The sequence below is a fragment of the Chryseobacterium sp. FR048 genome, from assembly GCF_056844665.1.
Map to the genome: position 1 here is coordinate 461,372 of NZ_JBXDSE010000001.1, position 57,671 is coordinate 519,042.

Below are 57,671 nucleotides of genomic sequence, written 5' to 3' on the forward strand. Positions count from 1 at the left end.
TCTAATTTATCACCTACTGCACAGAACTCAGATGGGTGCTTGATTTTCTTAGTCCAAGAAAGATCAGAGATGTAGATTAGACCGTCGATACCTTCTTCTAACTCTACGAATACACCAAAGTTAGTGAAGTTTCTTACAGTTCCTACATGCTGAGATCCTACCGGATACTTAGCTTCGATGTTTTCCCATGGATCTTTAGACAATTGCTTGATACCAAGAGAAATTTTTCTTTCTTCTCTATCTAAAGTTAATACTTCAGCTTCTACTTCATCACCTACTTTTACGAAATCTCCAGCAGATCTTAAGTGAGTAGACCAAGACATTTCAGAAACGTGGATTAATCCTTCAACACCTGGAGCGATTTCTACGAATGCACCATAGTCAGCAAGAACTACTACTTTTCCTTTTACTTTGTCACCAACTTTCAAGTCAGCAGAAAGAGCATCCCAAGGATGAGCTTCTAATTGCTTCATACCTAATTGGATTCTTGTTTTCTCATCATCGAAATCAAGGATTACAACTTTCACAGTCTGTCCGTCCTCAAGGATTTCAGATGGGTGGTTCACTCTAGACCAAGAAAGGTCTGTAATGTGGATCAATCCATCAACACCTCCTAAGTCAATGAATACACCGTAAGAAGTGATGTTCTTAACAGTTCCTTCAAGAACCTGACCTTTTTCAAGCTGAGCGATGATTTCTTTTTTCTGACCTTCGATATCTGCTTCGATCAATGCTTTGTGAGAAACTACTACGTTTTTGAACTCAGGGTTGATTTTCACAACTTTGAACTCCATAGTTTTTCCTACGAACTGATCGTAATCTTTAATTGGCTTAACGTCAATTTGAGAACCAGGTAAGAATGCTTCGATTCCGTGAACGTCAACGATCATACCACCTTTAGTTCTAGATTTAACAAAACCGTTAACGATTTCTCCAGTTTCGTGAAGTTCGTTTACTTTATCCCAAGCTTTAAGCGTTCTAGCTTTTCTGTGAGATAATTGTAATTGTCCAGTTTTGTCTTCTCTCTTGTCAACCATTACTTCTACCTCATCACCTACTTTTAGGCCTTGGTTGTAACGGAATTCGTTTAGAGAGATAACACCTTCAGATTTGAAGTTGATGTCTACGATAGCTTCTTTGTCAGTTAATCTTACAACTTTACCAACTAAAACGTCGTTATCGTCAAGGTTGTTTAAAGATCCGTTGTAGATTTCTTCTAAATCGCTTTTTTCTTTTCTCGCATCTGCATCAAGACCTGATTCGAAAGAATCCCAATCAAATTGTTCTGGTGCTACGTTTTGGTTTAATAAAACCTCTGCTGAATTTGTCTCTTTTGACATTTTCTAATAAAAATTTGTATTCCTTCTTTTTTAACGGTTTGAATAAATGCGGATTAAAAAATACGGAAGTAATTAATTTTAAGTAATTTACTCTTCAAACCTTTTCGCCACAAAAGTGGGTGCAAAGATACAGTTTTTATTTGAGATAAGCAATAGTTTTGCATTTACGTATTTAAGCATTAAATATTTGATTTTCAATAACAATTATTAAAATACCAAAGAAATTCAGGATCAGAGAAGGCAGGAATATCAATCAACCCATAAGAGTTTTTTCTAAAGCTCTTTCAAACTCTTTTTCAGTTTCATGGTTATAAAATGGTACAGCAGTAATTAAATATTGATCCGTATGAATGGTAATGGTTTCTTTTTCATCACCCATTTTTCTCAAAAAATCATCTTTCCATCTGTCATAATCCATTAAATGCGTTCCCTTAGGTTCTATAAAAACCTGATAACTTAGCTGCTTATCTTTCTTTTGGTTACAAAACAGGATAAAATCCGGCTCAAAAGCACGTCCTAATCTATCAAATATCTTAATTTCTCTTTCATTACGAATCAGATAAATATCCTGAAATTTTTGGTTTAATCCTCTGAAACGTCTGGAAAACAATTCTACAAATCTTTTTTCCTCATCAGTCCCATAATTGGCATTATAAGCATACCAGGATTCCTCTGAAACTACATGTTCCTGCCCATCTGCTTTTGTACTTCCTTTTTTAACTCTGATTTCTTTATCTCTGAAAACCTGACGAATAGGCTGCGCCTGAAACGATGAGCCCTCATAATCCGGAGCATTATGTTTAATATCTGCTTCTATAGTTTGCAGCAATCCACTCAGTGCCTGAAGGTAATCAAAATGTGAAATTTCCTGAAGGCGGTTTTGGGTTCCATGGAATATGATTTCCATTCCACCCAAATACTTCTCATCCTCTATAAAATCCCAGATAGATGCTATGTTGGGAAAATAACGTGAAAGGTTATCAAAGTAATAAAACGGATTTCTACTCAAGGCATACCTTACTACATGTTTCGGAATATCCGGAATTCTGACTCCTTCAGGTTTTATACCTTCATCAAGAGGAACAGGTTTTTCCAATTCAGAAAACACATTGGATGTTCTTCCATTTCCTGAAGAAAGCTGATGCCTGAACTTAGGCTTACTCATTCCAAGGTCTTTAAAAGACTTTATATGAGTGAAGCTTTTGGGGATTTTGCTGTTAGAAAATACAACTCCTTTTTTATACAAATCGGTGGTTTTAAAAACGGGTTTCAGTTTTAACTCTTTGGTTTCAAGGTTAGCTTCGTCTTCATATATTCCGGAGTCTATCAATGCTCTTTTAAGCTCTGAAATATAACGGCTGTCTTCCTTGGTATGATAATACAATTCTTCTAAAACTTTCAGATCATTGGAAATGTCAGCATCATATTTCCGAACAAATTTATCTATCCCCTCCTCCACAGCAAAAGGATAATACCTTGCTCCACGGCCAATCAACTGAGCTTCTGAAAGCGTCGTTTTTCCAGGTTTTCCGTCTTTCCCATCCCGATCTTCATATAGTCTTACAATATCAAATAAATTGAGAACATCCCAACCTTCATTAAGCTTCTGAACGGCAAATACAGCACGGATCGGGTTATTTTCTTCTTCTAATGTATTGAGTAATATCTGGTTTTTCTCTGCTTCTGAATCATTATTGGCACTCAGACAATTTTCTTCCCTGAAATGATTCTGTATCCGCTTTACAATATCTCTTTTTGAAATTTTTCGAGCTTCAAAAAAATCAAAAGCCTTTTGAACAACAGGAACGGTAGATGTCTTCCTGATCTTATCTAACAACGCTTCAGAGAAACCATCAATTAACCTGTGAAAGTTTTCTTTATTCTGCTCGGATTCTTTGATGGTTTTCTTGGCTTTGAACAGAATAACAGGTTTTAAATTAATGTTATGAACTGTCGCCAATTCCTGTCTATATAAATTCAGAATCAAAGCCTGGATAATTCTTTCCTGTTCGTCATACATGGACCGAACAAGATTAATTTCTTTGGAAAATTTATCTGTTCTGAACTGGGCAAGATCATACTTGTAAAGAACTTTATCCTTATACTTCTCCGTGATTTCTCTGCTCTCATAATCTAAAGTAGCGGTGAACTCCAAAAGGATATTCTCAAAATTCTGATGCAAAATCTCCAGAACAGTTTCTTCCCAGCTTCCAAACAGATTTCCGCTTTTAGTTCCACTGTTCAGATGGTGGGCTTCATCAGCAATCAGGACAATCTTTTTATCCTGAAAATCTTCATAAGTAACACTGTTTTCCTTAGTATTATTTAAATCAATATGAAGTTGCTGGATCGTTGTAAATTTGATATTGATGTTTTCATGATCGGATTCATCAAAATTATCGATCTGTTTCAAAAAAACTTCTTTACCATTCATCACAACTTTATCCTTAAATAAATATTTTGACGTCTGAGGATTGAGAAAATTATCCTTTGTTTTCTGAATGATATTATTACTGTTGACAAAAAACAAAAAATCACGATGCCCTTTTTCATACAGATGAAGCATCAAACCTCCCATCACCATTGTTTTCCCACTTCCTGTTGCCATATTATAAAGGAGATGCAGAGGCTTCTTCGGTTTACCATCAAAATCTTCCCGTTCTGTATATAAATAGCGCCTGAATGCTTCTTCCTGATAAGGACGAATTCCAAATTTCAGATTATCAGTGATTCCATTAGGCAAAACAACTTTCGCCAAAGCCTTACGGGCAAACGGATTATTGAATATTTCGTGTAAAAATGCCATCTGCTTAGTTTTTAAGTTGATAAAATGCCTGGGTTACTTTTTGCTCTTCCGGTGTACATTCAAAATTTTCATCCTTAAGAGAAGAAAGGTTGACATAGAGCTGATTTTTGTCGAGCAATTCACAAAGATGTTGCTTTTGTTCCTGCAGACTTAATGTTTTGAAATCTTCAATATATTGTTCCTGTTTCTGAATATCTACATTATAATTAAGAAAGGATTTTGCTTTCATCTCTTCCCAAATCTGAAGAAGCGCTTTTTCATCTTTCGCTTCTTCTATTTTTTCGATAAAGGCTTGGTTGTATTTTTTGAGTTCAAGGTAAACGAAAGAACCGCCGCCTTGCCAATTGACTGATTTGGAAATACCGCCTTGTTCTCCACCAATTACTTTTTTCAAACGTTCTACAGCAACCGTTTCTATGTAATCCATTTGCTCTATTCCGATATATTGACGGTTCATTTTATGAGCTGTGGATGCTGTAGTACCGCTTCCTAGATGATAATCGAGAATGATGTCGTTTTCCAAGGTAGATATTTCAACTAATTTAGCTATTAATTGTTCAGGTTTAGGATAATCAAAGACTTTTGTTCTAAAAATATCTTGAAGAGTTTTTGCTCCTTGTCCAGAAAATGATTCGTCAAGCCAAGAATTAAAAACAACTTGCTTTGTACCGCCTTTTTCATATATTTTTTCGTACAACTCTTTTCTTCCTTCCTTTTCAATTAATATTACATTGTTATCTTCAATTGATTTTTTAAGCTTAGCCTGACTCCATCTCCAACAACCATCGGTTCCATCCGGAAGAATTGGGAAAATAACTTGATTTTTAAATTCAACTCCATAGTACAGATTAGGTCTATCAATTCTCCTACTATTACTTCCCCATTTTCTAATTAATTGAGTTTTATATTTACCTTTCTCGTCTTTCAATGAATAATTAGACGTATCTTCAACAGTAGTTTTAAACAACTCTAATTCAGAAATGTTTTTTGAAAAGCAAATAATTGTTTCATGAATTTGTGCAATGAATTTGCTATCTTGCCTTCCACCCCGACCTTTCCAAACAATATTGCTTACAAAATTTTCTCTTACAAAAATTTCGTCCATTAATACTTTTAAATAAGCTTGCTCATTATCATCACACTGAACAAAAATAAGCCCATCCTTACTTAATAATTCTCGTGCAGCGCTCAGTCTATTCTTCATAAAGCTTAACCATGTAGAATGATTAAAATTATCATTATACTTAAACCCATCGTTTCCCGTATTATACGGTGGATCTATATAAATTAGCTTCACTTTTCCTGCAAATTCTTTTTTCAGAGAATGCAATGCTAGCAGATTATTTCCTTTGATAATCAGGTTATCGGTAATGGTCCCGTTTTCGTTTCTATTGAAAAGAGATTCTTCCCTGCGGTCAGAATGACAGAGTGGTTTTTCTCCATCTTTATCAAATCGTTTGGCATTGGTTAGTACTTTTGGATCCAGCAGTTCTGTAATTTCATCCTGTGCCAGCACTTCATTAAAGAAAATTTCTTCTCTTTTATCTTCCTCACGACTTTGCCCACCCTCCAGAATACAGTCTTTAAACGGCCACACCAATGCTACTTCATTGCGCTGTTTCAAATGCTTGCCATCAATTGTTAAGCCTACTTTGTTTTTGAATTGAGTATAGCTGTCGTTCAGATAGTTTTTCTGCTCCAGAAACTGAATAAAAAGATTTTGTTTGAATACCCAGATGTCTTTTACTTTTATGAAAAATTTTTCTTTCAAATCGGAATCTTCCAATAGCAATCCGATCAGTTCTTCATCAAAGTTTTGTGCTTTATTCAGGACCACCCATTTTTTAATCTCCCCGTTATCAGAAACAAAGTTAGGTTCTTTCTTAATCTGTTTTTCAAGTGTTTGATAGAGTTTCATGGTTATTAAGTTTATTGCATCAAATCTAGTAAGGGTCAGTATTTTAAAATTATGGAAAACCATAAAATGAGCTAAAATGTCGATAGTGAATTTTGCTTTGCAAGTGAATTGTCAATTGTTATCGTACAAAATCACAGTTTCTGCAAATGGATATTTATTCCTGAAAATATGTTATCCTTTTACTATAAGGCTTCGACTCCGCTCAACCTGAGAATGTATAAGTTGAACAATACAGTACAACAGCATAGTATTAGAACAGTCATGCTGAGCGGAGTCGAAGCATCTCATTGTATAAAAAACATTTATAGAAAGTTGAGATTCTTCACTACACTATGCTCCGTTCAGAATAACAGCAAGACTTTATATAAACTTTCAGTATTCCTTCACTCCAGACTCCCCCACTCTAAAACGCTATAACTCTCCCACCCTAATACTCTCAAACTCTCAAACACTCCAAAAATCATTACCTTTGCACCATGGAACTACAATCAATCTATCAAAAACTGCAGATTCAGGACATGAATCAGATGCAGAAATCTACTTATAAAGCGTCTGAAAACAATACGGATATTGTTCTGCTCTCTCCTACCGGATCAGGGAAAACGCTTGCTTTTCTATTTCCGATTCTTAGAAATCTTAAAAAGGATGTTCAGGGAGTTCAGGCTTTAATATTAGTTCCTGCCAGAGAACTGGCATTACAGATTGAGCAGGTTTTCAAATCAATGGGAACTGATTTTAAGGTTTCTGTTTGCTATGGTGGACATGATAAAAAGATTGAAGTTAATAATTTAATTGAAGCTCCGGCTGTATTAATCGGAACACCAGGAAGAGTTACTTATCACGTTAGAAATAATAATTTCGATCCAAAAACGATTAAGACCTTAGTTCTGGATGAATTTGACAAAGCATTAGAGTTAGGCTTCCATGATGATATGGAGTTTATCTGTAATTCTTTAAAAGGACTTTCTCAACGGGTTTTAACCTCTGCAACCGCAATGGATGAAATTCCTGCGTTTACAGGATTAAAAGATGAAAAAATAATCAGTTTCCTTAAAGAAAACGATGTAAAACCTGATCTTCAGCTAAGAAAAGTAATGACGATTCCGGAAGAAAAACTGGATACTCTTTTCAACCTGGTTTGTAAAATCGGGAATAAAAGAACGTTGATCTTCTGTAATCACCGTGATGCTGTGGACCGTATCTCAGAACTTCTTAATCAAATGGGAATCGACAGAGAGACCTTCCATGGCGGAATGGAACAGGACGAAAGAGAGCGTGCTTTACTGAAATTCAGAAATGATTCTGCAAGGATTCTTATCACAACCGATCTGGCAGCCCGCGGACTTGATATTCCTGAGGTGGAATCTATCGTTCATTATCAGCTTCCTCCAAAAGAAGACGCGTTCATCCACAGAAACGGGCGTACTGCGAGGATGAATGCCAAAGGTTTTGTCTACCTGATCATGAATGAGGATGATAACTTTCCTTTCATTAAAAATGATACTCCTGAAGAAAGTGTTGCCGGTTTCACAAAAGTTCCGCAAAAAACACCTTTCCAGACGATCTACATCAGCGCAGGAAAGAAAGATAAAGTAAACAAGGTAGATATTGTAGGGTATTTGCTTAAAAAAGGAGAATTACAAAAAGAAGATGTGGGAGTGATTGAGGTAAAGGACACCACTTCTTATGTTGCGGTTTCCAGAAATAAGGTGAATGCTCTTTTGAGAAAACTTCAGAATGAAAAGCTGAAAGGTAAGAAAGTGAAAATGGAAGTAGCTTATTAAAATACTTTTATCAGATATATTTTAAAATTGCCACTCATGCACGGATAAATCATTCGTGCATGAGTGGCAAAAATTATTTTATTCCTCTCACTCTCATCGGAAAAGTATACACTGCTTTTGAAGCCGTAATGAATAAAACATCATTGTTTTTACCCCCGAATGTGACATTGGAAGTCCATTTTTCCGGAATAGAGATATGATAGATTTTCTTTCCCTCACGGTTGAAGACATGCACTCCATCCCCGGTTAAGTAAAGGTTGCCATGTTTATCCAGAGCCATTCCGTCTGACCCCATTTCACAGAAGAGTTTTTTCTCTGATAATTTCCCTTCTCCCAGAATGTCATACACATAGGTTCTTCCGGCATCAATATCGGAAAGATAGAGTTTTCTCAATTTTTCGCTTCCTATAATTCCATTGGGCTGAGTAAAGGTTTCCAATTTCGCAATTTTCCCTTCTTTATTTCTGTAATAAAGGCTTTTGTGGGGTAATTCCTGTTTAAAGTTTATCCAATAATCTCTTTCATACAAAGGATCTGTAAAATACATGCCTCCAAAGGTATCATTCCAGACATCATTGGGGCCATTCAATCTTTTTCCTTCGAAATCTTTCAGGAGAATCTCTACTTTTTTATCTTTTGAAATTTTCCAGATCTCTCCTTTATCATCTGAGCAAGTAATCAGAAAACCATCTTTATCAAAATGGGTTCCGTTTGCTCTTCCTGTTTTATCTAAAAACTCGATGATCTGATTGGTTTTCCAGTCCCAATAATAAATCTTGTCATTAGGCTGATCCGTAAAATACACATTTCCTTCTTTATCGGCTGACGGACCTTCGGTAAAGCTAAATTTATCCGAAAGCATTTCCGGTTTCACTCCTTCATAAAACATTTTACTAGTATTTACTGATTGACAGTTTACTAATGCGAAAACCAAACCAATCCAACCTATTTTACAGATATTCTTCATACTCCATTTTTAAATCTGCAATTTACGATATGCTTTTTCGGTTTCAAAAATATTTTCTCATTTTGATATATTATTATTCAAAACACAAAATGTCTCAATTGTCCTATTTTTGAAGTAGATCATATTAGGAGCAGACCGATATAATCAAGAGCTTTGCAGTACAGGAATCAATACCGTTTACCTATAGAAAATAAGTTTGGAAAACAGGAATTGTTCCTGATAACAAATATTACCAAAATACTTTTATAGCATACGATAATGAGCGCAGAGTCTAACAACATCAAATCGCTGGAAATTGAAAATGAAGATTTTAGAAATTCGGTAGGAACAATGGATGAGACCGGGAAAAGAAAATGGATCTTCCCCCGAAAGCCCAAAGGAAAATACACCAATTACAGAAACTATACCAGTTATGCTTTATTAGCTTTATTCTTCGGATTACCTTTTGTAAAGATTAACAACAATCCTTTCTTCTTGTTTAATGTTATTGACAGGAAATTCTTTATCATTGGACAACCATTTTATCTTCAGGACTTTTTTATTCTTGCTCTGGGAGCGGTTACTTCAGTAATCTTCGTGATGTTGTTCACAGTAGTTTTCGGAAGAATATTCTGTGGATGGCTCTGTCCGCAAACTTTATTTATGGAAATGGTATTCCGTAAAATAGAATACTGGATCGAAGGTGACAGAAATAAGCAAATGAAGCTCGACAGACAGGAATGGGACTCCGAAAAAATCAGAAAAAGACTTACAAAATGGTCTGTTTTTATTTTGATTTCCCTGGTTATTTCGACTTTCATGTTTATGTATATTGTAGGCTACGAACAGGTCTTCCAGATTATGATTGAAGGTCCGGCGGAACATCCATTGAAGTTTATCACAATGATCTTTTTCACGATGACTTTTTATTTTGTTTTCGCATGGCTTCGTGAGCAGGTATGTACACTGGTTTGCCCTTACGGAAGACTTCAGGGAGTTCTAATTGATAAACAGACGATCAACGTATATTACGATTTTAAAAGAGGTGAAGGACGCTCAAAATGGAGAAATAATGAAGACCGAAAAGCATCCGGAAAAGGAGACTGTATCGATTGTAATCAATGCGTTGTTGTCTGTCCTACAGGAATTGACATCAGAAACGGACAGCAATTGGAATGTGTGAACTGTACAGCGTGTATTGATGCCTGTGATGAGGTAATGGATAAAGTAGGTCTGCCTAAGGGGCTTATCCGTTATGCTACGGAAGCTGAAATTGAAAATCAGGAGCAGTTTAAATTTACTCCGAGAATGAAAGCCACAACGGTTATTTTAGCCCTGTTAATTGGATTCCTTGGTTTTCTCATGTATGATCGTGGCTCTATGGAGGCCAAATTCATCAAACCTGCAGGTTCTACCTATTTCATCAAAAACGGCAAGATCACCAATACTTTTATTTATACTTTACTGAATAAATCTAACGAGAAGAAAACCCTGACCATTAAAGTGATTACCCCTGAGCATGCAGAAATTACTTATTTCGGCAATGAAAAAATCATTCTGAAAGGCGATGAAATCCTGAAAGGAAATATCAATATCACTTTTCCCGAGGAAGACATTAAGCTTTCAAAACAAAATATGGTCATAGGAGTTTTTGATGAAAAAGGAAAACTGGTAGATTCGTTTGAAACTACTTTTGAAGGACCGTTTAAACTGGTATTGTAAACTATAAACTTTGAACCTTAAACTCATTAAGCCTTATATTTCCTCATAAACTGAGTAGGGGTCATTCCGGAATTTTTCCGGAAGACTCTTACAAAGTAGGAATATTCTTCATAGCCTAATCTGAAAGCAATCTCAACAAGGCTTTCATCCAGATACATCAGCATCCTTTTGGCTTCCAGCACTACTCTTTCTGTAATGACGTCTGTGGCTGTTTTCTGCACCACAGTCTGTACTATTCTATTCAGGTGTTTTGATGAAATCCCCAGTAAAGAAGCATAATAGGTGATTGATTTCTGCTCGGTAAAATGTTGTTCGACCAGGTTTTCAAAATCCTGATAATGTTTGAAATAAGAAAGCCCTGCGGAAGAAGCCAATGTATCAAAATCCTTTGAAAACAATCGGGTCGCATTGATGAAGATCTGAGACATCAGTGAAAGAATAAAGCCTTCTTTCATAATATTTTTAGCCTGATGCTCTTCTCCCAATTTCTGAAATAAGCTGATGTTTTTCTCTAATTCAACAGTATCCAGCTGAAGTTTTCTGGGAAAAGAAACCGATCCGAAGAAAGGGAAATTTCTCAGTTTCTGGTTCACATAATGCATTTCATAAAACTCCTGCGAACAGAAAAAAATATACCCTTCTATATCTTCTGAAAGTTCCCAGCTGTGAATCTGACCAGGCGAAAGGAAAAACAGACTTCCTTCTGAAACATCATATTTCTGAAAATCGATCTCATGTACTCCGTTTCCTCCTGTAAACAGAACAGCAGCATAGAAATCATGCCTATGGGGTTTCTCTATATGACGATGACCTACTATCAAATGATCTTTCATCGTATTAAAATAGAAATCCGAAGTATTTTTACCTGCCTGAAAAAGGTCGATATGAAGAACGGAAATTGGATTCATTCTCTGGATTTTGACTAAAATAATATTATTATTCCGGATTAATACAAGACATTCTGTCTTTAGGATTCACAAATTTAGACAAAAAAAGGATCGGTATAAAACCGACCCTTCTATCTTGAAAATAAATTTCTGTTTTTTATTTGATCACCAACTTAGTATTGTATACTCCTTTTGAAGAATTGATACTGATCACATACACTCCTTTTGGTGCGTTTACATTGATTTCTTTAGTATGATCACCTTCAGCCTTATAAGAGGAAGAATGAATCAATCTTCCGCTGGCATCAAGCAGAGTCACTTTCACATCTCCTTTTATGTTTCTGGACTTAATAAAGAACTTACCGTCACTTGGATTGGGATAGATTCTAATATCATCTGCTATTGGAGAAGATGTTTCTTTGATTCCTAAAGCCTGTGTTTCCTGAGTACATACCTCAAGAGACCAGCCTGTAATACTTCCTGCGCTTCCCGGATTATTATCTGAGGCAAAAAGTTTCCATGTTCCCTGGGCTTTGTGTCCTTTAAAGATCGCTAACGATTCGTATGATTTAGTTTCTCCCTGAACAGGTGAAGCACAAGCAACAGCAGCTCCTGCATCACTGAATGTAGCTGTTATTCCAGAGCTATTATTACAACTACGGTTCCAGATCAAAGCAGAAGATCCAACCGGGCTTTCAATACCAATAGAAAGGTGTCTTATATTGGGATGTGTAACTGTTGGAGTCACTTTGATTTTGGTAATTGTCCCATTATTATTAACCATCAACGGAATATTAACTCTTGGAGAAGATATATCGGACCCTCCGGGACCGTCTTTAACCGCTACAGGATCTCCAGTGTAAGCATAGGTATTACAATTTTCACCCGTTACAGCATAGTCGATTACAAAACTTGGACTCACTGCATAGTAAATATTTCCGACAGCCTCTATCATGATAAAAGCATTTGCTGAGGTAGATCCTGCAGGAATTGCAATCTGTTCATTACCATCATTAGGGGTATTGGCAGCAATGGTAGTGAATGTCTGCCCTCCGTCTGTAGATAATTTAATATTAACATTTGTTGTATTGATGGGAGCCTGATTGGTATTGGCAACATCCCATGTTATTGTTACTGTTCCTCCAGAGCTTAATGACTGTCCGAATGTAGGTGCTGTTACCTGAAAAGGCCCAGCTCCAGCATTTACAGTTACCATCATTTCGTCTTTACTGGTTTGTGGGGCTATCGGGTTATTGCTTCTTGCAGTAAATGTAAAATTCATGTTTCTTGCCACACTGGATACTGATTCCCAACGTGTTGACAATACCCCTCCCAGCACTTTATTAAAATCTGGCAAATATCTTATCGGGCTACTGATAGGTGTTACACTCCTAAAATTCGGTCCGGCAGGTTTAGTAGGATATGCGATACAGTTCGCCATGGTTTCAGAATTACCAGCCGCATCCATTTGTTCCCATGTATATGTATAAGATGTACTGTTTGCATCGTTTACGATTCCTTTTAAAACATACGGTGTAGATATTGGAATCGTATAATCAGCACCTGCATTGATGTTGGGAGCAGGATTTGCAAAAGGAGTATTGGTTCCACATACAATACTGTTGATCTTATTTTTGATTTCTGTGACATTAAAAGTATGATAGTAATCATTTGAGTTGAACTGAACATCATAGTTCCCTCCAAGAATCCCGGTATATGCCATGATTGTAGAACCGCTTCCAGGCTCTACTTCTGAGGTTCCCGAGCCATCCAGATAATAGGAAAATGTATGATTTGCGCCCAACTGATGCCCCATTTCATGAGCTACATAATCTATATCAAAACTATCTCCTTCGGGAAAATTACACGAAGTATATCCACGAGCTTTTTGATTATTATTACATATTACCCCCAGACCTGCAACTCCGTTTGCATCTCTTTTATCTAATAAATGTCCCATATCATAATCGGAAGCAGGAACACGGGAAGATATAGCAGCCTGTGCAGAATTTGTCCCGAATGTAGTATAAGGATCAGTTGCCGGATCCAGAAATATAACCACTTCATTATTCGCAATCAGGTTAAAATGCAGAGACAGGTCTTTTTCAAAAACACTATTCATTCTGGTTAAACTGGCATTCATTGCAGCCAGAATCACTGCTTTTTTCTGAACATCTGTTGCTGTCGCAGGAGTATTGGTAGCCGTCAGATGATATTGTGCATACTCTCCGGTACAGGATAGTGCCATTCTGAATATATTAAACCCAGCCGTCTTTTTATTAGCGGTATTGGTGTTTTTATCCACTATACTTTTCTCTACTTCTTCTTTAGTAGCACATTCAAAAGGTTCTTTATCCTGCCCTCTTCTTGCATTGGAATCAAAAACAGCATAAACTGTTCTGTCTTCTGTATAGGGTTCTATAAATTCTGAAATTCCTGAACGGGTAATCATGGAAGAAAACCCTACCGGGGAAACGCTGAACCTAAGGTATACTGTAGGGTCCTCAACTCCCGTTCCCACATAAGATCTTATCTCCGGAAACTTAGCCTGAAGCTCGGGAGCCATATTTGAAAATTCCCAAACACGAAATTGTTCTAGCCTTCCATTTACTGTCGGAAGTGAAATGATCACTCCTTTTTCATTGGAAAAACGGGCCGGGGCACTTTTTAAGCTTTGTCTGAGCTGATCTGCATTCAAGGTATAAAGCCCTGCAAACTCTAGTTTTTCCTGTAACTTTTTCACTTTCTGAGACCTGACCTCAGTTCTTGACCACTGCGAAAATCCCAAAAACGGGATCAACAATGAAAAAATAAAGAAATAGTGTTTCATAATAATGTGATTTTTTTAGTTTAACCAAAATAATAAAATAAATCCACAAAATCGACTGAAAACCAAATAAATAAACCAAATAAATAAAATATATTCAATAAAACAACATAGTATTTAAAATATAAACAAAAACCAAACATACCCATAAATCATTATAAGGAATAATGATTTATATAGAAAAATATTAACAACTATTCATTATAATTATTAAATTTTCTTCGGAATTGTGCGACTCACGGATCTATTAAACTGATCTTTTTTATTTACAGCGTCTTTTTCTCTTGTGGGGTATTTTTTCAGAAGCATTGATTTGAGGGCCTTCGAAAGCTTGTTTATCCTGCCCTCTTCTTGCATTGGAGTCAAAAACGGCGTAGACTGTTCTGTCGTCTGTATAAGGTTCAATAAATTCTGAGATTCCGGAACGGGTGATCATAGAAGAAAATCCCACCGGAGACATGCTGAATCTCAAATAGGCAGTAGGATCTTCTATTCCAGATCCTACATAAGATCTTATCTCCGGAAATTTAGCCTGCAGCTCAGGAGCCATATTTGAAGCTTCCCAAACCTGAAAATGTTCCAGCTTTCCCCCTGGAGTGGGAAGTGAAATAACAATTCCTTTTTCGCCGGAAAAACGCTGTGGAGCACTCTTCAAACTCTGTATAAGCTGCGTTGCATCCAGGGAATAAAGCCCTGCAAATTCAAGTTTTTCCTGTGATTTTTTTACTTTTTTAGTCCCAAGTTCCGTTCTTGTCCATTGTGAAAATCCGGAAAAAGGAATGATCAGTCCCAAAATTAAGAAGAAATATTTCATATCATTATAGTGTTTTGGTATTCACCAAGTTATTAAAAAAAATACACTTTTATCTATTTTCCGGATATTTTTTAAACAGACCTGTAACATCCTTTCAAATAAAAGTCATACAGCAGTTTTAAAGATATATTTGGTTCAAATTTTAAAAAATTTTATCTTTGAGGTTTAGGAGTCGTAAAATGAAAATAAACTTACCTGATAAACTGTACTATTCTATAGGAGAAGTCGCTAAAGCATTTGATGTAAACACTTCATTAATACGCTATTGGGAACAGGAATTCCCAATCATTAAGCCTAAAAAAAACAGAAAAGGAAACCGTTATTTCACTCCTGAAGATATTAAGAATCTTCAGATGATTTACCACCTGGTCAAAGAAAAAGGATATACCCTGGATGGAGCCCGTGTTGCTTTAACGACCAACAGTAAAATTTCAGAAACCATCACTATTATTGACCGTCTTGAATTTGTAAAGGCAGAGCTTCTAAAACTGAAGGAATCTTTAGGAGATAAAGATTCAGAATAATCTGAACACTTATAGCCCGAGGCATTAAAATCTGTGGAATAAGATCCTTTCCAGAACATAACCAATCAGGTATTGGTCTCTGTATTTCTTGTTATTATCTTTAAATAATTCTACCTTACAGTGATATAAGTATATTTTTAAAACAAATCTACTGAATCTATATCCCAAACTTAATCATTTCACGATTCATCATTGCAACATATTATGCTTTATCAATATGTTTACATCATGATGAAAAAAAATGATTACCATAAACTGGCCTTCATGGTCATATTCCTGACGATCCTTTTGGCTTATCAGAGCCATACCGGCAGGAACAAAGAATCTTTTCCGAAGGTGAAATTCATTGCAGAAACTTCTACTTCTGCTGATCTATCGGATTTTGACCCTAACATTCTGGATCTCCAACAATGGCAAAAACTTGGTTTTTCTGAAAAGCAAGCCTCTACTATTCTTAAATACAAAGGCATTGTGGGTGGAAAATTTGTTTCAAAAGAGCAGCTGAAAAAGTGCTATGCTATTTCTGAAGATAAGTTTAAAAGTCTGGAATCTTTTATTGTACTTCCCGAAAAGGGTGAGAACACGTCCTATAAGTCTTTTAAAAATACTGACAGGAAAAGCATTTCAATTACCGGAAAGTTCAATCCGGATCATTACTCTATCAATGACTGGGTAAAAATGGGATTCAGCGAAAGACAGGCAGAAGCAATGATGAAGTATAAAAAATTCCTGGGTGGCAGCTTTGTGAGCAAAGAAAAATTCAAAGAATGTTTTATTATTTCCGCTGATAATTATAGTAAGATTGAGCCTTATTTACTTCTTCCTGCACATACTCCTGAAACCTTTAAAAACATCCATGGAAATAAATTTTTAAAGGAAAAGATCAGCTATTCCCCTTTTGATCCCAATCTATTGGACGCTGAAGGTTGGAAGGCACTTGGCTTTTCTGAAAAACAGGCCAGCACAATTATCAATTACCGTGACCGGAATTTAAAAGGAAGCTTTAAAAGCCTGGAAGAGCTGCAAAAATGTTTTGTGATTTCTCCTGAAAAATTTCAGGAGCTTAAACCTTATATAAAGCTCAGTTCTGTGCCGACAAAAAGACAGGAAACCCAACAGGAAAAAACTGATTTTTCAAAAATTGACCTCAATGGGGTTACTTTCAGGCAACTGCTTGAGTTTGGTCTTGATGAAAGAAGTGCAGGTTCTATCATTGGCTTCAGGAAAAAACTCGGAGGTTTTATCACGAAACAACAGATTCTAGATACGTATAATATTGATAAGGAAATGGTTCAGAAGCTAATTTCTATAGCACAACTGGATACTTCGGGTGTTCCAAAATATACTTTGGCCGAAGCTCCTGAAGACTGGCTTAAAAATCATCCTTATTTCAAATATTCTGCAGATAAAATCATCTATTACCGGATCAGCAATCCTGATGACAGGAAAATCTGGAAATTTTTAAAATTAAAACCTGAATACGAGGAAAGGATGAGGTTATATTTAAAGTAACCTGATATAACGTAAAACTATCCAAAACAAGATCTCTTATTCTGGATAGTTTCTTTTCTGAAAAATAGTTTTAAATGCTAATGATGCATATAGCTGCTGGGACCATTGGTTCCTTCAATGGATTCAGGAAGTATTCCGTATTTGGAGCGTAGATCGACTGTTCCCAGGGTTTTCCCGGTTTCAATTTCAATGATACTGATTGTTCCGGAATTGATACCAGGAATATCCAGCAGATTATTCTGCACTGCGACCACTTCTTTTCCTTTTTTGGTCTTAAAGAAAGCCATATGATGGGCTCCTTTATCTGCGGTAAGGGTTTTTAAAAGTTTTAGCTGAGGAAGGTTGCTGATGTCGAAGATCAGAACTTTTCCCGGATCAGCAAAGCTTACATACAGCCTGCTGTTATCATCAATATACATTTCGAGAGTCCAGCCTAAACCTTGTGTACTTCCATCAAATATTTTACTGAAAGCATCGTATTTTTTAGTTGCGGGATTGTATGGGGCGATCCAAATATCACCTCCAAGCATTGTTGTGGCAAGAGCATATTGTGGAAATTTTCCGCGAAGTAACAGAACTTCAACAGGGCTTGATAAATCCGTTGGGGAGTCAGCAACCTGGTAAGTTTCTTTTACTTCATAGGTATTGAGATCTAATAAAGTACAGGTATTCCCAAAGCCACTGGTAAGATCCGGGTGAATAGTAGAGGTCACCATCATAAGCCCTTTTTCTTCGTTGATGGAGATCCCATGCGGATACATTATAAATTTATTCGGATCAGTTTGAATCGGGGCCTTGATTGTTTTGATAAGTTGGTTATTCCCAGCGTTAAAAACACCTACACTCCCATCTTTCAGTCCTCCTGCTCCGCCCATAAAGGTCATAAAAAATCTTCCGTCATTGGTAAAAAATAAATTTTCACCCACCGTATTCTCACCTATATCAATAGGTGTTGCGGCTACTAATATGGGCTGGCCATTACTATCTTTTTCTGTTTTTATCTGATAGAGGTATTTTCCTCCTAAAGCAGTTGTATATAATTTGTTGGCACTCTGATTATAATAAATATGATGAGGCAGAACCCCAACACCTAACTCAAGTTTGCTACTGATATTGCCAAAATTGGGGGCTTCAGGATCTAGTTCTATCACAGCGATTCCATCTGGTTTTCCGTTAAGACTTCTATAGTCTATATAAAAGGCCGTATCGTGTGGAATTTCTGCATGATTATCATTTTGACAATGAGAAAACAGGAACAAAACAACAAGAAAAAAAGCGGGATTAATCTTTAATTTCATGATTTTCAGGTTTTTAGTTATTCATATTATAAATATAACACAATTTCATTAAAAAATACAAAAATATTACACTAATAAGTGATAAAATATTTAAATAATAATCATTAAAACAAAAACTGATTAAAAAAATATAAAACCTAAACTATATTATCTTAAATTTAGCAGTATGAACAAAAATATACTCTCCCTATTATCCGTATTAGTATTTGTCTTTTGTACAGGACAGTCTAATAACATTAAAGAAAAAAAAACAGAACAGGAAAAGTATCTTGAAAACGCTATTTATCAGGTCTCCTCTCATGACAAAGGAATGAGAGCGGCTATTGAAACCGCCAGAAAAACTTTTTATAAATTCGAAAATGCCTTAAAAAGTGAGAATCCGAATTTCAAGAATTTTGGATTGAAAAAGGCTTTTAAAAGTGATGAAGGAGATGAATTTTTATGGATCTCCCCGGTCTTATTTTCCAAAGAATTGAATAAATATGCAGGAACCGTCAATAGCCCACCTGTCTATACAAAAGAAGTGAAGCATGATGAGGTAGTAGAAATTGAAAAAAATGAAATTGCAGATTGGATATATTTTGATAATGGCATCTTACAGGGTGGCTATACCATTCGTCTTCTAAGAGACCGAATGACCAAAGAAGAAAGAAAAGAATTTGATGAGAAATCAGGTTACAAATTCGAATAATAAAAAAAGGGCTTATTATAGCCCTGATTCATTATTTTAATCTACTGTTTTAGCAGAATCTTCAAGAAGTAAATTAAGTGCAGAAAGCTCCTGATCCGTAAGGTCTCTCCATTTTCCGATGGGAAGATCCAGTTTGATATTCATGATACGGATTCTTTTCAGTTTTTTCACTTCATAACCAAGATATTCGCACATTCTTCGGATCTGCCTGTTGAGCCCCTGGGTAAGAATGATTCTGAAGTTCATTTCATCAATCTTTTCCACTTCACATTTTTTGGTTACCGTATCCAGAATAGGAACGCCATTCCTCATTTTCTCAAGGAATCTCGGAGTGATAGGTTTATCAACACGCACCAGATATTCTTTCTCGTGATTGTTTCTGGCTCTCAGAATTTTATTGACAATATCGCCATCACTGGTCAAGAGGATCAGCCCTTCACTAGGTTTATCCAGTCTTCCGATAGGGAAAATTCTTTTCGGATGATTGATATAGTCTACGATATTATTTTTTTCACGTTTTGTATCTGTAGTACAAACAATGCCTACCGGTTTATTGAAAGCAATATAAACAGGTTTTTCCTGAGGCTCTCTGATAGGTTTTCCGTCTACTTCCACAAGGTCTTCATCAGAAACTTTTGTTCCCAGTTCAGGAATTTTTCCGTTGATCTTTATTCTTCCTTCTTCCAACAGTTTATCTGCTGCTCTTCTTGAACAGTAGCCTACTTCTGATAAATATTTATTGATACGTGTCTTTTCCATTAGTCTTCTCCGTAACCGGTATAATTTTTATTACTGAAAATAGAGATGCCATAGCTTAATCCGATGAAAAAGCCATCCACTCCTTCTTTTAATCTGTGTGACTCTAATACAAGCCCGCCTTCCTGACTTAATCTTTTTGAATAGGAAACCTGCATTCCTAATCTTAATCCCCAAAATTCGGTATCTGAAACGGCAGAATGGTTAAGTTGTTTTCCGTAATTAACATCTATATAAAAAGGGCGGTCTCCAGGTGAAAAAATGAATTTCGGCTGAATAACCCAGTATAAAAGATGGTAATTATCCTGTGCAAAGCTGTATTTAAGTCCAGTTCCTATTGCAAAGTTAGGAAGAAAATTATAACCACCAACTGCTGTAATACCATAGGTAAGATTCCCTAATAAGGGCTTGGATTCGAAATATTGCGAATTACTGGAGTTCTTATTTTTATTATTAATATTAAAACCAACGTTGAGTGCCGGATTAAAATAGAAATCCATTTTAGGCTTTTTCTCCTTCAGATCCTGTGCAGAAAATTTAAATAGAGCGAATACTGCAAGAAACAGAAGTAATCTTATTTTCATGGTGTTTTTCATTTGAATACATTATCAAAAAACCCTAAAGATAAAAATACTTTTATAATGCTTCAAATCTATATTCGTTATTTAAAAACTGGTCTGTAGCATTTTCAATGGTATAGTCTCCTATCTTGGTACGTCTTAATTGAGTCAGATACGCTCCTACTCCCAATTCCTGGCCAATATCATGGGCAAGACTTCGGATATAGGTTCCTTTTGAGCATCCTACCGTAAAACTTACCAAAGGGAAATTGATCTCAATATCTTTAAGGTAGTGAATTGTTGTTTTTCGGGCCTTCATTTCCACTTCCTCCCCTGCTCTTGCCAGATTGTAAGCTCTTTCGCCATCTATTTTAATGGCAGAATAAACCGGTGGTTTCTGTTCGATCTCACCTACAAATTTCTCCAATGCTTCTCTTACCTGTTCTTCGGAAATATGAGAAATATCCTGATGAAGAATTTCCGGTTTTTCCGTATCATAAGACTCCGTCTGTACTCCTATTTTGATTTCGGTCCAGTATTCTTTGGGAGCATCCTGAATCTCAGGGATTTTTTTGGTAAATTTTCCACAGCATACAATAAGAAGCCCAGTAGCTCTGGGATCTAAAGTTCCGGCATGCCCGATTTTGAATTTTTTAGGAAGATCAAACTCCCTTTTAAGTTTATATTTCATTTTATTGACTGCCTGGAAAGAAGTCCAGTCCAAAGGCTTGTCTAATAAAAATATGTATCCTGATTTCAGTTCTTCAGCTGTCATTGTATATATTTTCTCAACGATTTTATCGTGGCAGTTCTGTTGAACGTCTATTGAAAGTAACGGAAATAAATCAGTAAAGCAATCCCTACAAAAATACGGTACCATCCCCAAGGTCTGAAACCATATTTATTAAGCACCCCAATAAAGGCTTTGATTGCAATAAGGGCTACAATAAATGCTACAACATTCCCGATTATAAAAATCATAATGTGATCCTGTGAAGCCATGATCATTTCATATCCCTTCTGCGGATTAGGAGTTTCTTTCCCCCATGTTTTCACAAAAACAGAATATACTGTCACAGCAAGCATAGTAGGCACAGCAAGGAAGAAAGAAAATTCTGCCGCTGCTTTTCTGGAAAGCCCCTGAGTCATCCCACCAATGATAGAAGCAGCACTACGGCTTGTTCCCGGCATCATGGCCAGACATTGCCAGAACCCGATGGTTACTGCTTTTTTTATTGTGATCCCTTTTTCATCATCAATGGTAGGATTTTTAAACCATTTGTCAGCAAACAGTAATACCACACCTCCCAGTACCAGTACCGAGGAAATCGCAATCTGATTCCCAAGAACCGCTTCAATCTTATCATCAAACAGGTATCCTAAAACCAATGCAGGAACTACAGCAAAAGCAAGTTTAAAATAAAACTGAATATTATTCAGATCAAAAAACTTCTTCCAGTAGGCTACTACCACAGACAGGATTGCTCCAAACTGAATGGAAACCTGAAACATCTTCAAAAATTCATCATCAGGCATTCCCAAAAGATTCGCCGTAAAACCCATGTGTGCTGTAGAAGAGATAGGAAGATACTCCGTAAGTCCTTCTACAATGGCAATAATAATTGCTTTGATTAAATCCATATTCCTTTAAAAAATTAAAAGATTAAAAGATTTAAGAATTGAAAGACTGGCGATATGCCAAAATAAATATTAATTGTTTGAGAACTGAAAATATATTACATACATACATTTTCAAATTAATATTTAATCTTTTAATTCTTAAATTTTTTAATCCTTAAATAAAACTATTTATTTATTTTCTTTTTAAAATCGCATATACTTCTATTGCAAATCCTATGACAACAAAAAGTGGTGCTATTCTGATTCTTCTGATAGAGAATATATCGTCGTTCCATGAGTTGGGATCAAATTTCCCGTCTACCGTATTGGCATCCGGTCCCATCATCAATAGAAAGCCAACCACGATAAATGCTAACCCGATCAGCATCCATTTGAAATTCTGCTGTCCAAAATAGAAAGCATTTTGCTGAGGGGCTTCAGCTTCATTTCCGAAATCTGAAGCGGAAAATTTATTTGTTTTTTTGCTCATGATTAAGAGTAATATAAGTCGTCAACGTTTGATTTTAAGAATCTCCATGTAGCGAAAATAGTACTTAAGACAGAAATAAAGATTCCTACTCCAAGTACTAAGATGATCAACCAGAAATACTGATTGTTATCCTGTACAAAAGCGGAACCGATCTGGCTCGTAAAGTAATACCAAACCCCACCCAGAGCAAGAAGACCAATTACAGAGCCTATAGCTCCTAAAATAACGGCTTCTATAATAAAAGGCTTAAGGATAAATCTTCTCTTCGCCCCAACCAACTGCATGGTTTTAATAATGAATCTCTTTGAAAATATTTTCAGACGGATCGAGTTGTTGATCAATACAACAGCCAATACAAGGAACAGAATTGAAAATCCTAAGATCCATTTCAAAATTCTGCTCAGGTTGTTGTACACATCCACCATCAGCGTACTGTCATTTTTAACGTCTACAATACCTGGAACGGATTTGATCACTTTGATCGCTTCGTCTATTTTGGCAGGATCCACATATTCCGGCTTTAAAGCGACTTCGATAGATGAAGGAAAAATATTCTCCTCAAATAATGCGTCACTATCAATCCCCATACTCTTTTTGGCTTCTTTGGCAGCCATTGTTCTAGAAATATAGGTTGCCTTTTTTACAGGAGCTAATGTCTGTACCTTTTTAAAAGTTTCATCTTCCAGTTTGGCAATTTTTACAGAGTCTTTTACATCATAATTTTCATCAAAGTAGGCGTTCACTACCAATTGCTCTTTGATATAGTCGGAATACTTTTGGGCATTAATTAAAATAAGCCCCATTAATCCCAACAAAAATAGCACTAAGGCAATACTTATCACTACTGTAATATTGCTGGACCGAAGCCTTTTCTTATTAAACTCATCTACAGATTTAGCCATTAATATTAAAATTTTTGGCTAAAATAGAAAAAAACTTCCGAAATTTGGGACGAAAAAAAGAAAATCATTGTTAATAAAATCATAAAAAACTTTGAGTGTAAAAGCAAAAAAACATCTTGGACAGCACTTTCTGACAGATGAAAATATCGCAAGAAAGATCGTAGAAGGTCTTAGTTTTGAGAACTATAATAATATCATGGAAGTAGGTCCCGGAATGGGAGTTCTTACCAAATATCTTCTTGAAAAAGATCAGAACATCTACCTTGCAGAGATCGATACGGAATCTATCGAATACCTGAAAAACAATTATTCAAAAGTTACAGAAAATACTTTTGTAGGAGACTTCCTGAAGCAGGATTTCAATTTTATCGGAAACGAGCAGATTGCGATCATTGGAAACTTCCCGTATAATATTTCCTCGCAGATATTATTTCAGATCGTTGATCATTATGAACTGATTCCGGAAATGGTAGGAATGTTCCAGAAAGAGGTTGCTGAAAGAACGGCTGCTGTACCGAGAACTAAAGATTACGGTATTCTTTCGGTACTGATCCAGGCTTATTATGACGTATCCTATATGTTTACGGTTCATGAGAATGTCTTCAATCCACCGCCAAAGGTAAAATCTGGAGTTATCAGGTTGACAAGAAATCCGAAAGAAGGTCTGGCCGGCAATGAGGTACTCTTTAAACAAATTGTGAAGACGGGCTTCAACCAGAGAAGAAAGAAGCTTTCCAACGCCTTGAAAGCACTCAACATTCCGGAAGCTTTGAAAGGGCATGAATTCTTGGATAAAAGAGCGGAAGAGCTCAGTGTAACAGACTTCATCCATTTTGCCAACCTTTGGAAAAGCCATCAATAAGCAAGATCTTTTATCACAAATAAAAAGCAGAAAGCCTTTCAAAACAATTTGAAAGGCTTTCTTATTATATTTATAGTATCAATTTTAGTTTCTGTTTTTCAACATGATCCATCCTGACCAGTTTACCTGAGTTTTGGATCTAGGATATTGGAAATTGAACTTATACCAGTAGGTAGCGGTTGGCAATCTCTTCCCTCCTACGGTTCCGTCCCAAACCGGATTTTCTTTTGAGAATCTGAACATTTCCACTCCGTATCTGTCATAGATTGATCCTGAGAAATTATCGAATTCTCTAAGCGCTTTAAGATCCAACACATCGTTGATTCCATCTTCGTTCGGAGTAATGATATTATTGATCTGTAGGGTAAAGAAGTCCAGACTTCCTACACAATGAGTTCCTACTCTTCTCACCAGAATGGTATACTTTGTATTGTCCAAAAGGCTGTTGAATACATTAGATTCCTGCCATGAGATTCCGTTATCGATAGAATATTCCAATGTGCTTGGCATATTATTCATCGGTGGGTTTTCTGCAGTTACCGTGATGCTCTTTTTAATGCTTTCATAGTTTATAGCTGTAATAAACGGAGTTGCTGCTCCCAGTACTTTAGCTTCAAAGATCTTTTTACAGATTCCATTATCAACTTCTACAGTATAGATTCCCCACTTGTCTACATCAATTTTCTGAGTGGTGGCTCCTGTACTCCAAACATATTTATAATTAGGTCCTGCTCCTGCATCCAGTGTAACAACATCTCCTATACACATTTCAACATCTTTCAATGGTGATTCTATTTCCGGAGTCACTTCTATTCTTATCGTTGCAGGGTTCAAAGATCTACATCCTTTTGCTCCTACTGCATATACGGTAAATACAGTGGTCTGGTATAAAGTTACGGTCTGCATATTTCCGGTACCCATGAAGTTGACCCACTGGTAGCTATCTCCTCCTTCTGCAGTCAGCGTTACAGATTCTCCCGGGCATATTTTGATTCTTGAAGATTTCACTTTAGCCGTTGGCGTTACTTCTTTCAATAGCTTCAGTTCAACCATTTTGCTACAAAAGCCACCATTCGAAACCACTACGTAAAGTATCTGTCCATCATTACCATTATAATTCAATATATTCTGAATATAATTATTATTCTGGGCAATAGCATCGGCCTGGTTGACATAGAATTTAAAGACTGCTCCTGGTGTCGGACTGATAGCAGGTTTAATGGTGCTCAGGTCAAACGTTGTAATATCCGGTGTGGTACATAGCAATAATGTAGCATCCTGAGCCTGCGGTGTTGTTCCGCCGTGAATTTGTATTGAAGCTTTCCCCGGACAAGGATTTCCCGGAACACTTACTTCAATAGTATAAGTTCCCGGCTGTACAGCAGTAATACTGTTGGTAGTGGCATTAGGTACAGCAACCCCGTTATGATACCATTGGTACACCAGGTTAGGGTCACTTACAGAAGCTGTGATCACCTGAGGAACATTGTCACATACATTGATGTCTGAAGGTAATTTTGCACCTGCAGGGTCTAAAAGGTCAACTCCGATATTGAAAGAACCTCCTTCTAAAAATACGGCAGAATCATAACTGTGGTCACCATAATCTGCAATTACCATTTTAAAGTGATATTGTTGTCCAGCGACTACAGTTGCTGTAGCGGTAAGTGGAACTGTTCTTCCGTTAAAATTGGTTTCTACATTCGTAGTGTTGTATCCTGCAAAATATTGTTCATTCACTGCTCCACAAGACGTATTTATTGCAGGGTGAATATTGGTAATACTTACAGGTCCTGCTCCATTCGGAAGAACCGCCATATTAACATAAGGTCCTCCTGAAGTAGGTCTCAGCAAGATCGCAAAAGCATCTGCATAGCTGCAGGGAAATGAACCGGTATATTCCTCAGATGCTAATAAGTAATTAAACTTAATCTGAGAGGTCGTAGGAACGAAATCAAACTCCAGAAGCACAGCATCATACAGTTTACTTTCTGTAACCCCGATAATCTGTGCCAGGTCAGCATCAGATCCTCCACCGTTGGTATTACTAAGATCTCCCTCATAAACATTTCCGGCTCTTCTCGCATATCCTGTAGAAAGAACAAGTCCGTCTTTGAAAGGGAAATTGGTCGCTGCCTTATGAAAATATCCCCAAGCTCTGTCGGCATCAGTTGGAGCATGATTAGGAGTTATCTTAACATTGGTTACATTGGGAGTAAGACAGGTATTGGTTCCTGATGAGATCAATACATCTTTTACCATCTTATCTATACTGTAAGTGGTTTCCACATAGGCAGGAGCATTGACATCAATGAAAGCTCCCGCTTTTTTAGATAGAGCAGAAGCTACCTCTTTTCCGGGTTTTCTGGGTTGTATGGATTGATTCTGTGAAAATAAAAAAGTCGAGACGACTGTAAAAAATAAACAAAGCGGTAGATATCTTCTCATAATATTTTTGTTTAAACAAATTTAATTTTTTTTTAAACATACCACACACATATTTATATTTTTTATAATAAAAAAATCAAAAACACAAAGATCTTACAACAAATCCTCATCTCCAATTTTACCCTCAACAAAAGAAGAATCACACGACATCTCTCAAAACATTACAAATTTGACAAAACGAATAGACTCAGAATAACTCCTATTTTTCTGCTTCAATATATCTTCTAAAAAGAATGAGGATAGGTGAACCATTTAAGATCTATAATTGTCTAACGCATAAAAAACAGAAATCTTTCATTTCTGAAAGATTTCTGTTTTATTATTTTTTTAATTTCTGTTTTTCAAAAGGATCCAGCCTGAACGCTGTTCCATTTTCTTACTGGCAGGATTCTCCCATTGTACCCTATACCAGTAAGTTCCGGTAGGAAGATTGATCCCTTTTAAAGATCCTCTCCATACCACATCCCCTTTCGAAGCTTTGAATACCTCAGCTCCGTATCGGTCAAAAATAGAAGCTGCAAAATCTTTATAGCCACTGATTCCTGAAAAGTCTATGGTATCGTTTATTCCGTCCATATTAGGAGTAATGGCATTACTGATTATCAGGGTAAAGAAATCCAGTGAAGTTCCACATTTTGCATTTTTCACCCGTACCATCAGATTGTACATATTATTATTTAAAACGCCATGGAAGACATTAGATGGCTGCCACGTAAGTCCTCCATCAATGGAATATTCCAGAGTACCTCCTGTAGGATTATTGGCTGAAATTGTCAGAACATGGTTATCATAAACAACATTCGTAAACTGTGGCAGATCCGGATTGATCAGCTGACCCGTGAAAGTTTTTGAACAAACTCCGTTACTGATGGTTACAGAATAGGTTCCGGCAACATTGGTGGTAATCGTCTGTGTAGTGGCTCCCGTACTCCATAGGTAAGTATAGTTCAGTCCCGCACCCGCATCCAGTGTTCCACTATCTCCGGCACATACATATACGTCCTCAATGGTGGAAACAATAGCCGGAACTACTTCAATTGTAATTTCAGCAGCCTTTACAGAGCTACATCCGTTTCCTCCCAATGCATATACGGAATAGATCGTCGTTGTCGTAGGGGTTACAGTCTGTGTACTTCCGTTTCCGGTAAGCCCAACCCAATTATAGGTAATTCCTCCCGAAGCGGTAAGGGTAACAGATTCTCCTGCACAAATTTTGCTTTTGGAAGCTGCAATCCCCGCAATAGGCGGTCCTACCTGAACGGTTACTGTTGCCGGTGTTGCAGAAATACATCCGTTAGCTCCTACTGCAAATACAGTATATACAGTGGTAGTGGTAGGAGAAACTACCTGGGTGCTTCCATTCCCGGCAAGACCTCCGCCCCAGTTATAGGTAACACCTCCTGAAGCCGTCAATGTTACTGATTCTCCCACACATATACGAGGTTGTGATGATACGACAGTGGCAAAAGGCACTGTTTTATCTTCCTGCACCGTTACATTTGAAGTGAATGTACAGCTTAAGTTTCCTGGCTGGGATACATTCGTAACAGTCAGTGTATAAGTTCCGCCTTTATTCACTACCGGAGTAAGGGTATTAGCTCCTGAAACTATATTTCCTCCTGTAGTTGTCCATGTAATGGTAGAACCTCCAGGAACCACCGAAGCAGAAGCATTCAGGGTTGTCTGAGGATTGGCACAGGTAACCGTTTGTGGCGCTGCAATGACCAGAGTCGTTTCAGCAGATCTCAACAGCTGTAAAGCAACCACATATTTACATCCTCCGTTGCTTACCAGAACGTATATGGTCTGATTTCCGGGAGGTGCATAAGTTGTAGGCGTTGTAATAAAGTTACCATTACCAGCATTGGCATCCGCCTGATTGATATAATAGGTAAAAGTAACTCCTGTAGCAGAAGTAATCTGAGGTTCTGCATCTTTAAGGTTATAAGTCAACCCAGGCTGGTAACATTTATGAAGAGTAGCATCCTGTGCTGTAAACGGCTGTGATACCTGAATCGTTATTGTAGCAGGTGTTGTAGAAACACATCCATTAGCTCCCACTGCCGCTACGGTATAAGTAGTTGTTGTGGTAGGAGATACTGTCTGTGTATTTCCGGTTCCCGGAAGGCCTGTCCAGTTATAACTTACTCCTCCGGTAGCCGTCAATGTTACTGATTCTCCATTACAGATATGTACTTTAGTTGCGGTAAGACCTGGAGTAGGTGGCGCACTGTTTCCTGTTACGGTAACATTGGCAACAGCTGTACAATTGATATTTCCCGGCTGATAATTTTTTGATATGGTTAAAGTATAGGTTCCCGGAGCATCAATAACAGGAGTCAGGGTAGTTCCTCCTGAAACGATATTTCCTCCTGTAGTCGTCCAGTTAAAAGTAGCTCCTGCAGGATATACTGAAGCCGAAGCATCCAGGGTAATCTGCGAATTAGCACAGGTAAGTACCGTTGGAGGCACAATAGATGCAGTCATCTGTGGTGATTTCACCAATTGCAGCTGGGCCACTTTGGAACAGAATCCGTTTTTCACCAGAACATAGACTGTCTGTCCGCCTGCACTTTGGTATGTTGTAGGATTTGGAATTGTATTTGCATTTCCGGCATTGGCATCCGCCTGATTCGCATAATAAGAGAATGTAGCGCCCGGAGTGGTACTGATAGAAGCCTGAGCTGATGGCAAATTGAAGGTAGCATTTCCTGCAGAATAACAGGCTGTCAAAGTTGCATTTTGTACTGTGGGAGAAGTTCCTCCTACTACAGTGACGGTAGCTTCACCCGGACAGGCATTCCCCGGAATAGTTACTTTAATGGTATATACTCCTGGCTGTGTTACAGTATAGGATGCTGTATTGGCTCCTGGAATCGCAACATTATTCAAAAACCACTGATAAGTAGCGTTGGTTGCCTGAACAGAAGCTGTAAAAACCTGCGGTGCATTGTCACACACATTGATGGAAGCCGGAAGCTGTGCTCCTGCCCCATCCAGAATTTTCACACCAATATCAAATGAACCGGCTTCAAAGAAAACAGCTGAATCAAAACTTGAATCGTCGTAGTCTGCCAATACAATTTTGAAATGATACGTTTCTCCCGGTATAACGTTAGCCTTTGAAGTCAAAGGGATAGTACGTCCATCAAAATTCGTTTCAATATGAGCGGTATTGATTCCTGCAAAATAAGTTTCATTCTTAGCAGGACATCCTGGCGAATTACCGCCTGGAATGTTAGGGTGAATATTGGTAACACTTACAGGCCCGGCACCTCCGGGAAGTACTGCAAGGTTGGTATACGTAGGGTCACTCGCTTTTTTTAACAATAGAGCAAAACCGTCTGTAATTCTACACGGGAACTGATAGACCGGATCATATTCTTTAGAAGCAAATAAATACCTGAAGGTAACTTCTGTAGAAGCTGCTACGAAATCAAATTCTATAAAAGTAGCATCTTTCAATCTGTTGTTATCGATTCCTAAGGCAGTTGCCAGATCCATATCTCCTCCTGTCCCAAGGTCATCACTCAGGTTAGGCTGATAAGTATTTCCTGCTTTGTAGGCATATCCTGTGGATAAAACAACCCCTTTACCAAAAGGGAAATTGGTAGATGCTTTATTGAAGTACCCCCAGCTTCTGTTCTGATTGGTTGCTGCTAAATTAGGAGAAACAACAACATTGCTTACACTGGTGGAAACACAGTTCCCTCCTGAAATAAGAACATTTTTTACCAGCTGGGTAATATTATAGCTTGATTCAGGATAACTCGCTGCGTTTACGTCAATAAAAGCTCCCGCTTTCTTGGCAGCAGCAGTAGGCTTACTCGCAGCCACTAACTTACTTCTGTCCTGAGCAAAGGTGAAGCTTCCTATAAAAGCAAAAAGCAATACTAAAAATAAATTTCCCGTCCTCCTATTTAACATTTTATATTATTTTAAACAAAAATACTATTTTTTTTAATTAAAATTCAGCTTATCATAATTTACATTGTTACTAACGCAAATTTATTTATCGTAGAATATCAACTCTATTGATTTCAAAATAACAAAAAAAGACTGGCAACATCGCCAGTCTTTCAAAGATATTTTAAAAATTACTCTATATTTTTAAGCAGGATCCAACCTGTTTTCGCAGTGACCTGTTTGCTTGCAGGATCTTCGTAAGTTACCTGATACCAGTATGAGGCCGTCGGTAATTTTTTCCCCTGGAAGTATCCATCCCAATAAGGATTGATTTTCTGTGCCTTGAACACTTCTCTTCCGTATCGGTCAAAAACCTGACCGCTGAAGTCCTTATAATTAACTACTCCGCTAAAGTCGATAACATCGTTGATATTATCCCCGTTCGGAGTAATCACATTCTTCATTACGAAGGTAAAGAATTCCAGGAAGCCTACACAGCTGGTATATTTTACTCTTACACGAATAGCAATCACTTTGTTTTTAGGAACATTATGGAAGATGTTGGAAAGCTGCCAAGTCACTCCGTTATCAACTGAGTACTCAAGGATTCCGTTACTAGGATTGGTTGCTGTAAGGATCATTGTTCCTCTATCATTATAATCAACGTTTGTGATTTCAGGAATAACAGCTTTAATCACCTGAGTTTTGAAAGTTTGTGAACATACTCCGTTACTAATTGTCACAGAATATTCTCCCGGAGTACTTACAGTGATCGTCTGACTGGTTTCTCCTGAACTCCACTGATAGGTATATCCAGGACCTGTGCCAGCGTCAAGAATAATTTTATCTCCCTGACAGATATGTCCACCTTTTAAAGTAGAAACAATAGCAGGTACTACTTCAACAGTTACTCTGGCCGGCTGTAAAGATTTACATCCCAATGCTCCGACAGCATATACTGTATACGTTGTTGTTTTAGTTGGGCTTACCGTTCTTGTTGCACCGGTCGTAGTTGAAGTATCTCCCCACTCATAGGTTACACCACCGCCAGCTGTTAATAATATGGATTCTCCCAAACAAATTTTAAGTTTAGCAGCATTGAGTATGGCAACAGGTGTTTCTTCTTTCTGCAGGGTCAGCGTAGCAATTCTGCTACAGAATGCTCCATTGGAAACCAGAACATACAGCACCTGGCCATTTGTTCCGTTGTAGCTGGTAAGATTCGTAAGGAAATTGTTATTCTGAGCCTGTGCATCCGCCTGAGTGGTATAGAAACTAAATACCGCTCCCGGAGTTGTACTGATCAGAGGTTTTGTATTTTCGAGATTGAAAGTTGTAACTGTAGGTGTGGTACAGAGCTTAAGTGTAGCATTCTGTACGGTAGGGCTTGTTCCGCCAATGATCGTAATGGTCGCTTCCCCCGGACAGTTATTACCAGGAACCATTACTTTTACAGTATATACTCCGGGTGCAGTAGCAATATAAGTACCGCTGGTTGCTCCAGGAATGGCAACACCATCCTTATACCACTGATAAGTCATCCCGGGAATGTCTGCAACCTGAGCTTTCAATACTTTTGGGGTATTATCACACATTTTGATCGTACCAGGCAAAACAGCGTTATTCTCATCTACAATTTTAATTCCAATATCGAAAGAACCCCCTTCGATAAATACAGCAGAATCGTAGCTGGTATCTCTATAATCGGACAAGACCATTTTGAAATGATATTTAACTCCCGGCGTTACAGTTCCTACGGCAGTTAAAGGTACGGTCCTTCCATCGTAATTGGTAACAATATTAGAATCAGAATTATATCCGGCAAAATACTGCTCATTCTTAGCGGGACAGCCATCAAAGACTGTAATCTCAGGGTGAATATTTGTCATCGCAACAGGCCCTGCATTATTTGGCAAAATAGCCAGATTGACATAAGGTCCTCCCGAAACAGGTTTGATCAATAAAGCAAATGCATCTGAATACTTACATGGATAATTACTTGTTTTTTCATATTCTTCAGAAGCAAAAATATAATTAAATTTCACCTGAGTGGAATTGGGAACAAAATCAAACTCCAGCATTACATTATCATTATAATGGTAACTAGGGTCAGGATTCGGAACTGCTGCCAAAAGATCAGGATCATCAATTCCTGCACCTGGCACGGGATAACTTACACTAGCTGCTACGTTTCCGGCTTCTCTCGCCTTTCCTGTCGTTAAAACAATACCGTCTTTGAATGGAAAGTTTGTTGTTCCTTTATGAAAATACCCCCAAAAACGATCGTTATTCGTATTGGCTTGATTCGGAGTTATCGTTACGTTCGTTACGTTTGGTACAGAACAGGTAGATCCTCCGTTGATCAGAATGTCTTTCACGAGTTGCTCTGGTGTATAGCTGGAAGGTGCGTAACCGGTTGCATTCACATCTATAAATGCGCCAGCCTTCTTATTCACAGCAGACACCGTATTTTTGGGCGGTTTTCTTTGAGAGAATAAAGAAGTTGAAACCAACAATAGCACTAAGAGAAAAAGGTAGTTTTTTTGTCTATAATTCAACATTTTATTTTTATTTCCTCAAATGTAACAAAAAAAATACACAAAAACAGCCCCTTACAAGAGTATTTTCTATTTTACCCTCCATATTCTCAATATTTTAATCTTATTGTTACATTTTCTTCAAATTAACAATATAGACCTTATATTAAAAAAAAACAGATCAACATCTATTGATCTGTTTGCTTTTCGGAAGATATTTATCACTCCTGCCCATCTTTTTTCAGCTGATCGATTTCATTCTGCAGCTGGGCTATAATATCTTTTAATCCTTTTATTTCATTTTTATTAGAGCTTACATTGCTTTTCAGCATGACATTTTTCGCTCTTTCGTTGTGATCATCCTCTTCATCCTCCTCGTTGATCTCCTCAATGTCTTCGCTGATCTCTTCGATGTCTTCCTGGATGTCTTCTATATCTTCATTGATCTCCTCAATGTCTTCGCTGATCTCTTCAATATCCTCACTGATCTCCTCAATATCCTCCTGAATGTCTTCAATATCTTCCTGAATATCTTCAATCTTTTCGTGGCTCTTGTTCACAGACATCTGAATAAAGATCGCCAGATAAATCGCCTCCAGAGAGAGCACTGTAGTAAGAATCAGAAGCATTTTATCAAATTCAACAACGCCTATCATGGGAAGCAGAAAGGAAGTGAGAAACAACAGAGTGTGCACAATCAGCGACTGAATAGACCCTATCCATGCCGTAATACTGTCTGCTATCTTCTCAAGAACTTCTGTTTTTTCGTTATATTTTTTCATCCTTTGTTTTTTACAACAGTTCTTTAGTAACTCCCAGTCCAAATAATGCAAAATCATACTTGGCAGGATCCTTTTCATCAAACTTTCGAATCGCAATATCCAGCTCTTCTACAGTTTTCCAGTCATTCTGGGTTCTGGAAAGCAGTCCCAATTTCCTCGAAATGTTTCCGGTGTGCACATCCAGAGGGATAGACAGGTATTTCTGATCAATATTTTCCCAGATTCCAAAGTCTACTCCTCTTTTGTCTTTACGTACCATCCATCTCAGAAACATGATGATCCTTTTGGCAGAAGAGTTTTTATAAGGAGAGCTGATATGTTTATGACTTCTGTGTTTTTCTGTTTCCAGGAAACGGCTTCTGAATCTTTCGATCGCATGCAGGAAATTGATTTCCGGCTCTCTGACCTCAAACAGGTTTTCCAGACTCTCATTTTCTTTATAGATCCTATTAAATTGTTTGATAAAATAGGAAAAATCCTGCCCATTGAATGTTCTGTGAAGGCTTTTATCCTGAATCTCTTTCAAATCTTTATCAGAATAATTCAGTACAAAATCATAAGGAGAGTTCCCCATGATGTCAAGCATTTTTTCCGCAGATTTAATGATTGATTTTCTGTTTCCCCACGAAATGGTTGCGGCCAAAAATCCGGCAATCTCAATATCCTGCTTTACTGAAAAACGATGCGGAATCTGTATGGGATCATCTTCAATAAAATCAGGGGCATTATACTGGTCTGCTTTTTCGTCAAGAAAACTTCTTAGTTCTTCAAATTTCAGCATATTCAATTTAAATCTTTACACTTTCCAATGCCTTTGGTAAATAGGAATTGGGAAAGATATTTCTGGCTTCATCGGTAAATACCGTCAGGTCTCCGTATCTGTTGGAGAAATGCCCCAGGATCAGTTTACCCACCTGCGCTTTCTGAGCAATGGTTGCTGCTTCCAGTGCTGTGGTATGTCCGGTATAGTCTGCCATTTCTTTCAGATCATGCAAAAAGGTAGATTCATGATACAGAACGGTTGCATTTTTAATAATCGGAATGACACTTTCCAGATAACGGGTATCACTGCAGAATGCATAGGATACCGACGGAGCGGGGTCTACGGTCAATACTTCATTTTTCAGAACATAGCCATCGCTTAATACAAAGTCTTTTCCTGCTTTGATATTATGGTAATCACAGCTTTCAATCTCACTGTACTTGGCAATCTCTTTCATATTAAGATGCCTGTCTTTTGGTTTTTCTTTAAAAAGATAACCATTGCAGTAAATTCTGTGATCCAAAGGAATGGTATACACCTCTACTCTGTTGTCTTCGTAAATCTTTTCAGAATAATCCTTATCCAGTTCATGATAAACCACCTCAAACCCACGGTGAGTTTCCGTAATCTGGAAAATGGTTTCCAGCATTTTTTTTATTCCTTTCGGGCCATATACATGTAAAGGGGTTTCTCTGCCCAAAAGGCGGAAAGAGGCAATAAGCCCCGGAAGCCCGAAACAATGGTCCCCATGAAGATGGGAAATAAAAATATGATTGATTTTTGAAAATCTCGCTTTTGCTTTTCTCAGCTGTACCTGCGTTCCTTCTCCACAATCGATCAGGAAATGCCTCTCCTCCATCTCCAGCAGCTGCGCCGTAGGTGACGAATTAATCGTTGGTATCGCTGAATTAAAACCTAATATCGTTAAATAAGTACTCAAATCAATAGTTTATTGTAGCAAATGTACGACAGAAAATCCAAATAGGAATTTCTCCATTATTGTTAGACTTAATCTTTCACTTTTAAAAAATCCATAAATAAATCCAGAGCCTGCTTACGGTGGCTGATTTTATTTTTATCTTCAGGATTCATTTCTGCAAAAGTTTTGTCATATCCTGTAGGAACAAAGATAGGATCGTATCCGAATCCTTTGAACCCTTTATTTTCGGTCAACAGATTCCCATGAACTCTGCCTTCAAAATACTGAGCTCCGTTTTCATCATAATAACACAAAACGGTAACAAAATAAGCTTTTCTGTTTTCTATCCCCTGCATCTCTTCCAATACTTTCTGGATATTTTTAGCAAAATCATGATCTCCTGCATAACGGGCTGAAAAGATTCCCGGTCTTCCGTCCAAAGATTCCACTACCAGACCACTGTCGTCTCCTAAACTCGGAATTCCGGTTTTCTCAAAACAGTATTTTGCTTTGATCAGGGCATTGGCATGAAAAGAATCTCCATCTTCTACAATCTCTTCATGGATATTATAATCCGTAAGACTTTTTACCACGCATTCATTTCCCAGAATCTGCTGGATTTCTTCTTTTTTATGCTCGTTGTGTGTTGCTACTAATAATTCCATTTCTATATTCATTTTCCAATATTACTTTTTTAAACCCACTGAATTACATTTCAGAATAATGCACTTTATATTTCTTTGTAAAAAAATAGTAGAACAAAGAAAACAGGACAACTCCTACTGCTAAAATCAACCATTCTGAAACTTTAAAAACCTCTGCAAAGCTTTCATTTTTTCCATAAATAAACAGCAGTGATAAAGTCAGGTTATTAAATGCATGCAGCAATATGGGCATCAGTAGAGATGTGGTCTTGTGATACACCAATCCTAATACACATCCTAACATCACTGCACTGATGAACTGCCACGGATTCCCATGAACGATCCCGAAGATAATAGAAGCATATAAAATAGCTTTCCAAGGTGCCATTCCTTTGTTGATCAATCCTTTCTGAATAATTCCTCTGAAAATAATTTCTTCAAAAACAGGGGCCATTATGACGGTCATCATAATCATCACCACCGGATCATCAGTCAGCTGGCTCATCAGTTGGGTGAAATATTCGTAGAAATCTCCAAAGAAAGGTCCTGAAACAGGAATCAGAGAGGTAATAAATTCTGAAATAAACATCATCCCTGCCATCATCGGAAAAATAATGAGATAGGTAGAGAAGTTAACCGAAGAAAGGTTAAAATTGAGCCTCTTTTGAGTCGTTCTTCTTACAATAAAAAAGTCGAAGAAAGCAATTGCCGTAAGGAATCCTACAGAATTGGCTACCATAAGAAACCAGTCTTTGAGTTCAAGATTTTCTTTGAAAACAACTTTCCAAAAAGTGCTGAATAAAGAAACAGCCATCGTTCCTACAAATAATCCTACCACCAAAGTAACAGCGCCCAGCCATGTAAACGTAAACTTCGGATACCTGCTATTTTCCATTCTATTTTTCTGTAAAAGTTTATTAAAAACAAAGATAATTTTTTTGCGTGCTACAGGCAACTAAAAAAGAAAATACTTAATTTAGCCACTCTACCATGAATACCACAAAAATAAATACAGAAATCCCCTTCCCGACTGTTGAATCTAAAACGAACTGGTTCTTTAGTTTTATTCTGCAGCTCACATTTTTTGGTATTATTTTTTTCTTTTTCTGCCTCTTTGGTCTTGGTCCTTTGTATGGAATCTATAAAAGAGGGTTTGATGCCACTCTTCCAGTCCTATCGATATGTTGGGGTATCTCACTTATTATTTTAATTCCGTCACTGAATCATTACATTATAAAAAGAAGGAAAATTGCTAATAAAGTCGTTGTGAACGACTCCGGCCTGGCATTTTACAATTCAAAAAATGAAATCGTAGAGCAGATATTGTATACGGAGCTTCGTCCTTCAAAACAAGATTTTGATATTTATACGCTAGCGCCTATGGGATCAGGGATAGCCCTATTGCTGGAAATCACGATACAACAAGAGAAACAGGAAGAAACAACAAGACGCATTGATATGAATCTCCCTATGTATGTCGTAAAAAATAAATTGACTTTGTATGCCCATTTCATGCAGGGAATTGCTGTATTTCGTCCGGATTTAAAAATAGACCCACTGGCTTTGAGAAACTTTTCCATTGATCCGGTGACCTGGGAAGTCAGTAAAAAAGGGACTTCATTGGGAGGCTGGCTTTTAATCCTGGCAGTACTTATTATGAGTGCAATGATTGTTGGCATTGCTTTTTTATTATAAATTCAAGAATGAATATGACAGAGAAGTTCGAAACCGTTGTTTCTAAAGTTAACAAGCCAATCACCTATCTTCTGACGGCAATTTTGTGGCTGGTCATCATCATTGTTGTGATCGTAACAGGAGTCATTTCTGAGAACATATATAGTCATTTCAAAAGCTATGTAAAATATGATCTCAGTACTTTTTTCATGCTTATTTTTGCTCTGCTCCTATTAATATTCTGCGGTATAGCTCTCATCATGTCTTTAACCTATCGAAAAAAAGAAAAGATCCGGAAAGCAGTTATTGATGAAAAAGGGGTTACTTTTTACAACAGAGCAAACCACGTCACTGATACGATCTTATATAGTGACCTTCAACAGTCCAAACAGTCATCAGCTGATGCTTTTATGTTTACGACAACGGGAAGACATGCTAAATCTTATCTGAAAATTTACCTTAAAAATAAAGCGGGTGAAATTGTATTGATAAATATAGATTTCAACTTTGAATATATGATCCTGAGCAATCAATTTGAAATGTACCGCCAGTTTTTAAGAGGAATTCAATGCTTTCGTCCAGATCTGACCATAAGCAGACAGACGATTGAAGAATATCAGCTCAGTCCGGACTTCCCACCGGTAAAAAATTTTGGAGCATTTGAGTATATTATAGTCGGGTTCTTTACGCTTACTATCCTTGGATTAATTTATGCGATTTCGTTGCTGTTTTAAACACCTGATTCAAGATAATCATACCTTTCACAGAGTTCTCATAGTCTCCGATCCATATTGTATGAATTTAAATTTGAAAACCTCGTAAAAAATCACGATTTTTGCAACTTCAAAATACGATATGTCAGACTTAATCAAAGAAATACAAAAAAGAAAGACCTTCGGGATCATTTCCCACCCGGATGCCGGAAAAACAACCCTTACTGAGAAGTTACTTCTTTTCGGGGGGGCAATCCAGGAAGCGGGTGCGGTAAAATCCAACAAAATAAAAAAAGGAGCGACCTCCGACTTTATGGAAATTGAAAGACAGAGAGGGATCTCTGTAGCAACTTCCGTATTGGCTTTTGAATATAGAGACCATAAAATCAACATTCTCGATACACCGGGTCACAAAGACTTTGCAGAAGATACTTACAGAACTTTAACGGCTGTAGATTCCGTAATTGTTGTTATTGACGTGGCAAAAGGGGTTGAGGAGCAGACCGAAAAACTGGTTCAGGTTTGTAGAATGAGAAATATCCCGATGCTGGTATTCATCAACAAACTTGACCGTGAGGGTAAGGATGCCTTCGATCTTCTGGATGAAGTAGAACAGAAGTTGGGATTAACTGTTTGTCCGCTTTCTTTGCCAATTGGTATGGGAAGTGATTTCCAGGGAATCTATAATATCTGGGAAAACAACATCCAATTATTCTTAGAAGAGAAAAAGCAGAAAGTTGGGGATTCTATTAAGTTTGATGACATCAATGATACTTCAATCGATGATGTAATTGGAGAAAAAGCAGCAGCTACTTTAAGAGAAGAGCTTGATCTGATCCAGTCTGTTTACCCTGAGTTTAATCGTGAAGATTATATGAAAGGTGACTTACAACCGGTATTCTTCGGTTCCGCATTAAACAATTTTGGAGTTCGTGAACTATTGGATGCTTTCATTGATATTGCTCCGATGCCACAGCCTAAAGAAAGTGATCTTCGTATCGTAAAACCTGAAGAAAGCACTTTCACTGGGTTTATCTTCAAAATTCACGCCAACATGGACCCTAAACACAGAGACCGATTAGCTTTCGTAAAAATTGTTTCTGGAACATTCAGGAGAAATGAAAATTATCTGTTGGTAAGAGAAGGTAAAAAGATGAAATTCTCTTCTCCGAACGCTTTCTTTGCTGATAAAAAAGAAGTGGTAGAGGAAAGTTTCCCTGGAGATATTGTAGGCCTTCATGATACGGGAAGTTTCAGAATCGGTGATACTTTGACGGGTGGTGAAAAACTGAGTTTCAAAGGAATTCCAAGTTTCTCTCCGGAACATTTCCGTTATATCAACAACAATGACCCGCTTAAAGCTAAGCAATTGGCAAAAGGTATCGATCAGTTGATGGATGAAGGAGTTGCCCAGCTGTTTACATTGGAAATGAATGGCAGAAAGATCATCGGAACTGTTGGAGCCCTTCAGTATGAGGTAATCCAATACCGTCTGGAACACGAATACGGTGCAAAATGTACATACGAACCCCTTTCAATGCACAAAGCATGTTGGGTGGAAGCTGATGAAAAATCTGAAGAATTTAAAGAGTTTGCAAGACTGAAACAGAGATTCCTTGCGAGAGATAAATACAACCAATTGGTATTTTTAGCTGACTCTTCCTTCACGATTCACATGACGCAGGAGAAATTCCCGAATGTGAAGCTGCATTTTATCAGTGAATTCAGAGAACATTAATTAAGAGGCGAAATCGCTGAAAGGCGAAATTGCTTAAAAGGCGAAATTGCTTAAAAGGCGAAATTGTTTTAAAAATATAGGTCCGCAGAAGTTTTTCTGCGGATTTTTTTATCGCCCCGTCAAAGGAGGGGAATTTTAAATTTCTCATTTGATATTTGGAGAAAAGACAATAGTTTCCAGGCAATTTTGGTGTTTCCAGCAAGAAAAAGTATTTGTAAATCTTTTGTAAAACAAATACAAAACCCTGAAAATAATACACTTATCATTTTACCAGCACAATACAGTTCATTTACAATCTTTACAAAAGTCTGCCTCTTAATTTTACTTCATCAAAAAATTAACATTATGAAAAAGTTCGTATTACTCGTTGCTGTATCAGGTACATTTATTATGTGTCAAAAGCAAACATCGAAGTTTGAAGAAGTATCCAATTCTATTGACAGTGCCTCTACGGTTGCTGCAAATGCTATAGATCAGGCAAGCAAAACGGCAGATCAGGCCTTAGATTCTGCCAGCATCAAAATAAAAGATTTTGAAAACACGAAAAATGATATTCAGGAGAAAATAGAAAATACCTCCAAAATCGTAGACTCTCTATCTGATAAAATTACTTCCACCAAACTGGAATCTAAAATAGAGAAAAAGGACTCCGCAAAGAAATCTGAAAAAATCGTTGTGAATGTTCCGGCTCCTAAAGTGATCAAAGAAACCAAAGTCGTTTACAAAGATCATCCGAAAAACGACAGTTACGAATTGAATAGGGCCAAAGACAGAATGGTAAAATCAGGGTACCTCTCTATAAAAGCAGATAATGCAGAAACGGTAAAGGAAATCATCAGAGAAGAAGCACTCCGAAACAACGGCTACATCAAAAGTGAAAATCTCTCATACATAGAATCGGCTAATCCCCGTGAAGAGAACCAGAAGCAATACAGCCTTGACATTAAAGTTCCTATTCAGTATTTCGATGTGCTGATGGAATCCTTAAACAATAACCTGGGGAATATTGATACAAAAGACGTTCAGGTTTCCGGCCATCAGTATCAGGATAATACCATTTGCAGTATCAGCGTCAATATTACGGATAAAACCGGAGTTGAAAAAGAACCTAAAACATTCGGTGGAAAGTCATTAGCTGCTATAGAATCAGGCTGGGATGTCATCACTTCCATATTCCTGTTTATCCTTCCTCTCTGGCCTCTATTCCTGATAGGAGCTATTGGGTTCTATTTTTATAAAAAAAGAAAAACCAATATTCCTGACAAAGATGCCCCTTAAATGATAAGATCTAATTCCGTGATCGATTTTTTTAATCTTTTTTTAATTCTAATTCTAATTTCAAATCGATTCTTTTATTAATTTTATCTCATCAACGAATCCTTGTTTATTTACAGAATTCGGCATAAACCTCGGAAATTTTTATTTCATATATTAATATTTTGTGATTTGGTGTAAGAATAAGGCCCTCAAGTTGAGGGCCTTATTTATTTTATTTCATATTCACTACTTTATCTACCACAAACTTTGTGTTTCCTCTCCACGGAAGAGCACCATTGTATTCTTTGTAATGGAGATCAAAGCTTTTACCACTGTTGGTTTCCAGTTGTTTGAAAACTTCAGGATCATCTACAGAAAACTCAAACTCATAGCTTGTAATGGTTCCTGTTTTTCCTTTTCCAAAACCTTCCTGAATCAGTTTACCTTCATAAGTTTTGAAGACATACCCTTTTTTCATAGCATAATTCAGATACCCGGATTTTACTCCTTCTCCGAAAACGAAGTAGTATTTGTACCATACAAATACGCCTAACAATAGTAATACGACCCCCAGAGTGATCCACAAAGATTTTTTCATAAGCAGTGTGTTTTAAAATGTTATTTTGCGATGCTTCTTGAGATCACGATTTTCTGGATTTCAGAAGTTCCTTCGTAGATCTGAGTGATTTTCGCATCTCTCATTAATCTTTCTACGTGGTATTCTTTTACATATCCGTATCCACCGTGGATCTGTACAGCTTCAATAGTAGTATCCATGGCTACCTGAGAAGCATATAGTTTTGCCATTGCTCCGCTTTCAGAAATATCTTTTCCAGCGTCTTTCTCACATGCTGCTTTGAAGCAAAGCATTCTTGCTGCAGTGATCTGAGTAGCCATATCCGCCAATTTGAATGCAATCGCCTGGTGGTTGATGATTTCAGTTTTGAAAGCTTTTCTTGTTTTTGCATATTTCAATGCCAATTCGTAAGCTCCAGAAGCAATTCCTAAAGCCTGAGAAGCGATCCCGATTCTTCCGCCGTTCAATACTGCCATAGCAAAGTTGAACCCGAATCCGTCTGCACCGATTCTGTTTTCTTTCGGAACTTTTACGTTGTTGAAAATCAGAGAGTGCGTATCACTTCCTCTGATTCCCAGTTTATCTTCTTTTAAACCTACTTCAAAACCTTCCCATCCTCTTTCTACGATGAAAGCATTGATACCTTTGTGTTTTTTCTCAGGATCAGTCTGTGCAATGACGATATAGTAAGTTGCAGTTCCACCGTTTGTGATCCAGTTTTTGATCCCGTTCAGAAGATAGTAGTCTCCTTTGTCTTCAGCAGTTGTTTTCTGAGACGTAGCATCAGAACCAGCTTCCGGCTCAGATAATGCAAACGCACCAATTACCTGTCCGCTTGCAAGAGGAGTAAGATATTTTACTTTTTGCTCTTCAGAAGCAAATTTTTCAAGACCTGCACAAACCAATGAGTTGTTTACAGACATTACAACAGCTGCAGAAGCATCTACTTTTGCAATTTCCTCCATAGCCAGTACATAAGAAACACTGTCCATACCTGCACCACCGTATTTTGGATCAACCATCATTCCCAAAAGTCCCATTTCTCCCATTTTCTTCACCTGCTCTGTAGGGAATTTCTGGTCACGGTCTCTTTCAATAACTCCTGGTAATAGTTCGTTCTGTGCAAAGTCTCTTGCTGCCTGCTGAATCATCAGCTGTTCTTCCGATAAATTAAAGTCCATAAAAAAAATAATTAGATAGCCGTAAATTTACACTTTTTAAGCAAATCTGAAAAAATAAATTGGAAACGGTGAAAATGGTGAGTTGGAGAGGCTTGAGACAGGGAAACTGAGATTCGGACTATGGGCGGTGAGCTGACCTATAAAAGTGAGAAGTTCTGATATGATAAGGAGGATCATTTTACTTTGAACAAGTCTATTTATCCCGTTTACGGCCCTCTTTTTGATAAGAGATATTATGGTAAGCATTTAACTAATTTTCATTTATCATAATGAGAGGTCCACAATTAAAAAAAATGCTTATATTTAGATTTCTTTATAAATTATTTAAAAAATCATGACGATCAAGAGATTATTCGATATTCCGCACTACGCTTTAGAGAAATATCCTAAAACGGATATGTTTGTAACGAAATATCATGGTGAATGGAAAAAAACTTCTACGCAGGAGTTTATCAATGAGGGAAATAAGATATCCAGGGGATTACTGAAACTGGGCATCAAACCGGGGGATAAGATCGCCTTGATTACCACCAATTCCCGTACGGAATGGGCTATTATGGACTTTGGACTCTCCCAGATCGGAGTAGTTTCCGTACCGGTTTACCCAAGTATTTCTCCGGAAGATTACGAATTTATCTTCAACAATGCCGAAATTCAATACTGTTTTGTGTCTGATAAAGACCTTTTGAATAAAGTAATGAAGGTAAAACACAATATCCCAAGTTTGCAGGGAATTTTTACTTTCGACAACATCAGCGGCGCTGCCAACTGGAGAGAGATCCTTGATCTCGGAAAAGACGAATCCACTCAAATAGAAGTAGACGACCTTTCCAATGCTATCAATACAGAGGATCTGGCTACGATTATCTATACTTCCGGAACCACCGGAAGACCTAAAGGGGTAATGTTGACTCACAGTAATATTGTTTCTAACATATTGGGTTCTATTCCAAGGATTCCGAAGAAAAAAAGTTTAGACTACAAGGAAACAAGAGCTTTAAGCTTCCTTCCTATCTGTCATATCTTCGAAAGAATGCTGTTCTACCTCTATCAATACAACGGTTTTTCTCTTTACTTCGCTGAAAGCATTGAAAAAATGGGCGAAAACGTAAAAGAAGTGAAACCTCATTATATGACCGTAGTACCAAGACTAGTAGAAAAGGTATATGATAAAATTTACAATACCGGTTCTTCAGCCGGAGGATTGAAATCAAAAATATTCTTCTGGGCTCTGAATCTGATCAGTAAAAAGAAATCCATTTCAAAACCATCCGGTCTTCAGGAGATCATTGCAGACAAGCTTGTATTCTCTAAATGGAGAGAAGGTTTGGGGGGTGAAATCGTTACTCTGGTTTCCGGATCTGCCGCTTTATCAACAAGGCTGAACCTGATGTTCCAGAATGCAGGGATTCCGATTCTGGAAGGCTACGGACTTACGGAAACTTCACCGGTAATCTCCGTAAACAGTTTTGAAAAAATGAGAGTAGGTACAGTAGGTGTTCCTTTGGATAATTTAAAGGTAAAAATCCAGGAAGATGGTGAGATCACAGTAAAAGGACCCTCTGTATTCAAAGGATATTTCCAGAATGAAGAGATGACTAAAGAGGCATTTACCGAAGACGGATTCTTTAAAACCGGAGATATTGGCCATATCGACGGTGACGGATTTTTACAAATCACTGACCGTAAAAAGGAAATGTTCAAAACTTCGGGTGGAAAATACATCGCTCCACAAACAATTGAAAACCTGGCTAAAGCATCCAAATTCATCGAACAGATCATGGTGGTAGGTGATGGTGAAAAAATGCCATGTGCCCTGGTACAGCCTGATTTTGAATTTGCAAAAAGCTGGGCTATGAGAAACAATCTCAACATTGGTAGCACACCGGAAGAAATTGCCAAAAGTACAGAATTGAAACAAAGAATTGAAAAGGAAATTGAAGGCATCAATGAGCACCTTGGAAACTGGGAGAAAATCAAAAAGATTGAACTTACTCCTGAGGTGTGGAGCATTGAAACCGGATTGCTTACTCCAACCTTAAAACTGAAAAGAAAGGCGGTAAAAGAAAAGTTTATTGCCTTATACAATAAGATGTATGATCATCAGGATTAAAATAATACCAGCCGCTTCATTTTGAAGCGGTTTTTTTATAGGTTTTGGCTAACGATTGATTTCTGATGAATCGCATCATTCTTCGGCTACACTCAGGATTCGTTTCTTTGAGTTTTTCATCTCGTTGATTAAGCAGGTTGTGCAGAATCTTAAAACATGACCTTTTTCATTCCGTAGGAATCTTGTCTGTATTTTTATTATATTGTATACTGTGTTGAGATTCCTTTGGAATGACAAAGAGAGTGGATAAGAAGAGCGTTGAAGAGCTGGATAACGGGGGAATTTGTGTTATGTATGCTATGTGCGGTTTATTTGTGTTATTTGTGAAAACATTCGTGCCATTCGTGTTTAAACAAAAAAAAGCTGTCTCAAATATGAAACAGCTTTTATATTGTTGAAAATCGATAATTAGAATTTAATTACAGATTTCATTTTTTCGTTTTCTTCCATTACCAACTCGTCATCTACAAGGATTTTTCCAGAGTGCTCATCAATAATGATTTTCTTTCTCTGAGCAATTTCCATTTGCTTTTGAGGTGGAATGGTGAAGAATGACCCTTTTGGAGCTCCTCTCTCTAATCCTACTACTGCAAGACCGTTGATAGAATTGGTTCTGATTCTGTTGTAAGAAGCCAATAATCTTTCGTCAATTTTACCTGCGAATTCTTTAGACTGCTCTATAAGATATTCTTCTTCTTTCTGAGTTTCAGAGATCAAACCTTCTAGTTCTTCTTTCTTGAATTTCAAGTGGCTTTTCAAGTCGTTGATCTTTGCATTCAGTTCGCTTAAAGTTTCGTTTTTGTGAGCAATTTTAGCTCCGAATTCTTTAATTCTTTTTTCAGCAAGCTGAATTTCCAGATCCTGGAATTCGATTTCTTTTCCTAATGCTTCAAACTCTTTATTGTTTCTTACATTGTCCTGCTGAGATTTGTATTTCTCAATCAAAGTTTTTGCATGGTTGATTACTTCATGCTTTGTTTTGATCTGATCGTCCTGATCTTTGATGTCTGCATGAAATTTTTCAGCTCTTTTTTCAAGACCTTCAATCTCGATTTCAAGATCTTCAACTTCAATTGGCAATTCTCCTCTAGTATTTCGGATTTCATCCAATCTTGAATCAATGATCTGTAAATCGTATAAAGCTCTTAATTTTTCTTCAACTGGAATATCGTTGGTTTTTGCCATATTTAAATGAAATAATTTACTGGGTTTGTTTTTTCAATAGATTTTGAAATTGCAAATGTACTAAATTTTTGTGATAAAATTTCAAATAATTGTTGACTTACAAATTGTTCTGATTCATAATGACCTATATCACAAATTAGCATTTTAGACTCTGCTAAAAAATAGTCGTGGTATTTGAGATCTCCGGTAAGATAAGCATCACATTTTTTGGAAACGGCAGATCTTATTCCGCTGGCTCCTGAGCCCCCAAGAACCCCTACTCTTTTAATTTTTTTATGGTTGAATGCTGAATGTTTGATAACTTCCAGCCCAAACTTTTCTTTCACCATTCTCAGAAAATCCTGTTCCTCCATTTCTTCTTCCAGGTCACCGTACATTCCCAGTCCTGCATGATGGTTTTTATTATCCAGACTATATACCTGATAGGCAACTTCTTCATAAGGATGCGCCGCTTTCATCATACTTACAATCTGCCCTTCTTTATAGTTTTCAAATATTACGGAAATCATATCTTCATCTGCATTTTCACGGATATTCTGCTGGCCGGAAAACGGATTGGAGCCTTCTGTAGGTCTGAATGTCCCGTTCCCGTTTACAGTGAAGCTGCATTCGTCATAAAACCCGATGTTACCTGCCCCCGCTGAGAACATGGCTTCTTTTACTTTTCCAGAATATTCTTTCGGAACAAAAACCGTAAGTTGTTTTAAGTTATTTTCTTTAGGCTGGAGAATTTTCATATTCTTTAAACCCAACTGGCTGCAAATACCATGGTTGACCCCAAAAAAATCATTATCAAAAGCCGTATGAATGGCATAGATGGCTATTTTATTTTCAATAGCTTTCAAAACGGCTCTTTCTACATAGTTTTTCCCAGTCAGAGATTTTAATCCGGAAAATATAATGGGATGAAAACATACGATCAGATTACAGTTTTTTTGAATGGCTTCTTCCACAACGTTTTCCAGTGCATCATGGCATACAAGGATACCGGATACATCACGGTCCGGCACGCCACACAGCAAGCCTACATTATCAAAATCTTCTGCCTGTCTGATGCTTATTTCTTCTTCAATCTTTGCAATTACAGTTCTTAGCTTCATGAGTCTATATTTTACAGTTATGGCGAAGATATTAATTTTACCAAAACTCTAAAGAAAATTTCTGTGCAATAAAAAAACCGGCTCTTATCCAACCGGTTTAAAACTTTTAAATCAAAAACTTTTAATCTTTAAAAAGAGATACTCTCGTAAAGGAATCTACACTCACGGTACATCCCGTATCTGCTTCCATAAAAAGCTGATAGCCTTTGCCGGGAGCAAGACTGGCCGGATCTGCAATGGTATAGAAATAGAAGGTAAGAAGTTTTCCTGAACCGCTCGAACCACTTGGAAGCAGCTGGATTGAGTTGACCTCAAATCCTGAGTCCGGATTGGTAAATGTTGCCTTTACTGATCCTGAAGAATTGGAGCCGGGAGTAACGTTAGCAATAAGCCTCCATACATGCACCTGTCCTGAAATTTCATTTTCCCTCCATTTACCGGTAGCATCAATATAAATATTGGCTGTTACCCCGGGAAAAGGAACGGTTGTTTCCGGCCAGCTTGTGGTAGGGCTTGGTGCGAAAATCAACGGTGTGGCATAGATTACCTGCTGCCTTGGACCATATGTATTTCCTGATGCGACTAAACTGAGGGAGGGTTTTACATTTGCGTTTCCAGAATTCACTTTAACGACACCGTCGTTGCCAGCCTGAGATGATGTGGGAACAAAAAGCTGTCTCCAGAGGGTACCGTCCCAATACTGGAAATTATTGGTTGTCGTATTAAAAATAAGGGTTCCTGCAGTAAGGTTAGCATTCACAACCCCTGCAGGAGGAACTGTAGACGCATCGTTATCAGCCAGATTAGTATCTCTGTCACTATCACTAAGACGGGGAATGAGAATACCTTTCTGATTGGAAGAAATATCCAATACTGTTGCTCCGTTGGGAGACACTGTATTAATCCCAACCTGAGCACCTATAAAACTGCACATAAAAATGGGAACAAACAAGGTTAAAATTTTTCTCATGATATAAAGCTTTTGTACAATAAAAGTACAAACTTGAATCAAAAAAATGTTAAAAAATAAATTTTTATATGTCATATTTTATTCGTATTTTACTTAATACAACATATTAAAAACCAGTGTTTTAAATGGTAATAATTCACAATTTGATGACAGAAAAACTGTTAACATTTGGATAATTCTTTTAACAATCATATATTTACCCTATACTTTATGGAATTTAGTAACTTCGCTGTGAAATAACCTTATACAAATGGAGAAAGAACATAATCTTGTTCCTGAGGACATTCTTTGGAAAAGATTCCTTTATCGAATAATTTATCGCTCTGATACAAAGCTTGGAAAACTGTTCGATATTATATTATTGGCCTTAATTCTTGTAAGCACGTCCATTATTATGATGGAAAGTGTCCCTAAGCTCGACAGAAGGTTTCATTATACTTTCCTGGTGCTTGAATGGGTGATCTCCATTTTTTTCACTCTTGAATATTCTATGCGGATTGCTGTGGTAAAGAATAAGAGAAGCTATATTTTCAGTTTTATGGGAATCATAGACTTTCTTGCTCTTGCTCCGTTCTTTCTCAGTTTTTTCTTTCCGGTCACTAAATATTTCCTAATTTTCAGAATGCTGAGAATGCTGAGAATCTTCAGAATTTTTAATTTGCTGGATTTCATGAATGACGGTTACCTTATTGTAAGGGCCTTAAGAAACAGTTCAAGAAAGATTTATATTTTCCTTTTGTTCCTGATCATCTTCTCCGTGATTGTAGGCTCTCTCATGTTTATGGTGGAAGGCGGCAGACAGGGATTTGAAACCATTCCGCAATCTATCTATTGGGCGGTAGTCACGGTAACCACTGTAGGATATGGAGATGTCTCCCCTATCACTCCATTAGGAAAGTTTTTCGCGGTTGTTCTGATGCTTGCGGGTTATTCTATCATTGCTGTACCTACAGGAATAGTAACTGCAGAAATGCGAAACAAAAGGCAAAATTTAGAAAAGGTATGTGACCGATGCGGTAATGATGATATTGATGACGATGCAAGGTATTGCAAACAGTGTGGTAAAAAATTAATCTAAAATCTCATTTTATCAAATCCTGCGCATCAATCATTCGATAATTCTCAAAAAATCTATACAATATTGATTAAATAGTTGATTATACTTTCATGTTCCTGAAGTTTCACTTTTTTTCTTAATCGATGTCTGGCGATATTGATGCTGTTCTGGCTTTGTCCGGTAATTGCAGAAATATCTTTTGTGGATAGATTTAACCGTAATAAGGCCGAAAGTTTGAGCTCAGTTCTGGATAAATCCGGGTGCAATTCTATAAGTTTTTTATAAAAATCCTGATGGGTATCCTGAAATACTTTTTCAAATTCTTCAAGATTCAGTACCTTCTGACTGCTTTTAATTTCATTTAATATAGAAGTAACCTGTGTTTTCAATTCCGGTTTTCCTTTCAAACCGGTTAATTTTCTTTTGGTCACATCCAGTATTTCATTGGTATGGAGTACTTCAATGCTTTTTTTGGTAATTTCTTTATTTCGCTCCTCCAATTTTTTAAGAAGAAGCTCATTTTCCAGTCCCGTTTTTATCAATTTAATTTTCTGCAGTTTGTAAATAAGAAATAAAATAATACAGCTGGTAACAAGAATAAAAAAGGACGTGAAATAAATCCAGTTTTTTCTTTTTTGCTTTGAAATATTCAATTCTTCTTTTAATTTTTGCTGATATTTGAATTCTACCTTACGAACCTGCTTGTCGGTTATTTTATGAAGTTCCGCATCACTGATTAGTTTCGCCTGATGTAGGTAGAAATTGGCTGATTCAATTTTATGATCTTCTTCATACAGCTTAATTAAAGTTTCTGCACTTAATTTCTGAATATTTGTGTTTTTAATATTTTTACTGAGCAAAAATGACTTGTTCAGATAATATACTGCAGAATCTTCGTTTTTAGCGGGCTCGCTGGAATACAAATACCCCAGATTGTAAAATGTTTTAGCCAAATCATCCTGTTCTTTATATTGAGTGGCTATTGTCTTTGCCTGAAAGAAGAAATTCAAGGCTTCCTTCAATTCTTTCAATTTAAAACTTACAATTCCCAAATTCTGATAAGCCATGATCCGGCCTTTATTGTCGTTTAATTTTATACTGCTGGCCAATGCATTTTCATACATCTTTTTTGCATTATCATAATTTCCTGAAGTTTCTTCTAATATCGCAAGATTGTTATATAAGACATAAATTTTGGGAGAATGATTTTTTTTATACCCATTCAATGCTTCAAGCCAGTATTTTTTTGCTGTACTGTTTTTTCCTAAACTGTAGTATACATTGCCTATATTCTTAAGAGTGATATACTGATCCTGCGAATTGAGTTTTTTTTGCAGAAATAATGCAGAGTTATAATAGTTTAAAGCATAATCATATACCTCCTGAGAATTGTAAAACATACCAGCAGTATCATAGAGTCTTATCAGCAAAGTATCCGGCAGTTTTTTTTCATCATTCAAAGCTTCATTAAGCAGATTCAGTGCCTTATTTTCATCAGTATGCTGAAGGCGCTTTATATCCGCCAGCATCAGAGATACCCTTTTGCTTTCAACCGTATTTTGGCAGAATGCTACGGAACAGGAAAACAGATACAAGAAACAAAGAAATCTAGTATTTAAACACCTGAAAATAAGTAAATTATAATTTAAATGAAATATTTTGAAATCTCCAAATATCTGCATGAAATATTTTGTAACAGAGTTTTTTTTCGTTTTCATTTGTGTGCTTTTAAATTTACTGTCCTAATCTAAATACAAAAATTATGAAAACCAAAATTTTACTTACGTTTTATTTTTTAGGATCATTATTTGTCAGCGGCCAGAATAATACAGTGCTTTTTTATGATGGCTTTGAACAGTATCAGGACTGGATCTATTCCGGCATTGGTAACTGGACTCTGACCGATGTAGACGGAGAAGAGCAAGCTGCAATTTTGGGGGTTAGTTTTCCTAATAATCAATTTCACCCTTTTGCCGGAAAAATTATTAACAGTACAGCCGCCACACCAGGAGTGGTAGAGATTAATATTCCCGGCACCAGAAACTATGAGGCAAGAACAGGACAAAAAGTTCTGGGAATGTTTGCCTCACTTCTTCCAGCCAATAACGACTGGATCATTTCTCCTCCAATACAATTGGGTAATAATGGCAATAAGCTCTCTTTTTATGTAAAATCAGCTCATATGGACAATGAGAAACATGAAAAGTTTGACGTACTGATTTCAACAACAGATACCGACCCTCAAAGCTTCACTGCTTTTCCCAAAGTGTACACCGGGGATTATTTCACTGAATCAGATTGGACTGAAGTGGTCATAGATCTTGATGCTTACAGCAATATGGAGGTCTACCTGGCTATTCATTATATTTCTGAAATTTATGACAATCCAGCCTTCCCTGGACATTTACAAAAACGGGCACTCAGCCTCCTTTTGGATGATTTTACAGTATCTACAGCTTCTACATTAGGAACACAGGAGTACACAAAGAACAAAAAGATAAACATATACCCTAATCCTTTTAAAAATGATCTGCATCTGCAGGCTGATGAAAAAATTCAGAACATTAAGATTTTTGATATGACCGGCAGGCTCTTATTTGAGAAAAGCATCAATACTGAGAAAAAAGATATTAATCTGTCTTTCTTAAAACCGGGAACATACATTGCTGAAATACAAAAAGCCGCTTCTACGGAACGTGTGAAAATTATAAAAGAATAATCATAAAGAAGCCTTTAAACACAAATGGCAAAGCCAAAGGGTTCCTTACATTGGTAAGGAGCCTGCGGTTTTTATAAAACAGGATTAGGCTCAAAAACCGTAGTCGGTATCAATTCTGAAACCGGTTTATAAAATGACAGGTATTGATCATCCAACAACACATGGCAATAGTGGCAAGAAATTAGCTTGATAAAAGGTATCAGTTAAATATATTCACCAAATACCACAAAGTCATGGAACCAAAAAAGAAAAACAAACCGAATAGCTTAGTTATCATCCTTTTTGCACTTATTGCGCTCATGATCATTATCTACTTTGTATTAGCAATGTTCTTTCCTACCGTTTTTGATCTTATGAATACGGGTGATATACAGCCCGTTCCAAATAAGTGACAAACAATGATGAGTGATTGTATATAAAAAGTAACACAAAGGTGGGTAAAGTTATTCTACTCAGCTTATTTTTAACAAAAAAAGACGGATCCAAATAGATCCGTCTTCCCTTTTTTATTGAAGTGATTAATTATTTTCTGATCGCTTTAATAGTCTGTCTTGATCCGTCTTTCATATTCAGCACCACAAGATACATTCCCTGTTTAAGATCTGCCAAATGAAGAACAGAAGACGGTTTTTCTATTGTTTTTACCAGTCTTCCGGAAACATCCAGAATAGAAACGGAACTTACCAGGTCTGCTTTTGAAATATTCAATACGTCACTGAATGGGTTTGGATATACTCTCACCTGTTCTTTAGCTTTGGAAATCTCAGCTGTTCCAAGACTTTCTTTGTTGATCGTGATGGTAAAAGTATCTTCCGGATCATCATCATAACCTGAATAAGCACCTACATTTACATAATATACTGTTCCGGCAACCGTCTGAACAGATATTGATTCTGTACTTCCTGAACCGTTTTCATCAGCTGTTCCTACACAATCAAGATTACCACAACTGCCGCTGAAAACTCCGATCTGAGCATCAAAATCGCTTTCTGCAGGCATTGATACTGAAATTTCATGGGTAGAACCGTCACCTGTGAAAGTAAACCATGTTCCGTCATTCATTTCATCGGAACAGGTCGTAAGGAATCCGTTATTATTGGTAGCTGCTATCGCATCCGCCTGTGTATAGGTATATGGGAACGCAGAGGCAACCAACGCTCCGGAGCAATCATCATTGGCAGGGGTTGGAGGTAATGTTCCAACACAAATTTTAAACCCTTGTGCTGATCCCGCTCCATCATAACTGAACACTCTCACATAATAGGTATCTCCTACTGTAAGGCCTGTAGCAGACGCCGATTCGGAATCTGAACACAGAATACTTGTCAAATTACCACAATTTCCGCTGAAAACCTGGAAGTAAGTATCTGTACTAAAATCTTCACCAAGAGAAACAATATCACTAAGTTTGATCAGATGCCCTGTAGATGTCGCCGTAAATTTAAACCATACATCATCATCCGGCTCACCATAACAATTGCCCAACCCCTGACCTGAATCTGTAGCTCCCAATGTATGACCTTCTGTAGGTACTGTACAATTTAAGTCCGGATTTACTGTCAGAGTAATGGCACTTGAACATTCATCATTAGTTGGCGGCGGAGGAAGTGTTCCAACACATATTTTAAAGCTTTGAGAATAGCTAGGCCCTCCAAAACTGTACACTCTGATGTAATAGGTTTCACCAGCAGTAAGAGCAGTTACCACTGCTGATTCATAATCTGAACACAAAATACCTGTCAGACTGCCACAACTTCCACTGAAAACCTGGAAATAGGTATCTGTACTATCATCCATCCCCACAGAAGTTATATCTGTCAGAGAAATCATATGTTTATCAGCAGTAGCGGTAAATTTATACCAGACATCATCATCAGCATTCCCACTGCATGGTGCTTCATCTATATTGGAATCTGTCGCTGAAAAGGTTGTTCCGGTCGCAACACTTCCACAATTCAAGTCAGGGTTTACCGTCAGATTAACCGCATTTACACATTCATCATTAGATGGTGGTGGTGGCATTACTCCCACACAGATTGTAAAGCTTTGAGCTCTTCCTGCTCCTCCATAGCTATACACCCTTACATAATAAGTATCTCCTATGGTAAGGCCTGTAACAACAGAAGCTTCCGGATCTGAACACAGAATACTTGTTAAATTACCACAACTGCCACTGAAAACCTGAAAATACGTATCCTTACTGCTAACAGTACCTACCGACACAATATCGCTTAACTTTATCATATGTTTGGTTGCTGTAGCCGTGAACTTATACCAGACATCATCATTCGGATTCCCAATACAAGGAGAAGGTGCCAGACCTGAGTCCGTTGCAACCAGGGTTGTTCCGGCTGTCACTACTCCACAGTTCAGATCAGGATTCACTGTAAGATTTACAGCATTGGCACATTCATCATTAGGTGGCGGAGGTGGTGTCGTGGTAAACTTGGTATCGGCACATCCTGAAGATTCTCCTGCAGCACTTACTGCCGTAACTCTGATATAATAAGTTGTATTCAAAGAAAGAGGAGATGGCGGCGTAAAGCTCGTTACACTTACCGATTGCTGATTGACTACATCTGTACCACCCGGAGTAGTTCCTATAGAAATTTTATATCCTGTAGCTCCCTGGGACGCATCCCATGTAATATCAGGTGACGCCGGTATTAATATTCCGTTGTTTTCCGGATACGTTACTGAAGGACAAAGTGGTAATGGACTTGGAGAGAGTCCTATAAGACTGACCATTGATCTATATCCTAAAAGGTCTCCCGTCGCTGGTGGATTTGAAGGGTTAGGATTATTACTGTCGCTTCGGTAAGCCAGCGTTCTGTCCTGTGTTGTATTGGTATAAACAGTGAACAGATTGGAATCGTCATAATCCGGAGTATTTTCATCTACTGCAATGACTAAATTCTGTGTATTGTTATACGGAAACGGTGTAGTAAAATTGATTTCCACCACTCCTGATGTGTTGGCTACCGCGCCTGAAAAGACTTTTGTCATCTGCCCCACAGGAACCCAATCTCCACCATCAGCAAAATTTGTTTTGGTAGTGTGTCCCAGATAAACAACCCAATCTATAGAATTGTCTATAACCGCTGAGGGATCCAAATAAAATTTAAGACCGGTAATATTCCCTGCCGCGTTAGCATTGATTTCCTGTTTGGTAAAAATCTGCTGGGTATAGGAATATCCGTAGTTGGTATTCACCGGGGCATTCCCGGTATCAGTGCTTCCCTCACCAAGGTTGATTTGAGCACTTAAAAGCATGCCTGTCATCAGCAGACATAAGAGTAAGATTTTCTTCATATACAATTTTTGGGTGTTAAAGTTTTACCAAATTAATAATATTTTAAATACAACATTAAAAAAAACTTAAAAAAAGTTTAAAAAATCCTTAAAATAAAAAATAACAAAAAAAAACAGCAACCCTCAGGTTGCTGTTCTAATTATGATCAATAATGGCTTTATTTCTTAATTGCCTTAACGGTTTGTTTAGTTCCGTCTTTCATATTCAATACTACTAAATACATTCCTTCTTTAAGATCTCTCAGTTGAAGGACAGTAGAAGGATTTTCAATGGTTTTCACCAATCTTCCCGCTACATCTACAATAGCTACTGACTGTACTTTAGAAACATCAGAAATGTTCAGAACGTCATAGAATGGATTTGGATAAACATTCACTCCTCTTTCCTTCGCTTTTGTTTCGCTTGTCCCTAGATTCGGGTTAAGCTCTCCATAAGAAAGGAAACCTGTATAATCAGTAGAAGCTACAGCAGTTGTCGACTGTATATTAGCAGGAACAGTACTTGTCCCTGCAACATAAGTAGCCGTATTTCCAAATGCGTTTGTATACACTCCTGAAGCTGTAGGAGCCATTACAGGGATGCTAACATTTTGAATATTGCTATCTCCCAGTTTAACATTAATAGTATTTATAGTACCTGAAACCAATGGTGCTTCCCATCTTCTGGTCGCAGAAAGGTTTACAACACTAGCAGCGGAAGCTGTTCCTGAATTAGAATCAAATGCTTCAGCCTTCATACTGGCAACAGATGTTGTAGCCGGAGCCAGCCAAATCGGTGCATAAGCAGTTTTTCCAACCGGATAAAGAATATAAGAAGTATTGGCATTGGCAATAGTTCTTACAAAAGGTCCGTTAATGTATGCTGAAGTTGATCCACCTGACAAAGTTCCTCCGGCTGTTGCAGTTCCTAATGTAAGTAAATTGACAGAAGTTGTATTTACTTTTCCAGCATTAAGTGTTAAAGTTGAACTTAAAGATAAAGGCACTCCCAGTGTAACTCCATTTGCATTTGTATTATTTACTGTAAGACTATTTAAGTTTGCAGTAGGAGATGCAGCTAAGTTTCTGAATACTCCACTTCCTGAAATAGTTTGGGCCTGAGTAGACGCAGAAGCTGTAGTACCAGTAACAGCAGCCATCTGTAAGGTACTTGTCCCCGTAAATGTACCATTATTGGTAAAGTTTCCTCCTACAGTAACTGTTGTGCTTCCGATGAACTCAGCATTTGGATATATTGTCAGATTTCCTTTTACAGCAGTAGAAAAAGGAATTGTTACCGCTCTATTGGTACCTGTATTGGCATTGATCTCAAGGTTACCTAAGTTAAGTCTTCCTGTTCCTGTATAAGTATCCAGTTTAAATTGAGCCGTACTATTTCCACCTGCGTCAGTAGAAATACCATTTCCTAATTTCAAGGTATGAGCAGTAGAAACCTCAACACTTGAACTATTATTATAAGAGAAAGCAATTGTAGAAGTAGAAGCTACGTGTGGATCTACAACAGTGAAAGTACCTCCTGTCCAGTTAATATTATTTGTACTCAGTAATACAATCGGAGTTCCTGAAGCTACTGAAGTGGCTGTGGCTCCTCCATCATTACCATCTACAACAATATCACCACCGGATTGATTGAATGTTGATCCTGATACGCTGGTCATATTACCATTTACATTCAAAGTACCGCCAGTCACTGTAAGCGTTCCATTATTTGTAAACGTATTATTCTTATTAGTACATCCCACACTAAGGTCTCCTGATGCAAGAGTAAGTGTTCCTCCTGTATTGATCGTTAGATTTTTAGAGACACTGGCTGCAGA

43 protein-coding genes (2 of these 43 running past the window's edge) are annotated in these 57,671 nt (G+C 37.4%); 13 read left to right on the plus strand and 30 right to left on the minus strand.

Annotation, left to right across the window (positions count from 1 at the left end; translation table 11 throughout):
• The 3 genes from rpsA to AC106K_RS02065 form a co-directional block, all read right to left on the minus strand.
• Window positions 1–1,340, minus strand: the 5' portion of a protein-coding gene (gene rpsA / locus AC106K_RS02055; RefSeq protein WP_482443192.1) for a 30S ribosomal protein S1. The gene continues 451 nt to the left of window position 1, outside the view; the window shows 1,340 of its 1,791 coding nt (coding positions 1–1,340); its start codon is at window positions 1,338–1,340; its stop codon lies beyond the left edge, outside the window.
• Between the two features lie 253 nt (window positions 1,341–1,593).
• Entirely contained in the window at window positions 1,594–4,146 is a 2,553-nt protein-coding gene (locus AC106K_RS02060) for a DEAD/DEAH box helicase family protein (RefSeq protein WP_482443193.1), read from the minus strand.
• Window positions 4,147–4,150: 4 nt separating this feature from the next.
• The gene (locus AC106K_RS02065) at window positions 4,151–6,127 is read right to left on the minus strand and encodes a DNA methyltransferase (RefSeq protein ID WP_482443194.1); all 1,977 of its coding nucleotides are present in this window, start codon (window positions 6,125–6,127) and stop codon (window positions 4,151–4,153) included.
• Window positions 6,128–6,540: 413 nt separating this feature from the next.
• On the opposite strand from AC106K_RS02065, the gene AC106K_RS02070 reads away from it, so the two are divergent.
• Window positions 6,541–7,848 carry a DEAD/DEAH box helicase gene (locus tag AC106K_RS02070; protein ID WP_482443195.1) on the plus strand — a complete coding sequence of 436 codons (1,308 nt, stop codon included), beginning with the start codon at window positions 6,541–6,543 and terminating at the stop codon, window positions 7,846–7,848.
• 73 nt (window positions 7,849–7,921) lie between these two features.
• Here the strand turns inward: AC106K_RS02070 and AC106K_RS02075 are convergent, their stop codons facing one another.
• A complete protein-coding gene (locus AC106K_RS02075; RefSeq protein ID WP_482443196.1) occupies window positions 7,922–8,815 on the minus strand; it encodes an SMP-30/gluconolactonase/LRE family protein in 894 nt (297 codons plus the stop codon).
• 258 nt (window positions 8,816–9,073) lie between these two features.
• Here AC106K_RS02075 and ccoG point away from each other — a divergent pair, with 258 nt between their 5' ends.
• Window positions 9,074–10,516, plus strand: coding sequence for a cytochrome c oxidase accessory protein CcoG (gene ccoG, locus AC106K_RS02080; protein ID WP_482443197.1), 1,443 nt, complete (start codon window positions 9,074–9,076; stop codon window positions 10,514–10,516).
• Window positions 10,517–10,542: 26 nt separating this feature from the next.
• On the opposite strand, the gene AC106K_RS02085 is transcribed toward ccoG, so the two are convergent.
• The 3 genes from AC106K_RS02085 to AC106K_RS02095 all read right to left on the minus strand — a co-directional run bounded on the left by AC106K_RS02085 (window position 10,543) and on the right by AC106K_RS02095 (window position 15,044).
• Entirely contained in the window at window positions 10,543–11,424 is an 882-nt protein-coding gene (locus tag AC106K_RS02085; protein ID WP_482443198.1) for an AraC family transcriptional regulator, read from the minus strand.
• Window positions 11,425–11,560: 136 nt separating this feature from the next.
• Window positions 11,561–14,233 carry a reprolysin-like metallopeptidase gene (locus tag AC106K_RS02090; protein WP_482443199.1) on the minus strand — a complete coding sequence of 891 codons (2,673 nt, stop codon included), beginning with the start codon at window positions 14,231–14,233 and terminating at the stop codon, window positions 11,561–11,563.
• Window positions 14,234–14,492: 259 nt separating this feature from the next.
• Window positions 14,493–15,044, minus strand: coding sequence for a hypothetical protein (locus AC106K_RS02095; RefSeq protein ID WP_482443200.1), 552 nt, complete (start codon window positions 15,042–15,044; stop codon window positions 14,493–14,495).
• A gap of 179 nt (window positions 15,045–15,223) precedes the next feature.
• On the opposite strand from AC106K_RS02095, the gene AC106K_RS02100 reads away from it, so the two are divergent.
• Window positions 15,224–15,568 (plus strand): MerR family transcriptional regulator, encoded by a 345-nt coding sequence (locus tag AC106K_RS02100; protein WP_047095468.1) that lies wholly within the window; start codon window positions 15,224–15,226, stop codon window positions 15,566–15,568.
• Between the two features lie 228 nt (window positions 15,569–15,796).
• Window positions 15,797–17,080 (plus strand): helix-hairpin-helix domain-containing protein, encoded by a 1,284-nt coding sequence (locus AC106K_RS02105; RefSeq protein ID WP_482443201.1) that lies wholly within the window; start codon window positions 15,797–15,799, stop codon window positions 17,078–17,080.
• Between the two features lie 77 nt (window positions 17,081–17,157).
• Here the strand turns inward: AC106K_RS02105 and AC106K_RS02110 are convergent, their stop codons facing one another.
• Complete coding sequence (locus AC106K_RS02110; protein ID WP_482443202.1) at window positions 17,158–18,378, minus strand: YncE family protein; 1,221 nt, start codon at window positions 18,376–18,378, stop codon at window positions 17,158–17,160.
• Window positions 18,379–18,544: 166 nt separating this feature from the next.
• Here AC106K_RS02110 and AC106K_RS02115 point away from each other — a divergent pair, with 166 nt between their 5' ends.
• Complete coding sequence (locus AC106K_RS02115) at window positions 18,545–19,069, plus strand: DUF2314 domain-containing protein (protein WP_482443203.1); 525 nt, start codon at window positions 18,545–18,547, stop codon at window positions 19,067–19,069.
• A 36-nt stretch (window positions 19,070–19,105) separates the two neighbouring features.
• On the opposite strand, the gene rluF is transcribed toward AC106K_RS02115, so the two are convergent.
• The 6 genes from rluF to AC106K_RS02145 all read right to left on the minus strand — a co-directional run bounded on the left by rluF (window position 19,106) and on the right by AC106K_RS02145 (window position 23,397).
• Complete coding sequence (rluF, locus tag AC106K_RS02120; protein WP_047095465.1) at window positions 19,106–19,828, minus strand: 23S rRNA pseudouridine(2604) synthase RluF; 723 nt, start codon at window positions 19,826–19,828, stop codon at window positions 19,106–19,108.
• Window positions 19,828–20,409 carry a hypothetical protein gene (locus AC106K_RS02125; RefSeq protein ID WP_482443204.1) on the minus strand — a complete coding sequence of 194 codons (582 nt, stop codon included), beginning with the start codon at window positions 20,407–20,409 and terminating at the stop codon, window positions 19,828–19,830. Before AC106K_RS02125 ends, rluF begins: the two co-directional genes overlap by 1 nt.
• Before the next feature lie 52 nt (window positions 20,410–20,461).
• The gene (truB, locus tag AC106K_RS02130) at window positions 20,462–21,160 is read right to left on the minus strand and encodes a tRNA pseudouridine(55) synthase TruB (protein ID WP_482443205.1); all 699 of its coding nucleotides are present in this window, start codon (window positions 21,158–21,160) and stop codon (window positions 20,462–20,464) included.
• A gap of 47 nt (window positions 21,161–21,207) precedes the next feature.
• Window positions 21,208–22,026, minus strand: coding sequence for an undecaprenyl-diphosphate phosphatase (locus AC106K_RS02135; protein WP_482443206.1), 819 nt, complete (start codon window positions 22,024–22,026; stop codon window positions 21,208–21,210).
• 172 nt (window positions 22,027–22,198) lie between these two features.
• Window positions 22,199–22,495: a DUF3098 domain-containing protein gene (locus AC106K_RS02140; protein WP_047095462.1), complete on the minus strand. Its 297-nt coding sequence runs from the start codon at window positions 22,493–22,495 to the stop codon at window positions 22,199–22,201.
• A gap of 2 nt (window positions 22,496–22,497) precedes the next feature.
• Window positions 22,498–23,397: a cell division protein FtsX gene (locus AC106K_RS02145; RefSeq protein WP_482443207.1), complete on the minus strand. Its 900-nt coding sequence runs from the start codon at window positions 23,395–23,397 to the stop codon at window positions 22,498–22,500.
• Window positions 23,398–23,488: 91 nt separating this feature from the next.
• Between AC106K_RS02145 and rsmA the strand changes: the two genes are divergently transcribed.
• Complete coding sequence (rsmA, locus tag AC106K_RS02150; RefSeq protein ID WP_047095460.1) at window positions 23,489–24,259, plus strand: 16S rRNA (adenine(1518)-N(6)/adenine(1519)-N(6))-dimethyltransferase RsmA; 771 nt, start codon at window positions 23,489–23,491, stop codon at window positions 24,257–24,259.
• Between the two features lie 84 nt (window positions 24,260–24,343).
• Here the strand turns inward: rsmA and AC106K_RS02155 are convergent, their stop codons facing one another.
• The 8 genes from AC106K_RS02155 to AC106K_RS02190 all read right to left on the minus strand — a co-directional run bounded on the left by AC106K_RS02155 (window position 24,344) and on the right by AC106K_RS02190 (window position 37,153).
• Entirely contained in the window at window positions 24,344–26,707 is a 2,364-nt protein-coding gene (locus AC106K_RS02155; protein WP_482443208.1) for a choice-of-anchor L domain-containing protein, read from the minus strand.
• 327 nt (window positions 26,708–27,034) lie between these two features.
• Window positions 27,035–30,634: a choice-of-anchor L domain-containing protein gene (locus tag AC106K_RS02160; RefSeq protein ID WP_482443209.1), complete on the minus strand. Its 3,600-nt coding sequence runs from the start codon at window positions 30,632–30,634 to the stop codon at window positions 27,035–27,037.
• A gap of 170 nt (window positions 30,635–30,804) precedes the next feature.
• Window positions 30,805–33,174, minus strand: a complete 2,370-nt coding sequence (locus AC106K_RS02165; protein ID WP_482443210.1) for a choice-of-anchor L domain-containing protein — start codon at window positions 33,172–33,174, stop codon at window positions 30,805–30,807.
• A 197-nt stretch (window positions 33,175–33,371) separates the two neighbouring features.
• Window positions 33,372–33,932: a DUF1003 domain-containing protein gene (locus AC106K_RS02170; RefSeq protein ID WP_482443211.1), complete on the minus strand. Its 561-nt coding sequence runs from the start codon at window positions 33,930–33,932 to the stop codon at window positions 33,372–33,374.
• Between the two features lie 10 nt (window positions 33,933–33,942).
• Window positions 33,943–34,713 carry a TIGR02757 family protein gene (locus AC106K_RS02175; protein WP_482443212.1) on the minus strand — a complete coding sequence of 257 codons (771 nt, stop codon included), beginning with the start codon at window positions 34,711–34,713 and terminating at the stop codon, window positions 33,943–33,945.
• Between the two features lie 7 nt (window positions 34,714–34,720).
• Window positions 34,721–35,635 carry a ribonuclease Z gene (locus tag AC106K_RS02180; protein WP_047095455.1) on the minus strand — a complete coding sequence of 305 codons (915 nt, stop codon included), beginning with the start codon at window positions 35,633–35,635 and terminating at the stop codon, window positions 34,721–34,723.
• 68 nt (window positions 35,636–35,703) lie between these two features.
• The gene (gene rdgB / locus AC106K_RS02185; RefSeq protein ID WP_482443213.1) at window positions 35,704–36,279 is read right to left on the minus strand and encodes an RdgB/HAM1 family non-canonical purine NTP pyrophosphatase; all 576 of its coding nucleotides are present in this window, start codon (window positions 36,277–36,279) and stop codon (window positions 35,704–35,706) included.
• A gap of 43 nt (window positions 36,280–36,322) precedes the next feature.
• A complete protein-coding gene (locus AC106K_RS02190) occupies window positions 36,323–37,153 on the minus strand; it encodes a CPBP family intramembrane glutamic endopeptidase (RefSeq protein ID WP_482443214.1) in 831 nt (276 codons plus the stop codon).
• A 95-nt stretch (window positions 37,154–37,248) separates the two neighbouring features.
• On the opposite strand from AC106K_RS02190, the gene AC106K_RS02195 reads away from it, so the two are divergent.
• The 4 genes from AC106K_RS02195 to AC106K_RS02210 all read left to right on the plus strand — a co-directional run bounded on the left by AC106K_RS02195 (window position 37,249) and on the right by AC106K_RS02210 (window position 41,661).
• Complete coding sequence (locus tag AC106K_RS02195; protein ID WP_482443215.1) at window positions 37,249–37,953, plus strand: hypothetical protein; 705 nt, start codon at window positions 37,249–37,251, stop codon at window positions 37,951–37,953.
• A gap of 14 nt (window positions 37,954–37,967) precedes the next feature.
• Window positions 37,968–38,666, plus strand: a complete 699-nt coding sequence (locus AC106K_RS02200; RefSeq protein WP_482443216.1) for a hypothetical protein — start codon at window positions 37,968–37,970, stop codon at window positions 38,664–38,666.
• Window positions 38,667–38,787: 121 nt separating this feature from the next.
• The gene (locus tag AC106K_RS02205; RefSeq protein ID WP_482443217.1) at window positions 38,788–40,383 is read left to right on the plus strand and encodes a peptide chain release factor 3; all 1,596 of its coding nucleotides are present in this window, start codon (window positions 38,788–38,790) and stop codon (window positions 40,381–40,383) included.
• A gap of 345 nt (window positions 40,384–40,728) precedes the next feature.
• Complete coding sequence (locus AC106K_RS02210; RefSeq protein ID WP_482443218.1) at window positions 40,729–41,661, plus strand: DUF4349 domain-containing protein; 933 nt, start codon at window positions 40,729–40,731, stop codon at window positions 41,659–41,661.
• Between the two features lie 211 nt (window positions 41,662–41,872).
• Here the strand turns inward: AC106K_RS02210 and AC106K_RS02215 are convergent, their stop codons facing one another.
• Window positions 41,873–42,238, minus strand: a complete 366-nt coding sequence (locus AC106K_RS02215; protein ID WP_047095450.1) for a hypothetical protein — start codon at window positions 42,236–42,238, stop codon at window positions 41,873–41,875.
• Window positions 42,239–42,258: 20 nt separating this feature from the next.
• A complete protein-coding gene (locus AC106K_RS02220) occupies window positions 42,259–43,398 on the minus strand; it encodes an acyl-CoA dehydrogenase (protein WP_482443219.1) in 1,140 nt (379 codons plus the stop codon).
• A gap of 334 nt (window positions 43,399–43,732) precedes the next feature.
• Here AC106K_RS02220 and AC106K_RS02225 point away from each other — a divergent pair, with 334 nt between their 5' ends.
• Complete coding sequence (locus AC106K_RS02225) at window positions 43,733–45,511, plus strand: AMP-dependent synthetase/ligase (RefSeq protein WP_482443220.1); 1,779 nt, start codon at window positions 43,733–43,735, stop codon at window positions 45,509–45,511.
• Between the two features lie 408 nt (window positions 45,512–45,919).
• On the opposite strand, the gene AC106K_RS02230 is transcribed toward AC106K_RS02225, so the two are convergent.
• The 3 genes from AC106K_RS02230 to AC106K_RS02240 form a co-directional block, all read right to left on the minus strand.
• Window positions 45,920–46,696, minus strand: coding sequence for a zinc ribbon domain-containing protein (locus AC106K_RS02230; RefSeq protein ID WP_482443221.1), 777 nt, complete (start codon window positions 46,694–46,696; stop codon window positions 45,920–45,922).
• A 2-nt stretch (window positions 46,697–46,698) separates the two neighbouring features.
• The gene (locus AC106K_RS02235; protein WP_482443222.1) at window positions 46,699–47,796 is read right to left on the minus strand and encodes a Nif3-like dinuclear metal center hexameric protein; all 1,098 of its coding nucleotides are present in this window, start codon (window positions 47,794–47,796) and stop codon (window positions 46,699–46,701) included.
• Between the two features lie 121 nt (window positions 47,797–47,917).
• Window positions 47,918–48,766, minus strand: coding sequence for a hypothetical protein (locus tag AC106K_RS02240; RefSeq protein WP_482443223.1), 849 nt, complete (start codon window positions 48,764–48,766; stop codon window positions 47,918–47,920).
• 250 nt (window positions 48,767–49,016) lie between these two features.
• Between AC106K_RS02240 and AC106K_RS02245 the strand changes: the two genes are divergently transcribed.
• A complete protein-coding gene (locus tag AC106K_RS02245) occupies window positions 49,017–49,844 on the plus strand; it encodes an ion transporter (protein ID WP_482443224.1) in 828 nt (275 codons plus the stop codon).
• Between the two features lie 53 nt (window positions 49,845–49,897).
• On the opposite strand, the gene AC106K_RS02250 is transcribed toward AC106K_RS02245, so the two are convergent.
• Window positions 49,898–51,352 carry a tetratricopeptide repeat protein gene (locus AC106K_RS02250; protein ID WP_482443225.1) on the minus strand — a complete coding sequence of 485 codons (1,455 nt, stop codon included), beginning with the start codon at window positions 51,350–51,352 and terminating at the stop codon, window positions 49,898–49,900.
• Window positions 51,353–51,585: 233 nt separating this feature from the next.
• Between AC106K_RS02250 and AC106K_RS02255 the strand changes: the two genes are divergently transcribed.
• Entirely contained in the window at window positions 51,586–52,542 is a 957-nt protein-coding gene (locus AC106K_RS02255) for a choice-of-anchor J domain-containing protein (protein ID WP_482443226.1), read from the plus strand.
• 522 nt (window positions 52,543–53,064) lie between these two features.
• Here the strand turns inward: AC106K_RS02255 and AC106K_RS02260 are convergent.
• A complete protein-coding gene (locus AC106K_RS02260; protein ID WP_482443227.1) occupies window positions 53,065–55,854 on the minus strand; it encodes a T9SS type A sorting domain-containing protein in 2,790 nt (929 codons plus the stop codon).
• Between the two features lie 158 nt (window positions 55,855–56,012).
• Window positions 56,013–57,671 carry the final stretch of a T9SS type A sorting domain-containing protein gene (locus AC106K_RS02265; protein WP_482443228.1) on the minus strand. Its footprint extends 1,827 nt past the window's final position, so only the last 1,659 of its 3,486 coding nucleotides appear in the window; its start codon lies off the right edge, out of view; it ends in the stop codon at window positions 56,013–56,015.

What these genes read in the sequence shown, in the direction of transcription:
- AC106K_RS02060 (WP_482443193.1), bottom strand. Translation starts at nt 4,146, where the DNA reads ATGGCATTTTTACACGAAATATTCAATAATCCGTTTGCCCGTAAGGCT.
- AC106K_RS02065 (WP_482443194.1), bottom strand. Translation starts at nt 6,127, where the DNA reads ATGGTTTTCCATAATTTTAAAATACTGACCCTTACTAGATTTGATGCA.
- AC106K_RS02070 (WP_482443195.1), top strand. Translation starts at nt 6,541, where the DNA reads ATGGAACTACAATCAATCTATCAAAAACTGCAGATTCAGGACATGAAT.
- AC106K_RS02075 (WP_482443196.1), bottom strand. Translation starts at nt 8,815, where the DNA reads ATGAAGAATATCTGTAAAATAGGTTGGATTGGTTTGGTTTTCGCATTA.
- ccoG (WP_482443197.1), top strand. Translation starts at nt 9,074, where the DNA reads ATGAGCGCAGAGTCTAACAACATCAAATCGCTGGAAATTGAAAATGAA.
- AC106K_RS02085 (WP_482443198.1), bottom strand. Translation starts at nt 11,424, where the DNA reads ATGAATCCAATTTCCGTTCTTCATATCGACCTTTTTCAGGCAGGTAAA.
- AC106K_RS02090 (WP_482443199.1), bottom strand. Translation starts at nt 14,233, where the DNA reads ATGAAACACTATTTCTTTATTTTTTCATTGTTGATCCCGTTTTTGGGA.
- AC106K_RS02095 (WP_482443200.1), bottom strand. Translation starts at nt 15,044, where the DNA reads ATGAAATATTTCTTCTTAATTTTGGGACTGATCATTCCTTTTTCCGGA.
- AC106K_RS02100 (WP_047095468.1), top strand. Translation starts at nt 15,224, where the DNA reads ATGAAAATAAACTTACCTGATAAACTGTACTATTCTATAGGAGAAGTC.
- AC106K_RS02105 (WP_482443201.1), top strand. Translation starts at nt 15,797, where the DNA reads ATGATGAAAAAAAATGATTACCATAAACTGGCCTTCATGGTCATATTC.
- AC106K_RS02110 (WP_482443202.1), bottom strand. Translation starts at nt 18,378, where the DNA reads ATGAAATTAAAGATTAATCCCGCTTTTTTTCTTGTTGTTTTGTTCCTG.
- AC106K_RS02115 (WP_482443203.1), top strand. Translation starts at nt 18,545, where the DNA reads ATGAACAAAAATATACTCTCCCTATTATCCGTATTAGTATTTGTCTTT.
- rluF (WP_047095465.1), bottom strand. Translation starts at nt 19,828, where the DNA reads ATGGAAAAGACACGTATCAATAAATATTTATCAGAAGTAGGCTACTGT.
- AC106K_RS02125 (WP_482443204.1), bottom strand. Translation starts at nt 20,409, where the DNA reads ATGAAAATAAGATTACTTCTGTTTCTTGCAGTATTCGCTCTATTTAAA.
- truB (WP_482443205.1), bottom strand. Translation starts at nt 21,160, where the DNA reads ATGACAGCTGAAGAACTGAAATCAGGATACATATTTTTATTAGACAAG.
- AC106K_RS02135 (WP_482443206.1), bottom strand. Translation starts at nt 22,026, where the DNA reads ATGGATTTAATCAAAGCAATTATTATTGCCATTGTAGAAGGACTTACG.
- AC106K_RS02140 (WP_047095462.1), bottom strand. Translation starts at nt 22,495, where the DNA reads ATGAGCAAAAAAACAAATAAATTTTCCGCTTCAGATTTCGGAAATGAA.
- AC106K_RS02145 (WP_482443207.1), bottom strand. Translation starts at nt 23,397, where the DNA reads ATGGCTAAATCTGTAGATGAGTTTAATAAGAAAAGGCTTCGGTCCAGC.
- AC106K_RS02155 (WP_482443208.1), bottom strand. Translation starts at nt 26,707, where the DNA reads ATGAGAAGATATCTACCGCTTTGTTTATTTTTTACAGTCGTCTCGACT.
- AC106K_RS02160 (WP_482443209.1), bottom strand. Translation starts at nt 30,634, where the DNA reads ATGTTAAATAGGAGGACGGGAAATTTATTTTTAGTATTGCTTTTTGCT.
- AC106K_RS02165 (WP_482443210.1), bottom strand. Translation starts at nt 33,174, where the DNA reads ATGTTGAATTATAGACAAAAAAACTACCTTTTTCTCTTAGTGCTATTG.
- AC106K_RS02170 (WP_482443211.1), bottom strand. Translation starts at nt 33,932, where the DNA reads ATGAAAAAATATAACGAAAAAACAGAAGTTCTTGAGAAGATAGCAGAC.
- AC106K_RS02175 (WP_482443212.1), bottom strand. Translation starts at nt 34,713, where the DNA reads ATGCTGAAATTTGAAGAACTAAGAAGTTTTCTTGACGAAAAAGCAGAC.
- rdgB (WP_482443213.1), bottom strand. Translation starts at nt 36,279, where the DNA reads ATGGAATTATTAGTAGCAACACACAACGAGCATAAAAAAGAAGAAATC.
- AC106K_RS02190 (WP_482443214.1), bottom strand. Translation starts at nt 37,153, where the DNA reads ATGGAAAATAGCAGGTATCCGAAGTTTACGTTTACATGGCTGGGCGCT.
- AC106K_RS02195 (WP_482443215.1), top strand. Translation starts at nt 37,249, where the DNA reads ATGAATACCACAAAAATAAATACAGAAATCCCCTTCCCGACTGTTGAA.
- AC106K_RS02200 (WP_482443216.1), top strand. Translation starts at nt 37,968, where the DNA reads ATGACAGAGAAGTTCGAAACCGTTGTTTCTAAAGTTAACAAGCCAATC.
- AC106K_RS02205 (WP_482443217.1), top strand. Translation starts at nt 38,788, where the DNA reads ATGTCAGACTTAATCAAAGAAATACAAAAAAGAAAGACCTTCGGGATC.
- AC106K_RS02210 (WP_482443218.1), top strand. Translation starts at nt 40,729, where the DNA reads ATGAAAAAGTTCGTATTACTCGTTGCTGTATCAGGTACATTTATTATG.
- AC106K_RS02215 (WP_047095450.1), bottom strand. Translation starts at nt 42,238, where the DNA reads ATGAAAAAATCTTTGTGGATCACTCTGGGGGTCGTATTACTATTGTTA.
- AC106K_RS02220 (WP_482443219.1), bottom strand. Translation starts at nt 43,398, where the DNA reads ATGGACTTTAATTTATCGGAAGAACAGCTGATGATTCAGCAGGCAGCA.
- AC106K_RS02225 (WP_482443220.1), top strand. Translation starts at nt 43,733, where the DNA reads ATGACGATCAAGAGATTATTCGATATTCCGCACTACGCTTTAGAGAAA.
- AC106K_RS02230 (WP_482443221.1), bottom strand. Translation starts at nt 46,696, where the DNA reads ATGGCAAAAACCAACGATATTCCAGTTGAAGAAAAATTAAGAGCTTTA.
- AC106K_RS02235 (WP_482443222.1), bottom strand. Translation starts at nt 47,796, where the DNA reads ATGAAGCTAAGAACTGTAATTGCAAAGATTGAAGAAGAAATAAGCATC.
- AC106K_RS02240 (WP_482443223.1), bottom strand. Translation starts at nt 48,766, where the DNA reads ATGAGAAAAATTTTAACCTTGTTTGTTCCCATTTTTATGTGCAGTTTT.
- AC106K_RS02245 (WP_482443224.1), top strand. Translation starts at nt 49,017, where the DNA reads ATGGAGAAAGAACATAATCTTGTTCCTGAGGACATTCTTTGGAAAAGA.
- AC106K_RS02250 (WP_482443225.1), bottom strand. Translation starts at nt 51,352, where the DNA reads ATGCTGGCGGATATAAAGCGCCTTCAGCATACTGATGAAAATAAGGCA.
- AC106K_RS02255 (WP_482443226.1), top strand. Translation starts at nt 51,586, where the DNA reads ATGAAAACCAAAATTTTACTTACGTTTTATTTTTTAGGATCATTATTT.
- AC106K_RS02260 (WP_482443227.1), bottom strand. Translation starts at nt 55,854, where the DNA reads ATGAAGAAAATCTTACTCTTATGTCTGCTGATGACAGGCATGCTTTTA.